The sequence below is a fragment of the Haloquadratum walsbyi C23 genome, from assembly GCF_000237865.1.
GTDB lineage: Archaea > Halobacteriota > Halobacteria > Halobacteriales > Haloferacaceae > Haloquadratum > Haloquadratum walsbyi.
Genome location: NC_017459.1, coordinates 2,130,950 through 2,188,620, shown reverse-complemented (window position 1 = coordinate 2,188,620; position 57,671 = coordinate 2,130,950). Strand labels below are relative to the sequence as shown.

At 46.9% G+C, this 57,671-nt stretch carries 55 protein-coding genes, 2 tRNA genes and 4 pseudogenes (2 of these 61 running past the window's edge); 29 read left to right on the top strand and 32 right to left on the bottom strand.

The window, feature by feature from the left end:
• Both HQRW_RS09625 and tbsP read right to left on the bottom strand, forming a co-directional pair.
• Positions 1-243: the 5' end (the start) of a YcaO-like family protein gene (locus tag HQRW_RS09625; protein ID WP_014556444.1), read on the bottom strand. Its footprint begins 1,551 nt before the window's first position; only the first 243 of its 1,794 coding nucleotides appear in the window; the start codon lies at positions 241-243; its stop codon lies off the left edge, out of view.
• Positions 244-366: 123 nt separating this feature from the next.
• Positions 367-1,191: a transcriptional regulator TbsP gene (gene tbsP / locus HQRW_RS09620; RefSeq protein WP_014556443.1), complete on the bottom strand. Its 825-nt coding sequence runs from the start codon at positions 1,189-1,191 to the stop codon at positions 367-369.
• Positions 1,192-1,576: 385 nt separating this feature from the next.
• Here tbsP and glyA point away from each other — a divergent pair, with 385 nt between their 5' ends.
• Positions 1,577-2,824 carry a serine hydroxymethyltransferase gene (gene glyA / locus HQRW_RS09615; protein ID WP_011572011.1) on the top strand — a complete coding sequence of 416 codons (1,248 nt, stop codon included), beginning with the start codon at positions 1,577-1,579 and terminating at the stop codon, positions 2,822-2,824.
• A gap of 151 nt (positions 2,825-2,975) precedes the next feature.
• Positions 2,976-3,911, top strand: a complete 936-nt coding sequence (locus HQRW_RS09610; RefSeq protein WP_014556442.1) for a bifunctional 5,10-methylene-tetrahydrofolate dehydrogenase/5,10-methylene-tetrahydrofolate cyclohydrolase — start codon at positions 2,976-2,978, stop codon at positions 3,909-3,911.
• Positions 3,912-4,082: 171 nt separating this feature from the next.
• On the opposite strand, the gene HQRW_RS09605 is transcribed toward HQRW_RS09610, so the two are convergent.
• Both HQRW_RS09605 and HQRW_RS09600 read right to left on the bottom strand, forming a co-directional pair.
• Complete coding sequence (locus HQRW_RS09605) at positions 4,083-4,514, bottom strand: hypothetical protein (RefSeq protein ID WP_014556441.1); 432 nt, start codon at positions 4,512-4,514, stop codon at positions 4,083-4,085.
• Between the two features lie 215 nt (positions 4,515-4,729).
• A complete protein-coding gene (locus HQRW_RS09600) occupies positions 4,730-5,278 on the bottom strand; it encodes an HAD family hydrolase (RefSeq protein WP_014556440.1) in 549 nt (182 codons plus the stop codon).
• 167 nt (positions 5,279-5,445) lie between these two features.
• On the opposite strand from HQRW_RS09600, the gene HQRW_RS09595 reads away from it, so the two are divergent.
• Together HQRW_RS09595 and HQRW_RS09590 are read left to right on the top strand one after the other, a co-directional pair.
• Complete coding sequence (locus tag HQRW_RS09595; RefSeq protein ID WP_014556439.1) at positions 5,446-6,432, top strand: S49 family peptidase; 987 nt, start codon at positions 5,446-5,448, stop codon at positions 6,430-6,432.
• Positions 6,425-7,447, top strand: a complete 1,023-nt coding sequence (locus HQRW_RS09590) for a DUF4350 domain-containing protein (protein WP_014556438.1) — start codon at positions 6,425-6,427, stop codon at positions 7,445-7,447. The genes HQRW_RS09595 and HQRW_RS09590 overlap by 8 nt, the downstream gene beginning before the upstream one ends.
• 85 nt (positions 7,448-7,532) lie before the next feature.
• On the opposite strand, the gene HQRW_RS09585 is transcribed toward HQRW_RS09590, so the two are convergent.
• Positions 7,533-7,685 (bottom strand) — tRNA-Met (locus HQRW_RS09585).
• Between the two features lie 432 nt (positions 7,686-8,117).
• Here HQRW_RS09585 and HQRW_RS09580 point away from each other — a divergent pair.
• Positions 8,118-8,921, top strand: a pseudogene (locus tag HQRW_RS09580) (DUF7115 domain-containing protein).
• The gene (locus HQRW_RS09575) at positions 8,918-9,244 is read left to right on the top strand and encodes a hypothetical protein (protein ID WP_014556436.1); all 327 of its coding nucleotides are present in this window, start codon (positions 8,918-8,920) and stop codon (positions 9,242-9,244) included. Before HQRW_RS09580 ends, HQRW_RS09575 begins: the two are co-directional and overlap by 4 nt.
• Positions 9,245-9,259: 15 nt before the next feature.
• Here HQRW_RS09575 and HQRW_RS09570 read toward each other — a convergent pair whose 3' ends face one another.
• Entirely contained in the window at positions 9,260-9,700 is a 441-nt protein-coding gene (locus tag HQRW_RS09570; RefSeq protein ID WP_014556435.1) for a DUF5830 family protein, read from the bottom strand.
• Positions 9,701-9,768: 68 nt separating this feature from the next.
• Here HQRW_RS09570 and HQRW_RS09565 point away from each other — a divergent pair, with 68 nt between their 5' ends.
• Positions 9,769-10,437, top strand: coding sequence for a TVP38/TMEM64 family protein (locus HQRW_RS09565; protein WP_014556434.1), 669 nt, complete (start codon positions 9,769-9,771; stop codon positions 10,435-10,437).
• Between the two features lie 17 nt (positions 10,438-10,454).
• Here the strand turns inward: HQRW_RS09565 and gpmI are convergent, their stop codons facing one another.
• Entirely contained in the window at positions 10,455-11,969 is a 1,515-nt protein-coding gene (gpmI, locus tag HQRW_RS09560; RefSeq protein ID WP_014556433.1) for a 2,3-bisphosphoglycerate-independent phosphoglycerate mutase, read from the bottom strand.
• 325 nt (positions 11,970-12,294) lie between these two features.
• Here gpmI and HQRW_RS09555 point away from each other — a divergent pair, with 325 nt between their 5' ends.
• Positions 12,295-13,020, top strand: a complete 726-nt coding sequence (locus HQRW_RS09555) for a DUF1405 domain-containing protein (protein WP_014556432.1) — start codon at positions 12,295-12,297, stop codon at positions 13,018-13,020.
• A 50-nt stretch (positions 13,021-13,070) separates the two neighbouring features.
• Positions 13,071-13,874: an ArsR/SmtB family transcription factor gene (locus tag HQRW_RS09550; protein ID WP_014556431.1), complete on the top strand. Its 804-nt coding sequence runs from the start codon at positions 13,071-13,073 to the stop codon at positions 13,872-13,874.
• 105 nt (positions 13,875-13,979) lie between these two features.
• Here the strand turns inward: HQRW_RS09550 and HQRW_RS09545 are convergent, their stop codons facing one another.
• The 9 genes from HQRW_RS09545 to HQRW_RS09505 form a co-directional block, all read right to left on the bottom strand.
• A complete protein-coding gene (locus HQRW_RS09545; RefSeq protein WP_014556430.1) occupies positions 13,980-14,513 on the bottom strand; it encodes a hypothetical protein in 534 nt (177 codons plus the stop codon).
• A 233-nt stretch (positions 14,514-14,746) separates the two neighbouring features.
• Positions 14,747-15,103, bottom strand: coding sequence for a fluoride efflux transporter FluC (locus tag HQRW_RS09540; protein ID WP_014556429.1), 357 nt, complete (start codon positions 15,101-15,103; stop codon positions 14,747-14,749).
• Complete coding sequence (locus HQRW_RS09535; RefSeq protein ID WP_014556428.1) at positions 15,104-15,514, bottom strand: fluoride efflux transporter FluC; 411 nt, start codon at positions 15,512-15,514, stop codon at positions 15,104-15,106.
• 189 nt (positions 15,515-15,703) lie between these two features.
• Complete coding sequence (locus HQRW_RS09530; protein ID WP_014556427.1) at positions 15,704-16,090, bottom strand: universal stress protein; 387 nt, start codon at positions 16,088-16,090, stop codon at positions 15,704-15,706.
• A 2-nt stretch (positions 16,091-16,092) separates the two neighbouring features.
• Positions 16,093-16,794, bottom strand: coding sequence for an ABC transporter ATP-binding protein (locus HQRW_RS09525; protein ID WP_014556426.1), 702 nt, complete (start codon positions 16,792-16,794; stop codon positions 16,093-16,095).
• Positions 16,794-17,465, bottom strand: a complete 672-nt coding sequence (locus HQRW_RS09520; RefSeq protein ID WP_158307750.1) for an ABC transporter ATP-binding protein — start codon at positions 17,463-17,465, stop codon at positions 16,794-16,796. The genes HQRW_RS09525 and HQRW_RS09520 overlap by 1 nt, the downstream gene beginning before the upstream one ends.
• 67 nt (positions 17,466-17,532) lie before the next feature.
• Positions 17,533-18,594 carry a branched-chain amino acid ABC transporter permease gene (locus HQRW_RS09515; protein ID WP_014556424.1) on the bottom strand — a complete coding sequence of 354 codons (1,062 nt, stop codon included), beginning with the start codon at positions 18,592-18,594 and terminating at the stop codon, positions 17,533-17,535.
• 1 nt (position 18,595) lies between these two features.
• A complete protein-coding gene (locus HQRW_RS09510) occupies positions 18,596-19,489 on the bottom strand; it encodes a branched-chain amino acid ABC transporter permease (RefSeq protein ID WP_014556423.1) in 894 nt (297 codons plus the stop codon).
• A gap of 14 nt (positions 19,490-19,503) precedes the next feature.
• Positions 19,504-20,814: a substrate-binding protein gene (locus HQRW_RS09505; RefSeq protein WP_014556422.1), complete on the bottom strand. Its 1,311-nt coding sequence runs from the start codon at positions 20,812-20,814 to the stop codon at positions 19,504-19,506.
• A gap of 252 nt (positions 20,815-21,066) precedes the next feature.
• Here HQRW_RS09505 and thsA point away from each other — a divergent pair, with 252 nt between their 5' ends.
• Complete coding sequence (gene thsA / locus HQRW_RS09500; protein WP_014556421.1) at positions 21,067-22,761, top strand: thermosome subunit alpha; 1,695 nt, start codon at positions 21,067-21,069, stop codon at positions 22,759-22,761.
• A gap of 172 nt (positions 22,762-22,933) precedes the next feature.
• On the opposite strand, the gene fmdA is transcribed toward thsA, so the two are convergent.
• The gene (gene fmdA / locus HQRW_RS09495; protein ID WP_014556420.1) at positions 22,934-24,193 is read right to left on the bottom strand and encodes a formamidase; all 1,260 of its coding nucleotides are present in this window, start codon (positions 24,191-24,193) and stop codon (positions 22,934-22,936) included.
• Between the two features lie 163 nt (positions 24,194-24,356).
• Here fmdA and HQRW_RS09490 point away from each other — a divergent pair, with 163 nt between their 5' ends.
• The gene (locus HQRW_RS09490) at positions 24,357-24,602 is read left to right on the top strand and encodes a hypothetical protein (RefSeq protein ID WP_014556419.1); all 246 of its coding nucleotides are present in this window, start codon (positions 24,357-24,359) and stop codon (positions 24,600-24,602) included.
• Positions 24,603-24,869: 267 nt separating this feature from the next.
• Positions 24,870-25,856 (top strand): annotated as a pseudogene (locus tag HQRW_RS15120) (transposase).
• 78 nt (positions 25,857-25,934) lie between these two features.
• Here the strand turns inward: HQRW_RS15120 and HQRW_RS09475 are convergent.
• On the bottom strand, positions 25,935-26,543 hold the full coding sequence (locus HQRW_RS09475) for a hypothetical protein (RefSeq protein WP_014556417.1): 609 nt from the start codon (positions 26,541-26,543) through the stop codon (positions 25,935-25,937).
• Between the two features lie 358 nt (positions 26,544-26,901).
• Between HQRW_RS09475 and gatD the strand changes: the two genes are divergently transcribed.
• Entirely contained in the window at positions 26,902-28,230 is a 1,329-nt protein-coding gene (gene gatD / locus HQRW_RS09470) for a Glu-tRNA(Gln) amidotransferase subunit GatD (RefSeq protein ID WP_014556416.1), read from the top strand.
• A gap of 30 nt (positions 28,231-28,260) precedes the next feature.
• Entirely contained in the window at positions 28,261-29,328 is a 1,068-nt protein-coding gene (locus HQRW_RS09465; RefSeq protein ID WP_011571997.1) for a GNAT family N-acetyltransferase, read from the top strand.
• A gap of 527 nt (positions 29,329-29,855) precedes the next feature.
• On the opposite strand, the gene carA is transcribed toward HQRW_RS09465, so the two are convergent.
• Positions 29,856-30,956, bottom strand: a complete 1,101-nt coding sequence (gene carA / locus HQRW_RS09460) for a glutamine-hydrolyzing carbamoyl-phosphate synthase small subunit (RefSeq protein ID WP_014556415.1) — start codon at positions 30,954-30,956, stop codon at positions 29,856-29,858.
• Between the two features lie 97 nt (positions 30,957-31,053).
• On the opposite strand from carA, the gene HQRW_RS09455 reads away from it, so the two are divergent.
• From HQRW_RS09455 to HQRW_RS16265, 5 genes are all read left to right on the top strand, one after another.
• Positions 31,054-31,479 (top strand): Lrp/AsnC family transcriptional regulator, encoded by a 426-nt coding sequence (locus HQRW_RS09455; RefSeq protein WP_011571995.1) that lies wholly within the window; start codon positions 31,054-31,056, stop codon positions 31,477-31,479.
• A 261-nt stretch (positions 31,480-31,740) separates the two neighbouring features.
• Entirely contained in the window at positions 31,741-32,325 is a 585-nt protein-coding gene (locus HQRW_RS09450; RefSeq protein ID WP_014556414.1) for an NUDIX hydrolase, read from the top strand.
• A 149-nt stretch (positions 32,326-32,474) separates the two neighbouring features.
• Positions 32,475-33,215 carry an SDR family NAD(P)-dependent oxidoreductase gene (locus tag HQRW_RS09445; RefSeq protein WP_014556413.1) on the top strand — a complete coding sequence of 247 codons (741 nt, stop codon included), beginning with the start codon at positions 32,475-32,477 and terminating at the stop codon, positions 33,213-33,215.
• 861 nt (positions 33,216-34,076) lie between these two features.
• Positions 34,077-34,283, top strand: a complete 207-nt coding sequence (locus HQRW_RS16270) for a hypothetical protein (RefSeq protein ID WP_197535310.1) — start codon at positions 34,077-34,079, stop codon at positions 34,281-34,283.
• 496 nt (positions 34,284-34,779) lie between these two features.
• Positions 34,780-35,043, top strand: coding sequence for an IS200/IS605 family accessory protein TnpB-related protein (locus tag HQRW_RS16265; protein WP_338042667.1), 264 nt, complete (start codon positions 34,780-34,782; stop codon positions 35,041-35,043).
• Between the two features lie 355 nt (positions 35,044-35,398).
• Here the strand turns inward: HQRW_RS16265 and HQRW_RS09440 are convergent, their stop codons facing one another.
• Positions 35,399-36,349, bottom strand: coding sequence for an alpha/beta fold hydrolase (locus tag HQRW_RS09440; RefSeq protein WP_014556411.1), 951 nt, complete (start codon positions 36,347-36,349; stop codon positions 35,399-35,401).
• 229 nt (positions 36,350-36,578) lie between these two features.
• Positions 36,579-36,977 (bottom strand): hypothetical protein, encoded by a 399-nt coding sequence (locus tag HQRW_RS09435; protein WP_011571990.1) that lies wholly within the window; start codon positions 36,975-36,977, stop codon positions 36,579-36,581.
• A gap of 180 nt (positions 36,978-37,157) precedes the next feature.
• On the opposite strand from HQRW_RS09435, the gene HQRW_RS09430 reads away from it, so the two are divergent.
• From HQRW_RS09430 to HQRW_RS09425, 3 genes are all read left to right on the top strand, one after another.
• A complete protein-coding gene (locus HQRW_RS09430) occupies positions 37,158-37,796 on the top strand; it encodes an adenylate kinase (RefSeq protein WP_020966579.1) in 639 nt (212 codons plus the stop codon).
• A gap of 106 nt (positions 37,797-37,902) precedes the next feature.
• Positions 37,903-38,037, top strand: a complete 135-nt coding sequence (locus HQRW_RS16720) for a hypothetical protein (protein ID WP_269448452.1) — start codon at positions 37,903-37,905, stop codon at positions 38,035-38,037.
• A 580-nt stretch (positions 38,038-38,617) separates the two neighbouring features.
• Positions 38,618-39,544, top strand: coding sequence for a DUF106 domain-containing protein (locus tag HQRW_RS09425; RefSeq protein WP_014556410.1), 927 nt, complete (start codon positions 38,618-38,620; stop codon positions 39,542-39,544).
• Positions 39,545-39,715: 171 nt separating this feature from the next.
• On the opposite strand, the pseudogene HQRW_RS16510 reads toward HQRW_RS09425, so the two are convergent.
• Positions 39,716-40,004 (bottom strand): annotated as a pseudogene (locus HQRW_RS16510) (RNA-guided endonuclease InsQ/TnpB family protein); the annotation flags it as partial.
• A gap of 101 nt (positions 40,005-40,105) precedes the next feature.
• Here HQRW_RS16510 and cmk point away from each other — a divergent pair.
• Together cmk and HQRW_RS09415 are read left to right on the top strand one after the other, a co-directional pair.
• Entirely contained in the window at positions 40,106-40,684 is a 579-nt protein-coding gene (gene cmk / locus HQRW_RS09420; protein WP_014556409.1) for a (d)CMP kinase, read from the top strand.
• 14 nt (positions 40,685-40,698) lie between these two features.
• The gene (locus tag HQRW_RS09415; RefSeq protein ID WP_014556408.1) at positions 40,699-41,718 is read left to right on the top strand and encodes an RNA-guided pseudouridylation complex pseudouridine synthase subunit Cbf5; all 1,020 of its coding nucleotides are present in this window, start codon (positions 40,699-40,701) and stop codon (positions 41,716-41,718) included.
• Positions 41,719-41,769: 51 nt separating this feature from the next.
• Here HQRW_RS09415 and HQRW_RS15110 read toward each other — a convergent pair.
• Positions 41,770-42,038: pseudogene (locus HQRW_RS15110) on the bottom strand (transposase); the annotation flags it as partial.
• 323 nt (positions 42,039-42,361) lie between these two features.
• Here HQRW_RS15110 and HQRW_RS09410 point away from each other — a divergent pair.
• A tRNA-Pro gene (locus HQRW_RS09410) sits at positions 42,362-42,432 on the top strand.
• Positions 42,433-42,669: 237 nt separating this feature from the next.
• On the opposite strand, the gene HQRW_RS09405 is transcribed toward HQRW_RS09410, so the two are convergent.
• Positions 42,670-43,044 (bottom strand): chorismate mutase, encoded by a 375-nt coding sequence (locus tag HQRW_RS09405; RefSeq protein ID WP_014556407.1) that lies wholly within the window; start codon positions 43,042-43,044, stop codon positions 42,670-42,672.
• Positions 43,045-43,123: 79 nt separating this feature from the next.
• Positions 43,124-44,041: a shikimate kinase gene (locus tag HQRW_RS09400; protein ID WP_011571984.1), complete on the bottom strand. Its 918-nt coding sequence runs from the start codon at positions 44,039-44,041 to the stop codon at positions 43,124-43,126.
• 1,062 nt (positions 44,042-45,103) lie between these two features.
• Here HQRW_RS09400 and HQRW_RS09395 point away from each other — a divergent pair.
• On the top strand, positions 45,104-45,562 hold the full coding sequence (locus HQRW_RS09395; RefSeq protein WP_014556406.1) for a DUF5796 family protein: 459 nt from the start codon (positions 45,104-45,106) through the stop codon (positions 45,560-45,562).
• A gap of 167 nt (positions 45,563-45,729) precedes the next feature.
• On the opposite strand, the gene HQRW_RS16140 is transcribed toward HQRW_RS09395, so the two are convergent.
• The 6 genes from HQRW_RS16140 to HQRW_RS09365 all read right to left on the bottom strand — a co-directional run bounded on the left by HQRW_RS16140 (position 45,730) and on the right by HQRW_RS09365 (position 50,854).
• Positions 45,730-45,867 (bottom strand): DUF7128 family protein, encoded by a 138-nt coding sequence (locus HQRW_RS16140; protein ID WP_011571981.1) that lies wholly within the window; start codon positions 45,865-45,867, stop codon positions 45,730-45,732.
• 114 nt (positions 45,868-45,981) lie between these two features.
• Entirely contained in the window at positions 45,982-46,722 is a 741-nt protein-coding gene (locus tag HQRW_RS09385; RefSeq protein WP_014556405.1) for an ABC transporter ATP-binding protein, read from the bottom strand.
• Entirely contained in the window at positions 46,715-47,497 is a 783-nt protein-coding gene (locus HQRW_RS09380) for an ABC transporter ATP-binding protein (protein ID WP_014556404.1), read from the bottom strand. The genes HQRW_RS09385 and HQRW_RS09380 overlap by 8 nt, the downstream gene beginning before the upstream one ends.
• Positions 47,498-47,555: 58 nt before the next feature.
• The gene (locus tag HQRW_RS09375) at positions 47,556-48,623 is read right to left on the bottom strand and encodes a branched-chain amino acid ABC transporter permease (RefSeq protein ID WP_014556403.1); all 1,068 of its coding nucleotides are present in this window, start codon (positions 48,621-48,623) and stop codon (positions 47,556-47,558) included.
• Complete coding sequence (locus tag HQRW_RS09370) at positions 48,623-49,507, bottom strand: branched-chain amino acid ABC transporter permease (RefSeq protein WP_014556402.1); 885 nt, start codon at positions 49,505-49,507, stop codon at positions 48,623-48,625. The genes HQRW_RS09375 and HQRW_RS09370 overlap by 1 nt, the downstream gene beginning before the upstream one ends.
• A 15-nt stretch (positions 49,508-49,522) precedes the next feature.
• Positions 49,523-50,854 carry an ABC transporter substrate-binding protein gene (locus HQRW_RS09365; protein WP_231852303.1) on the bottom strand — a complete coding sequence of 444 codons (1,332 nt, stop codon included), beginning with the start codon at positions 50,852-50,854 and terminating at the stop codon, positions 49,523-49,525.
• 121 nt (positions 50,855-50,975) lie between these two features.
• Here HQRW_RS09365 and HQRW_RS09360 point away from each other — a divergent pair, with 121 nt between their 5' ends.
• Positions 50,976-53,273 carry an AAA family ATPase gene (locus HQRW_RS09360; RefSeq protein WP_014556400.1) on the top strand — a complete coding sequence of 766 codons (2,298 nt, stop codon included), beginning with the start codon at positions 50,976-50,978 and terminating at the stop codon, positions 53,271-53,273.
• A gap of 101 nt (positions 53,274-53,374) precedes the next feature.
• Here the strand turns inward: HQRW_RS09360 and HQRW_RS09355 are convergent, their stop codons facing one another.
• Positions 53,375-56,233: a DEAD/DEAH box helicase gene (locus HQRW_RS09355; protein WP_014556399.1), complete on the bottom strand. Its 2,859-nt coding sequence runs from the start codon at positions 56,231-56,233 to the stop codon at positions 53,375-53,377.
• A gap of 875 nt (positions 56,234-57,108) precedes the next feature.
• Between HQRW_RS09355 and HQRW_RS16965 the strand changes: the two genes are divergently transcribed.
• Positions 57,109-57,309, top strand: coding sequence for a DUF7835 family putative zinc beta-ribbon protein (locus tag HQRW_RS16965; protein WP_014556398.1), 201 nt, complete (start codon positions 57,109-57,111; stop codon positions 57,307-57,309).
• A gap of 226 nt (positions 57,310-57,535) precedes the next feature.
• Positions 57,536-57,671, top strand: partial view of a response regulator gene (locus HQRW_RS09345; protein WP_014556397.1) — the 5' end (the start) only. The gene runs 302 nt beyond the window's last position; only the first 136 of its 438 coding nucleotides appear in the window; it begins with the start codon at positions 57,536-57,538; the stop codon falls past the right edge of the window.

The following is a 57,671-nucleotide window of genomic DNA, read 5'->3' as shown; positions in this document are numbered from 1 at the left end:
GTCGGCACTGAGCGCTCCTGGAATTACCGTGGTTCCATCCTCACCTGTCTGCTCAACTGTTGTTACCACGACAGTCGCATCCGCATCTGCCGGTGATTCGGTATGAATGAATGTAGGCTCTGATTTCGAGCTCGAATAACATGGATCGGAGTCTAAACCCGTGTTAGTGGATGTCATTACCTGTTTTGCAGCATCAATAGCAGCAGACGGTCCTGGTCCAGTGATCGCGAGTGCATAGCTCACGGCTTTGATTCATCAGTCACTCATAAAAACATACACGAATATATAATCGGCTCCTACAATCGCTGATGAGCTATATGCTAATAAATAGGACTCCACAGATCGCCCGAGTTGTGCTAATTCGTCTTATGCAAGTAGACTTTCTGCGACGCCAGCGAGCTGATCGGAACTGGCACGTACGAGTTGATTATGACCAAGTTTCAAACGAAGCCGCGGTCGACCAACGTCAATTGGGACTTTTTCGGTATCAATCAGACCTGATTCCTCAAGTTCGGTTTTTGTTCGCGAGAATGTTGCCTTACTCGCAATTCCAACATCTTCGCCCCACTTTGAGATGTCATAGAGAAGAACGTTATTCTTTGCAGCGACTAGCAGGCTAATTATCACCTCATTGAGTGCACTCCTATCATCACGAGCGGTCTGTAGTGTTGTTAGTACCGAATCAAAGTCTGAGCGTGTTTCATCACCGATTTCACTTGCAAGTGTCGACCGGACAGATGAAATTGCTGGCGTCTGGAGCGGATATGATGTTGCTGATTCAAATGCCTGCTCATATGAATCTCGCACGCTTGTGACAAATTCAATCTCATCAGCAATCAGCCCAGCAACTTGATTATTCGTCTGAATCATCGTGACTGTTGCACTCGTTGTAACAATTAATGAATTCGGCTCTGAAACGTCACTTACCCGGAGTGTAAGTACATTTGAGTCAACAAGCTCGGCTGCGTTGCTCGCAACAATAAAATTATCCATCACCTCTTTTAACCGCTGTTCATCAGATAATAATCGGACACTCGTATCATTGGTGAGTGTATCTGAGCAATCTGTGACAAGTGCCTTAGTGAGGTCTTGAGTTGGATTGACTACATATACTGCGCCAGTCACTTCTGAAAGCACAGATGAAAGAACATGCCCCATATCTGTGCCAAGCACATTCGCATCAAGACTCATAGCCAATGTAGCGTACTACAACGTCTTGAAATTTATTACAAGCTAAATTATGCAGAATACTTCTATGATATCCACTTACTACGGTCAAAACACCCGCTAAAGCGTTTTCATATTTTTGAATATTGAGTCGTGTCCAAGCTTCAAAGCACTCATTCCACTTAATTTGTTGATGACTCCTCCAGTGAGATGATTGCTGCTCGATGTGACATGGATTGAGATGTATATATCACAAAATAGATATTATCAACACATGAATTTTTTTATATTCATAACGCATCATTCTATCAAATTTATATGTTAAATAACCAATACAATGAGCCAGGACAAATAGGTAAAATCAGGGGGAGTGGACACACTTATTTGAGTAACGTCCCCGATATTGTGTATGGAACGTAGTCACATCCGCGACGTCGACCCGGACGCTGCTGATGCGCTTTCGAGTGAACGCCAGCGTCAAGAGGATACACTTGCGATGATTGCAAGTGAAAATCACGTCAGTGAAGCCGTACTTGAAGCACAAGGAAGCGCACTGACAAATAAGTACGCTGAGGGATATCCCGGTGAGCGATATTACGCTGGCTGTGAGTATGCTGATGAGATTGAGTCACTCGCTATTGAGCGTGCAGAAGAACTGTGGGGTGCTGAGCATGTTAATGTTCAACCACACTCTGGAACCCAGGCCAACATGGCTGTATATCTCACTGCACTTGACCCGGGCGATAAGATACTTTCATTAGATCTCACCCACGGCGGACATCTAAGTCATGGTCATCCAGCGAATTTCACCGGACAAACATATACCGTTGAGCAGTATGAGGTTGACCCCGAGACGGGATATATCGACTATGAGGGACTCAAAACAAAAGCTGATGAGTTCAATCCTGACATTATTGTCTCTGGATACTCCGCGTACCCGCGAGAAGTCGAATTTGAGCGAATTCAAGAGGCTGCAGACTTGGCTGACGCATACCATCTTGCTGACATTGCTCATATCACTGGATTAGTTGCGGCTGGCGTTCACACCTCTCCTGTCGGCGTTGCAGACTTCGTGACTGGATCAACACATAAAACAATTCGCGCAGGACGCGGGGGTATCATTATGTGCAATGAGGAGCACGCAGATGATATCGATAATTCGGTATTCCCGGGCGCACAAGGCGGACCGCTCATGCATAATGTCGCTGGCAAGGCAGTTGGTTTCAAAGAGGCACTTTCTGATGAGTTTGAGGCGTATGCTGAACAGACCGTAAAGAACGCAGAAGAACTTGCAAATACACTCACCGATGCTGGGCTCTCTGTTGTTTCTGGCGGTACTGATAATCATCTTGTTCTTGTCGACCTTCGACCATCGCATCCCGAAACAACTGGAAAGGAAGTCGAAGCAGCACTTGAATCAGCTGGTATTATTATGAATGCGAATACAGTCCCCGGTGAGACACGATCGGCGTTTAATCCAAGTGGGATCCGTGTTGGAACCCCGGCGCTCACCACAAGAGGATTCACCGAATCGACAGTTCGTGAAGTTGGTGAGTTGATGATTGAACTTATCGATGACCCGACCGACGATGAGGCGATTGCTGCTGTCAGCGACCGCGTCGATACGTTGACCGACGAATATCCACTATACAGATAATCAAACGGCTCCGTGTCACTTGAGCGCTGCTGTACCTTATGAACGGAACAACGAGAGTTCTACGGGTCACCTGACTTGTGGTCGTTTACTTACATATTGAGTTTTCAGTAACTAAATGGAACACTTTTCATAACGGTAAGCGACGAAATTGATGCGTTTCAAGTATGTTGCTAGCAAGTATTCCTGTGTGACACAGACACAGACACAACTAATTGACGGCACAGAGGTTGCCGCATCAATCAGATCTGATCTTATTAGCAGTGTTACTCGTATTGTGAACACCGGGACGACTCCACAGTTGGCGACGGTGTTGATGAACGATGACCCAGCGAGTCAGACGTATGTTTCAATGAAACATGATGATTGTGAGGAGGTTGGAATCGCAACACGAGATATTACGATCGATCCAGAGGCGCCGGCTGCCGAGCTGTTTGATACTGTTGATGAACTAAACGCTGATTCATCAGTACATGGGATTCTTGTACAGATGCCTCTCCCTGACCATGTTGATGAGCGTGAGGTTCTTCGCCGAATCGACCCGAAAAAAGATGTCGATGGGTTTCACCCTGAAAATGTTGGGCGGCTTGTTGCTGGACAGCCACGATATAAACCATGTACACCGCATGGGATTCAAAAGCTACTGATTGCGGCTGACATTGAAACAGAAGGAGCGGATGCAGTCGTCATCGGTCGATCAAATATTGTCGGCAAGCCAATGGCAAACCTGCTCATTCAAAAAGCGGACGCAGGGAATGCAACGGTAACTACATGTCATTCCCGAACTAATAACCTCGCTTCGAAGACTCGCGACGCTGATATCATTATCGCCGCTGCTGGTGTTCCTGAGATGATTGATGGAGATATGATCTCAACAGGAACTGTCGTTATTGATGTCGGAATTAATCGCGTTGAGACCGAGAATGGAAGTGAACTTGTTGGTGACGTTGAATTTGAGTCTGCAGCGAAAAAAGCGGATGCAATCACACCTGTCCCTGGAGGCGTCGGACCGATGACGCGAGCAATGTTACTCTGGAATACAGTGAAGGCAACCGCAATAGCCACAGATACGTCGATTGAACTTCCTTAGACGAGTAGAGTATACACACATATATCCTTAATCAGTGAGAGAATCCCGGCGTTCACGCCGGGCGAGGATATCACGTCCGCTCATAGTTTTTATACTCGTATACACGCGTACACTCCCCGTAATTCACTAACATGGAAAATGTCAATAATCGTTGGTAATTCTGTCTTGATGTCACCGTCGGAATCCCCCCGGACCGTCTGGCTGTGATGGTCCTGCTGTATCAGAGGCGATCCGAACCCGGTCAGTGTCAGGTCGGGGTTCAATTTCAGTACCATCCTCAAATCGAACAAATGAGAGATAAAATGGGCGACCGCAAGGGCTAGTTATATCTGGATTTTCTACATCATCTGCAGGGCTTCGATCGCCTGTCCATCGGATTCCGGATGTCGCCTGATCTGTATCCGATTCTGATGGTATTTCCCCACAAACAAATCGAATCCCATCAGCAGACTCATACGATACATTTGTTGAGTCATGTGGGTCGGTGTATATCCATCCCTCAAGCGGATATGGTGTAACTGACTTATCAGCGAGGTAGCCCTCGCGCTCAACTTCTACGACAGCTCCACAGTGTGGGCAATAATACGTCACAGGATAGCTCATTGAGTGAATGTACGTTCTGGACCCGATTGACCATATCGGTCTTCACAGAGTTACAAGATGGATGCCATGGGGCTTGTCCCCAGGCAATTTACACTGTCCATCTAGACTCAAGCCTGTATGTGCTTATTTTGATACCGCTGTCATCTCTTAAAACACAAGCTGAAACCCCGACTGCGCTCATACGCATCCTTGCTTGATTTGAGAAAGACAGTATGTCACCGTGTGACTGTCTCTGCATATCGGAAAGCAACATCAGCTCGTCTTGCCGTCGTCTCATCCCGCGGTGAGTCACCAATAAATACTGCTGTGTCTGGGTCTACAGACAGTTGATCAAGCGTATGTAGTAGTGGACTCGGATCAGGTTTTTGCGTTTCAACAGTGTCTCGACCGGTAACCGCGGTCACATGTCCATCAATTTCTTGCGTTTGAAGCGCAATCTCACAAGCAGTCTCACAGTTGAGTGAGCAAACGCCCTCTTGAGGGGCAATATTTCCTACATCATCTGCATGTATTAATCGGTCAGCTGCTCGGGCTCCGCGTCGCTCGTGTCCGGAAATAACAGTCTCAACCTCATCGCGAATTCCTCGTTTTGACGCGAGATTAAGCATTTCCCATAGGTCAATGTCGCTGACATCGATGCCTGCTGTCTGAAAAACCTCTGTGACATCACTAGCAACAATGTCCCAATTGACAGATAGCCGAACCAGAGTCCCATCAAGATCCCATACGACAGCCTCAAACTCTGATAGTGAATCGTAATCCATCACCAGATATCTCATATATGTAAAAAAGAGAGTTGTGAATATCGAGGCTATGCTGTGTGAGATCAAATAAAATCAAATAACAGAAGCCATACAAACCACTCGAAAATGATTCGAACTCGATTGACCTGACTGTCAAGATTTATTCGTCTGCCCTCCTTCACGTCTGTATGTCAGCTGATGGTAACCGAACAACAACTGTCGCAGCATATGTCGTCATTATTACCGCTGCTGTCGTAACCGCATCAGTTGTTGCTCCGGTCGTTTTTGATACTGTCTCCGGCTCTGGATCTGATGAAGGCGGTGAGTCAAGCGTCGCTGTCATTACATTCCGTGGTGGAACAACAAGTGGGAACGTCGCCGCCGTCACAGAATCACTTCGTGAAGCACGAACAAACGGATCTGTCGATGCAATTGTGCTTCGTATTGACAGCCCTGGTGGTCCCGTCGATGCAAGTGAGGAATTCTATCTTGCGGTCAATCGCACAGCAAGTCAGATGCCCGTTGTCGCATATGTTGAGGGAACGGCTGCCTCAGGAGGGTACTTTGGAATTGCCCCTGTGGATGAAATCGTTGTTAAACCCAGCTCAACTGTCGGGAGTATTGGTGTTATTGTCCAAGCACCATTGAGTGCAGTTGAAAATATTGAAAATCAACGACAAGTGTTCATCCGGTCGGGTCCAGATAAAGCACAGATCACTCGTGATGGACTTCGAGAAAACCTTGAGTTACTTCAAAAAGCGTTCGTTGATACAATCATAAAACATCGAGGTGATGAGCTTTCACTCAGTCGAACAGAGGTTGCAACTGGACAGACATTCTTAGGTCCTCGAGCTGTCGACAATGGGTTTGCTGACCAGATTGGCGATCTCAATGTCGCTATTGAGGAGGCTGCTGGGCGTGCTGACGGAATCTCCGGTGATGAATATAATGTGTATTATAAATCGTCACGTGCACAACAGCTGAATGTCGTTGTTCTTGGTGAGGATGAATCCACTTCTCTTGGCGAGAACACCGCTGATACTGTCTATGTTGATGCGCGTCCAAACGCAGATGCAAGTACCGATGATCAATTTGTCCAACCAGTGAAATACTACGCTGTTTGGGGCGTTCCACAAACAACAAATCAGACCGTGGAGGTGAGCGCTAATGAGTGATCGAATAATCAAACCACTTGCGGTATTCATTCTGGTTATTGCTGTCATCCTTGCTGGCACAGCGGTGATTGGTCTCCTCTCAGGTGCCAGCGGAACGCCTGATGGACAGCGAATTGATGGACAGTCGCCATCACAGTTCCAGCCTTCAAATCTTAACCAAGGTGTCGACCCAGAATCAGGGTCTCTCACGCTTGAATCCGGAGCGACTACCACCGGTGGCGATAGTAGCAATAGTGGTGGATCTGTGCTTGTCGACTTACGCCACAGCAATGCTGTTACACAGGCTGAACTTGAACCAATTGAAACTGCAATGTTCTCTGCTGGTCACTCATTTGAGTATGATACCGGTCAGGATCCACTTAATGAGACACTTGATGAGCATGACGGGTATCTTGTTATTCAACCAACAGAAGGATTCTCTGAATCAGAACGTGAGGCAGTTGATGAGTTTACCGCAAGTGGAGGACGCGTCGTTATTCTTGGTGAGCCGACGCAACCCCGTGTTACCTCATCCGGGTTCTTTGGGACGTCAACTGCAATTGTCTCATTCGGTGCTGACAAGTTACTTGATGAATATGGAATCAGTATTGGACCGGAGTTACTGTACAACACTGCAGACGAATCAAATGACAACGGATTCAAAAGTATATATACATCACCAGTCCGTGGAAATCAGCTAACCGAAGGCGTTGAAACGGTTAGCTTTGACCGTGGTGGATATGTAATTACGCGCGATGATAGCGGTGCGACGACAGTTTTCACTGCAACTGAAGACACGAAGACACTTGACACACGCCGAGCAGATACATATCCGACCGTCGTGCGTAATGATGATATTGTCTTTGTTGCAGATTCAACATTTATTAAGCCAATTGAACTATATGACACTGATAATGAAGTCTTTGTCAGTAATCTAATGCAGTTCCTCCTCGGTAGTGAGGACCCGAGAAATACTGGTGGACCAACAGCCTCTGAAGCTCAATCAACACAGAACGAATCGACAGCTCAAAACTGAGTGTCACCAACAGACAATTTACTGATTTATCGGTCGGATCTCAGCTATAATTACAATAGTCGACGTTTATTTTGAAAAGAATGCATGCCCGGGGTGGGCTCCGAACCCACGATCTCCGCATGTCCCAGGTCCGAGGCTCGGCGGGCCCCGTAGGGCAACGGAGGCTTCCAAGGCAATCCGCACCGAATCTCAGGAAACCCTATGAGTGCGGCGCTATGTCCAACTAAGCCACCCGGGCGCAAATAAAATTAGTCTAATGGACTTCTTAAACCTTCGCAAGTGAGTCGCCAGACGACGAGGTATTTTTCCAGATACTTATTATATGTCGTAATCATGGACCAATATCCAATATATAGGATAATTAATGTAAATAACAGATAACTAATAAACTACTAGAAGCCAACCCTTTGAGAGTAAGGGAACATAGAGATGAGGGATGAGGGATGCATCAAGACGTTTTAGATAGTATCAGCAAAGAATGAGACCACTCATGTCACATCGAGAAAGCCGGTGAGTATACTGGTCTTTAGCTCATCGGGTGCGTCTGATATCGTGGATAGAAAGCACGTCGTCAAAACAGCAAACCCCACCCTCACCGGAGCCACGCCAGTGGCTGAGTGGGGTGGGGTGGTTCACGAAGTCAATCCCTACATTTATTCTAAGAGAGAGGATGCGTCGTGATATGAGCTCTGATAACTCCGACAGCGTACCAGAGTCGGTTGGTAAGATAATCGATAGCGAGCAAGTCATCGCAGATATTGACCTTGGTGGTGGTGATGCAATATTTGTGACACCAGCGCAGACAATACGGTATTAATCGAAAAGATTGCTTAGTGATGAGCTAACAGAGACATATCAACATGACGTTGAGCGGATTGCTGTCTCAAAAAAGAGACATAAAGCAAACGTGACTGTAATACATGGCGGCGCAGAGACCGCCGGATTTTCCATTCCAATTGATCTGACTGAGGAGGTGCTCTCATCGATACTCACTGGCGTGCTCCACGCGATGCACGCAATTGAATCTAATGAGACAGTTCACCGTGTCTTCCGATTCAGCGAACTGACTGTTGTGATTACCGAGACAAGATTACTCAAACATGTCGGTGAGGGCGTTTGGAGCACAGAGTTTGAATCGTATCACTACGATACTGTGGATGATCTCACATTTGAAGAGGGATCGCATGCGATGACCGTTGTCCTCGCTGTTGCTAGTAGGACAGAACGATTCAAAACACCACAACAGCAGGCTGATGCGGTTCGTGATACACTTTCGTCAGCACTCACGGCACACTGGGGTGTTGAATCAATTACACAATATCGGACAGATGATCAAATGATAGCGACTACTCAAGAAAAAATAACACTGAATCAACGACATCTTCATGACAAAGCAAAATTGATCTCTCCGTTGACGGGATTGGTCCACTTGGCGCCACTACAAACAGTGACATCACCACAGAGACGGTCATGAGTACTGATGTTGATGGAATTGATTCTGAACCGACTGTTGACGATTTTAGCATGATTTCGGATTCCGATTCGACTCCAGACGAAAATTCAGATCGAGATTCAATAACGATATCATCACAATCACACCCCATTCGTGATGAGGATGAGGCAGTTTCGCAGTCTCAACAGGACAGCCAAGCGAGTCAGCTTCAAACGGAGCACATTAGCAAAATATCTGACATTCACGCAGAGATAACACAACTCAATCAATTGATCGAAGCGCAGCAACAAACACTTGAGGTGCATAGTGAGATACTCAATCAGCTTGTCGAGGACCTTCGTTGATATACCGATGAGGATTCATGACTCTCGACCCAGCACGATCCGGACACATGAGGGTCCGAACGGTCCAAGTTCACCTGCTGGCACCTGTAGAAAATGTCCTGTTGACAGGTCTGAACCACAGCGACGACATTTATAATCACCATCACGCTTGATTATTTGTTTATCGAATCGAATTGCTGTTGCGCCATCTTGAGTTCGTAACCGACCGTCCTCACGGTCAATTACATCGTGCATTACTGCTGTGTCAAGGATCTCACGGGTCAATGACGGGTCTGTGGTCACTGTTTCAATCCGATCCACTGCATCTGATAATGAGAGTTCCTCATCCTCAATACATGCGAGTAAGTTGACACCGAGTTCAACACGCGTTGCGCGATTGGTTGTTGCTGATGTATCAACGTCTTCACCAGTGCTTGAGCGTGTATTGTGTTTATCACCATCATCATTCCCAGACACAATAGTACAGATATCTACAGGCGGTTAACAAAAGTATATGTCCCTGTGGCAGACAACGCCGATATATCATGAGGCGATGGATTTGTTCTTTAGCTGAGCAGCGATATCGATTTATGATTGGTCTTATTGGTGTGATCGTCGCTGCTGCGATAGTAACACTGTCGCCAACGGTCGTATTTGACCACACAACATGGATTATTGCTGACCCGGTTCGCGTTGTTCTTGTGACAACTGGACTTGCGATCGTCCGTCCGTTACTTGCTTGGCCAACAACATTTCTCGCAGTTCTGATTGGATATGGTATTGGACTGAGTGGATTACCACTTGCACTTGGATTGATTACATTCACCAGCATTCCACCATATCTCCTCGGTCGACAATATGATAGAGCGACCGATCACTCAAAGGTTGGAGCAGAATTTATTGAACGAACTGGTGACACCCGAAGTGTCGTTGCGACCCGACTCATCCCAGCCCCCTCTGATGTCGTTTCAGTCGGGGCTGGAATTGCTGGTGTCTCTCTGATTCCATTTATTCTTGGTACGATCATTGGTGAACTCCCATGGGCAATCGCAGGCGTCCTTGCTGGCGCATCTGCAGAAACGCTCACCACTCTGTCGTTACGTACGCTGATTCAGCCTCAGTTGATTGCTGCTGGAAGTATTATTGCAGTGATACTGATTGGTCCTCCAGTTTGGGCGTGGATTCGTGAGCGGAGATGGGAACTCAACTACTGATGAGCCCTTTATGAGTATTATTCAATCAGTGAAGACCCCGTCATTGCTGCTGGCTGTTCAACTGAAAGTAGTTCAAGAACAGTCGGGGCAATATCACATAATGACCCTCCATCACGAATCGTGTCGCCGTCGCCATTACCATCTGGTCCAGTATATACGATGGGCACAGGATTTGTTGTATGAGCAGTATGTGGATTTGCTGCGGTTCCCATGTCATCAGCATTCCCATGATCAGCGGTGACAATTACATGACCACCAGCAGCATAGATTGTCTCAAGAAGTCGGTCTAGTTGTGTATCGACGGCTTCGATTGCTTCGATAGCGGCAGTGAAATCACCCGTATGACCAACCATATCTGGGTTTGCATAATTAAGTATGAGCACATCAGGGTCAGTGGTGTTAATCTGTTCAATCGCGGTATCGGTTACTTCATTGCTACTCATCGATGGCTGTTGGTCGTATGTCGAGACATCTGGACTCTTGATAATCTCACGGCGTTCATCCTCAAAGGCTATTTCACGACCACCATTCAGAAAGTACGTGACATGTGCGTATTTTTCGGATTCAGCAATCCGTAGCTGTGTCAACCCTGCAGTGGCAATTATTTCACCAAGTGTATCATGTTGCTCATTCGGTGGAAACGCAACAGGCAATGAAAATGTCTCATCATATTGTGTCATCGTTGCAAGTTCAGTCGTTGGTGGGTCGGTCTCAAATGACCAGGCTGGATCAATATCAGCAAGCATCCGAACAAGTTGCCTGACGCGATCTGGTCGGAAATTAAATACAAATACAGCATCGCCATCCTCAACTGCAGGGGTGTTATCAATCAGCGTCGGCTCGATGAATTCATCGGTGTCCCCGCGGTCATATGACTCACTAACAGCTTCAAGAGCTGTAGATGTAGTATGTTCCGCTGTTCGATTCACAATCGCATCATAACTCATCAGTGTTCGCGTCCAGTTTTTATCCCGGTCCATCGCATAATATCGCCCAGAAACAGTCGCAATATCCCCTGTTCCGTGCGTATCAATAACCTCTTCGAGCGTCGTGAGATACTGTTCACTACTGTGTGGGTTAGTATCACGACCGTCTGTGAATACATGCGTAATAGCGTCAATATTGCGGTCGCCCGCTAACTCGATGAGTGCATGAAGATGTTCCTGTTCAGAGTGGACACCACCATCGCTAAGCAGCCCCATGAAATGCACCCGACCATTTGTTGCTACAGCGTGATTGAATGCTGCATTGATCGCTGCATTCGTTTGGAAACTTCCATTATCAATCGCATCCTCAACCCGCGTATACGCCTGCTTCACTACCTGTCCAGCACCAATATTTAGATGCCCAACCTCGCTATTGCCCATCTGACCTGCTGGAAGCCCAACTTGACGACCAGACACATCGAGTGTTCCGTTTGCGCCTTTCTCGGTGAGACGATCAAATGTTGGCGTTGAGGCTGTCTGTACCGCATTACGTCTATCGTGATCTCCAAGCCCCCAACCGTCGAGAATGACCAGCGCGGTTTGCATGTCTGTGTCGTGACCCCGATTGTGTGAATAGGCTTCGTTTCATCGATATCTGACATGCTGTGAAATTTTATATTACTGTCACTATGTCCATTACTTTTCTACGGAGTTTGGATCATCAGTCGCGGAACACCAGTTGACACGTCCTATTTCACAGATCTAAAAAAGAAATCCACAGTATCAACAGCTGATATCAATACAGGGAGTATCTCATATTCCAAACCGAATGTAGTGACTATCTCATTCACGGTTGATACAGATGAAATAGAACGTACACCTCATTTAAACCGACACGATAGTTTCTTTCCGGTGCTTGCCATCTCCCGATATGATGAGTGCCTCTGAGTACGACGGAGTTGCCCAGTCTCGTGGGTGGCATGGACGACTTCCTCAACCGTTTCCAACACGCTGGGTTCGTTATTATCTCACGAGACCCGCCAGCCTTGGATGGCTTCTTATTGCTGATGGCGTTGCATTTCTTGTTGGCGTGAATTTCTATGTCCATAGTGACCCCTCTCTTCAGGCTGTAAGCCCTCTTTTATATCCGCTATTTGGCGATTCGCCGACAGCACTTGCCTTAGCATCCCTTTCAGTTGCGACCATACTCCCATTTGTCAGATGCACACAGCTCCAACCGCTTGCCAATATACCATCAAATCATCTCGTCTCAATTCTCCATACACTTGCATTCGTGTGGCTTATCAAATACGGGCTCTGGACCGGTATTGCACTTAATCTACGTCCAGATCTTTATATTGGCTTTACCCCAGCACTTCTCTGGGAATATTGGGGAATCCTACTCACGCATGCATTCTTTATTCTTCAAGCGATGGCAATCCCATATTATGGCGAAACATCACGTACAGCGCTTTTTATTGCGTTTACACTCTTGCTCATCAATGATGCGTTTGATTATGGACTTGGACTCTACCCACCGCTTCGATATGAAGCTGGTATGATGCTTGCGGTGATTACTGTTGGGCTCTCTATTGTTGTTGTGTTACTTGCAGCTGACGCGTTCGATCATCATACCACCGTGCAGTCTAGCGATTAATTAGGATTCATTGACGTCACCCTCTTATACGTCTGGAGGCTAATCCAAGTATGGATTCTGCGGTGCTCCTCGATCTCTTGGGAAATGAGAACCGGCGTCGCATTCTCCGACTTCTCTCACATAAGCCATGTTATGTCACGGAGATCAGCGAGTACCTTGGTGTAAGCCCGAAAGCGGTTATTGATCATCTTCAAAAGCTCGAAGACGCCGATCTTGTTGAAAGTCGAACCGATGAACGACGACGAAAGTATTTCCATATCGCGCGAAATCTCCGACTTGAGGTATCTGTATCACCACATGGTTTTGGTGCAAAGAGCGCTTACCCCGCAAGTCGAAGTCTCGATATGCGTGGTCGATGTCAATATCTGACAATCGATGTACTAGATGCAATAACAGACAGTGATAGTGAGGACACAGCCGACTCAAACTCCAAGTCACGACGCTCCTCAGCACAGAATCGTAAGCGCACTCAGGTGCATGAGGAAAGTGAATCTCGGACGGTTGAAACCACTGAGAGAGTGTCTTCGCCATCACAATCTACGGATATTTCCACACTCATGCAACAATACCGTCGGCTTAATGATCTTGAGAGTGAGCTTTCATTAGCACAACGGTGGGTTCACGGTCGCCTCACAGATATTCTTGATACGCTTGATACCCAACTCGATGCTGAGGCAGATATCCGATTTTATGCTGATGTGCTTGCAACAATCACAACCGAAGCGAAATCAACATCAGCAATTGCAAGCCATATAAATGCAGACGGCGACCGCGTTGAAACAGCACTTGAACATCTCGCACACCACGAGTTTGTTACCCGTGGTCCTGACCGGCAATGGCGAATTGATAAATGATCTCATCGAGATATAATAAATCTTCAATCTGATGAGTGAGGAGACTTATTCAGAGACGTATCCCGTGTCCTTTGTTATTATACCTGTGTGTGGAGTGTATAGCCCTTAGATATCTTTTGTGAGACCACTACGTAAATCACGTCCAAAGTAGTGACCAATGACGGCGATGATGCTCCCAAGCCCTACGCCGGCACCAGCAATTGCGATCCCATAATCAGCTAAAAACTCCACTGCAAACGGCGTGAATACACTTGTGAGAGTTCCAAGTAATAACAGCGTCCCTGTCACTAACCCACCACCAATCGCACTTTCAGCATATCGACCCCGTGATCCAATCGCACCGATCAAGAAACTCGAAATAAATAGCCCAAGAAACTGCCCGATTGTCCCAATGATTGGAACCGACCCACCGCCGAGAAATCCAATAGCTGAGGCTACAATAACAAAGACAAGTGAGCGAATCGTCGGCAAGCGTCGGTTATCCTTACTTGTCTTACTGGTAACTTCTGATCCAAAGTCGGTCTCGATATCACTCCCAATATCTGATTCAACATCAAAATCGAGATTCTGGTCACTCCCTGTCAACGATTTATCGGAGCCAGTCGTTGTCTCTGCTTCTCGCTCATCTGAACGTTGCATATCTATGTTAATACTCAAGCCACATTTACGTCTTGTTCTGTTTAGAACTGTTCACATGTATTATGTATGTGGATTCGCTTACAATCATAAAATTAAATTTCGTATATAATAAATCTGATTAATCAATCTACATATTGAAATAGTTTGTCTATGAATGTGTGCTCAATTTACTCATCAGATCAAAAATACCTCAGCTCGTGTTTGATGATTTCAGAATCTACGTATATTTGCTATCACCAGAGAAACCGGATATACGTGGAAACAGAAATTCCGACGTATACCGCGCACACGCAGAGTGCTAGATTGAATCCAGCATTATATACCGCCAACTTCCGCCGACCACGTGAAAGCAAATCAACCGTCTGGAAACTAAATGATGAAAATGTGGTAAATGATCCACAGAATCCAACGCCAAAAATTAGATAACTGGTCCCAAGAGATAGCCCAGTTGCAATCCCTAATAATAGACTACCAATCGTATTGACAACCAATGTGGATAGTGGAAATACCTCGCTAGCAATTAATTGTCCAATGATATACCGACTCACCGCACCGAACACTGCACCCAGTCCGATTAATAAGAACTCCATCTATTTATTCCATAGTTCTGTCGCGGACACATCAGATTGTGTCTGTATAAAAAACCAAGACATGAATATCGCCCCAAATCCAAGCACATAACTAGTAACAATGTAAGCGACTGCAGTTACTGGTTGTGTTGAAACAATCTGTAATGCGAATGCACTGTAGGTGGTGAATGATGAAATAAAGCCAGTTCCAAGAAGTAACCGAGGTTGTTTGGATATATAACTTTGAGACCGGGAATCAAACATGATCAGTCCGAGAAAAAAACACCCAACGACATTAGATATTCCAGTAGCCAACAACGGGGTGGGAATAATCAACCCAACAATATATCGAGCGTTTGCACCTAAAAATCCACCACCAGCGACTAACCCTATTGATTTTGGTTGTACAATTTCATCCATGGTTTTATTCATTGATTTAAATTAATCTGGATGAGATATTAAAGATTGGGCAAGTTCATAGCATATTTAATCTATGATGTTTCGCTTATTCAGTAGGTAGTGACCAACACTTGTTATGTTAGTCGAATATCGAATCTCACATAGTTAACAACTTTAGTACCATCATACTGACTCTGTCGCTTTATTATAATTAATTATATGTTATACATATATCACCGGACTCGTAGTCTCTTTCATAACCCGTTCTGTAACGCTGCCAAACAGTGTCTTATCTGCCGTTGAACGGCGGCTTTTGCCGAGGAGGATGAAATCAGGTTCATACTCTTTTTCAGCGTCTAAGATTCGGCTGGCTGGATCTCCACTATCTTCAATCGTCTGATATTCAATGTTAGCATCATCAAGTATCTCCATGGCAGTCTGAACTGCCGCGACTCGGACCGCCGATTTACCGCCTGGGTTGTTACTGAAACAATGGAATAATAACACCTCAGACTGGGCGTGATTTGCTGACTCAGCTAGCAATCTAGCACACTCCTTGGCAATTTCCTCATCGCTACTGATACAGGTCAATATTTTCTGACTCTGCATGACTATATTTCTATATTTTCAGTAATTTTGTTTTCCTGCTGTAATTCATCAGGCTCTCCATGTTCAACTACTCGTCCAGCCTCCATGATATAACAGTACTCGGCCAAATCAAGTGCTAAATCAAGATTCTGCTCAACAATAAGAACTGAGATATTACGCTCAGTTTTTATTTGCTTTATTCTATGTCTAATATCATCAACAATTGACGGTTGAATACCCTCTGATGGTTCATCAAGTAATAATAATTTAGGATCAGAATTTAATGCTCTGGCAATGGCGAGTTGCTGCTGTTGACCGCCGCTGAGAGTTCCCCCGCGAGCGTCGGCCTTCTGTTCGAGCATTGGGAAATAATCATATATCTCATCATCGACACCAGAAAGTAGCCGTTCAGAAGAACTTGCACTGCCCATTCGGATGTTATCCTCTACAGATAAAATTGAAAAGATATCACGAGACTGCGGAACAAGGGCAACTCCGGCAGCGGCAATCTCATATGGGGGCTGATTCACAATGTCCGTGCCTTCAAATACAATTTCTCCCTCAGAGATTGTATTCTGCCCCATAATACCGCGTAATAGAGTTGTCTTCCCGACTCCATTCCGACCGAGCACAGCCACAATGCTATCTTCTGGGACAGTGATTGAAGATCCGTATACAACTGTCGTATCACCGTACCCAATGTATGCATCAGATATTTCAAGCATTATCCACCCTCCAAATACACTTTTCGAACTCGTTCATTATTTTCGACCTGCTTGATATTTCCCTCGGCGATGACGCTACCACGGTGAAGCACGGTGATATTATTTGATACTTTTTTAATGAACTCCATATCGTGTTCCACCACTAATAATGATAAATCTGTACTCTCTTTTATTTTATCAATTAACTGGACAGTGTCATTTGTCTCACCGACACTCATCCCAGATGTAGGTTCATCAAGAATCAGTAAGGTTGGATCCGCGATAACACACATGATGATTTCTAACCACTGCTGTTCACCATGTGAGAGATTGGTTGCGGTCGTATCCTGCTCCGTGCGCAAATTTGCAATCTCAAGTAACTCGATAGTCTGATCTTGAATATCTGACTTATCACGGGCTGACATCAACTCTGGAATTGAGTTCCGACCACGGGAGGCAATCCGCATATTCTGCAGTACTGTCTCAGATTCATAAATGTGATTCTCTTGATATTTTCTGATCATACCTACTCGAGCACGCTTATATGATGATAATGATGTGATATCTTTTCCGTCGAATGTAATTGACCCTTCCGTGACAGGTAAATCACCGCTAATCAAATTCTGGAAGGTCGTTTTTCCAGCGCCATTAGGTCCGATTAATGCTCGTGTCTCACCAGAGTTTATTCTCATATTTACATCGTCCACAGCAGTGAATTTCCCGAATTTTTTCGTCAAGTTTGTGGTCTCGAGAGTGATACTAGTCATTTCGATCACTGATTTTCCCTGTTGTCATGATACTCGTTCGCTCAACGAGTTGTTCCCGAAGCCATTGAATTGTCCGACTGTCTCTCTGAATTAGTCCAACGATTCCACTTGGTGAGCCAATCACGACTGCAATGAATATAATTGCCAAGATAATCTGCCAAAAGTTAAGAAGAAGATCACTGAGAGCAGAAGTTAGAAATTGGATTAAAATTGCCCCGAGCGCTGCTCCAATTAATGTGCCACGACCACCAACAGCGACCCAAATAACAATCGTTGTGGACAGAACGAAACCAATGATTGGTGGCGATATGAATCCATCGACAGTTGCATATAATCCGCCAGCTAATCCGGCGATACCACCACTAAGAGTAAACACGACTAATCGACACAATTCAGTATTATATCCAAAGGCTTCGGTCCGCTTTTGATCTTCTCGAATCCCTTTCAATGTCTGACCAAAGGCAGAATTCGTTAGCTGACGGGTCCCAATATATATGCCAATCAATACAGCCAGGACAGTATAATACTCGGCCACTGCTGGGAAGTCGAAGCCAGCGATTGATAGTGCTGGTATGCCTGACAACCCATTAAATCCGCCTAAAAATCCGGTAAACTGTGAAACAATTCGCTCGAACACGACCGAAATAATCAATGTAGCGATTGCGAAGTACGCACCCTTGATATCAGCACTAAATAAAAACCACCCAATTGCAAGTGTTAACAATGCACCAAATAATGGGGCGAAAATGAAGACACTCGCAATTTCTGGAATTACTGGGATTAGTTCGGATATTTTTGCTGTTAGGTATGCACCAGCACCGAAATATGCTGCATGTCCGAGCGTCAGTAGCCCGGTGTACCCCCAGACGAGGTCGACACTCACGGCGACCATACAGTATATTAGATATACCGACCATGTCTGAACACTACTAGTCGGGAGCAAAATCGGAATTGCCAACAGCAATATGACACCAGCATACTCAAGTAACCGGTGTGGGTTTTCAAGCGCCCATATTACCCTCGGGCGATATGATGTTTCAATCTCTTCTGACATTTCACCGTGCACCTCGATCAGCTGGAATCAGTCCGTTCGGTCGATACCGGAGTATAATGAATGCAATGAGTAAAACGAAGGCCTGGGCGAGTGCGGTATATTGCGTGAGCGCCCTGAGTGTATTATCCAACCCACCAATAAGAACACCGCCGACAGCCGTTCCAATAAAACTCCCAACTCCCCCAACAATCACCACGAGGAACGAATTCAAAAGCCATTGTATACCCATATTAGCGTTTACACTGAGCAAGGGAGCCATGACGGCTCCAGATAATCCGGCAAGGGCAGCTCCGAATCCAAATGTCAGACGGTCAGACAAAACAGTATTAACACCAGATGCGGCAGCCATTTGCCTGTCCTCAATGACAGCTAATGCCATTATCCCAATATCAGTATACTTGAACACTGCAACGGATGCAGTGAGGACAAGTGCAGCCATAAAAATGATCAATAGCCAGTACAGTGGGTACGTTACCCCTAATAACTGAACGTTACCGCTTAGCACTGCCTCAACTGATTTACTATCAGTGCCAAATACCACATTGACACCTTCTCTGAGAATGATTGCGACGCCCCAGGTCGCTAACAATGTATCAAGCGGACGACTATAGAGCCGTTTTATTACGCTGAATTCGATAATAACACCAACGATTCCAACGACGATTGGTGCCAGCATCACTCCAAGCCATGGAGAGAGTCCAATATCTTGAGTGATGAATGCAACGTACGCTCCAGTCATCATCAGTGCCCCATGTGACAAATTAATTACTCCCATGAGACCAAAGATGACTGCGAGTCCAGTTGCTACAAGAACCAACCCTGCAATGTTGGTGAGTGCAAGTAATCCGAGTCTAACCGTCTGTAATGGTATGGGATCTTGAAGTAACTCAATCATATCGGATAATATTTTTAATTAACATCAAGACAGCCGTCTTGGACGCTGATTCCTGCCGGATCGATCTGACCAAATTCTTCTACAACCTCAAACTGACCTGATTCAGCGTTAAACTGTCCAACGCGCGACTGTAGTACACTGTGGTGCGTGCCAGGATCCATTGTTACCTCACCCTGTGGTGCTTGCATCGTGACCTCTGTCTCAAGTGCATCACGGACACCAGCTGGTCCATCAGCACCACCAGCCTGTTCAATAGCATTCGCTGTCATAAGAACCGACCAGTAGGCAGCCTCAGAGACAAAATTCGGGGTAGTATCATCACCATACTCTTCACGATAAGAATTAATATATTCCTCATTTTCAGGGGTATCAACATTAATGAAGTACGGTGCAGAAGTATATATTCCGTCGGCTGCGTCGCCAGCAGCCCGTGCTTCTTGTTCACTCATAATGTTTCCAGCAAATACTGTATCTTCTGTCAACCCAAGCGAAGCAGCCTGTTGAATCATCGCTACCTGGCTATCACCGACCGTCGTAAAGTACACTATATCTGGATCGGCGTCTGCAATGGCTTGCAGCTCAGTTCCCCAGTCAGTGAATGCAAGCGGAACATAGTTTTCGCCAACTACATTGGCATTATTTTCACTAATAAAGTCCTTAAGTATCGTATTCGTAGTCCGAGGCCAAATATAATCATTCCCGATTAAGTAGAAATCCTTGACATCTTTATTCTCTATTAGCCACGGAATATATGGCTTAATCTGCTGTTTCGGAACAGCATTGTTGAAAAAGAGCCACTGGAGGTTCTCTTTTGGAACAACAACACTATCGCCAATTGCGTTGCAAACGCTGCCTTCGTATAAGGTTGGATAGAAAAAGGGAACCTCATTCTGGACGTATGTATCAGTAACCGCATCCCGCATCGCACTTGTGTATGCGCCAAAGACGATGTCAGCGTTATCATCGTTAATTAACGCACGTGACTCTTCGATCCCAGTTGCTGGGTCAGATCCATTGTCTCTCTTTACGAATTCAACTTCTTGTCCGTTAATACCACCATTGGCATTTAACTGACTGACAGCCAATTCGGTTGAATTCATCATTGGTCGACCAATAACCTCAATTGAACCACTGAGAGCATACAGAGCTCCGAAAGTTAGTGATCCGCTGCTGCCGCCGCCATCACCACCGCCGAGACATCCAGCAACCGAAACAGCGGTCGATGCTCCAGCGACCTGAATGAACTTTCGCCGATTAATAAATTTATCATTTTTTGTAATATTTTTGTCATTGCCGAATTCACTATCAGCTGAGTCTTGCGCCATGTGTATTGTAAACATAGATTGGACCTATATATAGCTTAGGACGGGTTCTGACCCTACATGTGATATATTATCTAGTTTATATAAAATAAAGAATAAATATTTATCAATCAATTTGAAAATTTTCTGATGTTATTTGACCAATAAATAACTGTCATAGTTTTAAATCAGGACAGACCAAATGTATCAGCGGCATTGATATCTCATAGATTAAAAAGGTTTTTTACCCTCATAATAGATAGCTCGAGTATCAATATGTCTGACAATGCCGTCCAACAGCCACAATTGCCCACAGCGGCAGATGTCGACGGATATCTAAATAATGACCCACATATGACAAATTTTTATGCGGTGATGGCACTGTCAAATAGTATTAAGACCACACTTGGTCCGAAAGGGCTCGATAAGCTACTTATCACCGGTGATAATAAGATTGTTGCGACAAACGATGGTGCTAGTATTATAGACCGGATGGACATCGATCATCCGGCAGCAAAAATGACAACGAGTATTGTTGAAGAACAACGGACCCGTGCTGGTGATGGGACCACAACTGCAATTGTTCTGATAGGAGCATTACTTAATTCAGCGGTTGATCTAATCAATAGGGGCGTCCATCCAAGTGATATTATTCGTGGGAACCGTTTCGCGACCGAACGGGCAGTGGATATTCTGAGTAACCAAGCTGTTGATGTGTCAGTTGATCGCAAGCAATTAGAAACAATCGCTCAAACAGCGATTAATGGAAAGTGGGATTCAGATGGTCGTGAATTCATCGCAGATAAAGCTGTAGAAACAGTTCTCTCCGTTGAGCAGGACGGTGCAGTTGATTTCAGTGCAATTACTCGAAAAGGAGTCAAAGGCGGATCATATTACGATTCAGAGGTCATTGACGGATTATTAATCGATACCGATAGCTCCTCAACGGATTCAGTTTCACCAACAATTAATATCCAGAGTGAACTTGAAAACGTCTCCGTTGCGCTCATTGACAATGGACTTACTATCGATACTGCATCAGATCAGGGGACAGTCACGTTTGATTCACCAGCCCGTCGAAATGAGCTTCATGAGTATGAGGATCAGAAATATATACAGCATGCAAACAGAATTATTGAATCTGGCGCTAATATTGTATTTTGTCAACAATCTATTGACGATCCCGTTATATATCACTTAGCCGATGAGGACATCCTTGCGATTGAACGCACCCGCCGTGATGAATTTGAGAAACTGAAACGGGTAACTGGTGCAAAACCAGTGGCTGACTCAAAGTACTTATCAGCTAATGACACCGGAATTGCAGCAGCAGTCAACCAACGGACTATTGCCGGAGCAAATCTTGTTACTGTTCACGCTGATGGAGAAACAATGCACAGTTCACTGCTTCTTCGTGGTGGTACCAGACATGTTGTTGAAGAAACAAAAAGGGTGATTGACGATTGCCTATTTGTTCTCCGAATTTCGCTGCGTGATGATGCGGTCGTGCCCGGTGGTGGCGCAACAGAGGTTGCTATTGCACAAGACTTGCGACAGCATGCCCGAACATACTCTGGTCGGGAACAACTCGTAATTGAGGCTTATGCAGATGCGATCGAGGTAATCCCGAGAACGCTCGCGAGTACTGCTGGATATGATCCAGTTGATTCCCTCATATCACTACGTAAGGCACACTACGCCGGTCACAGTAGCTTTGGACTCAACCTCAATACCGGTCAGCCGACGAATATGATCGATACTGGGGTTATCGAACCTATGGCGGTCAAGCGTCGAATACTCACCAGTATAACGGAGGTGGCAAATCTCTTATTGCGGATTGATGATGTACTTCCAACCGATCGCGGACAGGACGGAGACGAGGGTAATCACGATCACAGTAGCGAATCAAAGGATATAATAACTCAACAAGACGGCTACCCATGGGCTGTCGGTCACTCAATGGGTCACTGATCATCAATTAACGACGGCACTCCGACAGAATCTGTCATCAGCGTAGTAATAGATATATTAGATAGCGGATTATAATAAATATATATTTTACTCAGAAATGTTAGGGCACGATTATCTAATGATTATACGAACTCTGCAATACATAATAAAATCGTGTTTCTGTCAACTATACTTATGAAGGCTTAGCAACGTCGCTTCGATCAGTGACGACAGAGTCGTCTGCTAATGTGTCTGGATCGATATTTATATCAAACGCCTCATTTGGAACAGACACTGTAACACAGGTATTGGGGAGATCGACAACACCTGCAAGTCGGCTCTCAATCGGGACAGTGCTCAGAAGGAAATATCCTTGTTCGCGGGTATATCCGAAGTTTGTCAGATAATCAATTGCATCAAGACAGGCCCGCCGCATCCCAACATTACCATTCTTATAGTGTTGAGTCCCATCCTCATCGACCGAGTATCCCTCAAATACGAGATAATCAGAAAAGTCTGGATCCTGGTAACCAGGCTTGAACATCGCATGATCAGTCCCCATCTTTTCAACGCCGTTTTTGATGATATCCACTTTTAGATCAATATACCCAGCCATTTCTATCGCACCACAAAAGGTAATTTCACCGTCACCCTGTGAGAAGTGTAAATCACCGGTAATGAAATTCGCCCCTTCGACGAATACAGGCAAATAAACACGCGACCCACGACCGAGGTTCTTGATATCACAATTCCCGGCGTTCTCCCGTGGTGGGATTGTCCGGGCCGCCTCTTTTGCTGCATCCTCTAACTTATCATCATCCATGTCACCAAGAAGCACATTCTCTGGTTCCGGAGGAAGCGCAAGCGGTGGCTCGTCGTCCCCGGTTTCGTGATTTACTCCCGTCTGCGCATCAGGACCACGATCGATCAGTGCCTGCTCGCGTTCATTCCACGCTTCAAGCAGTTCGTGCGACGGGGCAGTCCCAATGATTCCAGGATGTGCACAACCAGGGAATCGAACATCATCGATATGTCTTGAGTGCGTCATCACGCCATCAAGTTCCCAGATTGTCTTTCGAGCCTCCGGGAAATGATCCGTTAAAAATCCTCCACCATTCTCCAAGTCAAAAATCCCAGTAAAACCCCACTCGTGGTCAGGAAACGGACCAAGATCGAGAATATCAACAACTAACATATCACCCGGCTCAGCGCCTTTTACCTCGAAAGGACCGCTAAGGTGGTGGTTGGGACTAAGTTCCATATCCCGGATATCATTGGCACTATCATCATTATTTACTTGTCCTCCAGTCCAATCCAAACATTCAATTCGAACCTTTTCACCTGGCTTAATCGTTGCAGCAGGCGGTGTGTCTGGATGCCATCGATTCACGATTGGATCTGGCTGATCCTCGGGATCTTCGTCCACATCCACTTCAAATACAGTCTCAGGCATATTGCATGTCTGTATCTAACATGGATTATAATATACTTACCGGATGCAGCGGTATACGCATGAAAGCAATTCTTGTTACTACCCGACGTCTATGAATATGTATGACTAGACAAATGAATATTATTTATATTCCTCAAGATCTTGATTATACTATACAAACACTATGAAATCACCCGACTCAAACCATGATCAGTCGCCCATAGAAATTACCGAACGATTAAACGATGTTTCAGTAGGCGATCACATTAGTATCAACGACCGAGCAGAGGCATATGAAGTTGTTGCGACTACAGACTACTCAGTGACAGCTATTGATGATAGTGGAAATAAAGTAAATATATCACAGAACTTACAGTCTGGTGGATGGAATATTCATGAACAGGTTTATAATATTAAGATAGATTTCTAAGCAACCGAACATATCTATATGTTATCGACTAAGATTTCGAACTTATCTCGGTAATATAAACATGAAAAATAAGATTCTGGTTGTATAATTATAACACCGACTGAATAGTAAACGAGGATACCGCCAACCATGTCACTACCACTCATAACGATAATCAGCAATGCTCGCTACTTATTTACAATTCATTGAGCTGATCAGCTTTAGATAATGTAGACGGTGTTATAGAACAGTTCGCATACCAAAGAGCAGGGTGAACGCTGATGTGGAATGAGTTCAGCGACCCTGCAGGATCATCCTTCAGTAGAATCGTTCTTCAATGTCGTGGAAACGAAGACGTTGGCATTGTTTGAGTATCTCTCCTTCGAGTTTCTTGAAGAGTTCGACGTGTTCGCCCCGGCGAAGACGATGCGAACACGAGATCTTGAGCCACCCGAGATGATGCGTGGCTTTCTCCATTGCTATTCCAAGAACATCTACGGCATCCGTCCGGTTGAACGAGAACTGAACAACACCGTCGTCTGGCTCAGCTGTGGCTTCGATCGACCGCCGTCGAGAGACGCGGTCGATTGCTTCCTCGCTGATCTTGAGCACGTCGTTGACCGGGTCTTCGACCATCTCGTCGAGCAGACCGCCTCGCCGGGGGCTGCTCGACTTGACGTATTCTATCGATTCAACTGACGTGAGAGCGATGCCCGCCGATCCAGACGCGTCGAAGTGCTATGATCCAACCGATGACGAGCACTACTATGGCTACGGCTGCACGATCGTCTCGACTGGGCAAAAGATCCCGATTGCAATCGAGTTCACCGAGAGCAAACAAACATCAGAAGAGACGGCGGTGCGCGTCACGCGCTCGACATCGGGAAACCGATGTGGATGCTTGGAGACAGCGCTTACGACACGCTCGAGTGGCACGACCACCTACTGACCGCAGGGGTCGTGCCAGTCGCTCCGTACAATCCACGAAACACCGACGACCCGAAAGATATCGAGTACAGGATAAAAGACCGCATCGAAAAACACAGCAAGGACGTTCAGCTGAAGCAATCAATGCTAGACGAGACGTACAACCGCTGGAGTGGCGTCGAACGAACCAACGAATCAGTCAAGGGCTGCGGCCTCGGGCGAACGCACGCCCGAGACCGCGTCCATGCACGAGCGCAGGTGTTCATCGCGTTGTGTCTGCGCCTCGTCGTTGCAATCACCAACTACGAACGAGGAGACAATCCGGGAAGTACCGTGATCACGGTGTGAGAACTCTTCTATGACTCCTTCTAATGTAGGCTTTCTTTTCGTTTTAGTTTTGATATTCTATGTCTTGACAGGGCTGTATTAATCTGGTTGCAAGAACAGGCGGAATTCAAGCTCATCCTTCGACTTACCAACAACATCGGTGTCGCATTTCTCCACGGGGGCATCCTCTGAGACAACATCAGCAATTCTCTGTACGGTTGTAGACATGGTTGGTGCTGACCGGAGTACAGCTCCATCAGTCATTACAAGACTTTGTTTGACAAGTTTATTTGCGATATCAGTATGATCCTGTATATTTGCCTCACATGTAATAAGGATACTGCGAAATGAATCATCGTTGCGTGACACAGGCTCTTCCATGGGTCGAATAGCAGTATGTGTGCGGGCATCATTGTTGATCATATAATTATGCATCTCAGCTACCTGTCCATCGATCTGTGATTGCCACTGATCGACATCTTCGTCTGGGTGACAACAGAGTTGATATGTATCATGATCGGTTTTTTTCATTACCCCGTATGCGGTAAGAAGATGTATGTCCTCGCGGACTCGTGAGCTGGCTACGTCATGCTGTAGAGACTCAACGATAGTTGCGCGTTGAAATGCGTCTGTACCATGCATTTCGAAAATTCGCTGATACAATTCAGCACATTGTTTAATTCGAGGGAGGATCCCAGAAAATGTCATCAATAGCCCACATACGGTGTCTCGGAATAAGAATTATGCATCTATCGATAATAGAATATTCTGACATATTGAAATACTAGAGCCGAAATGATATTAACTCTCAGTAAATGTATGAATGGATATATAATTTAGTTGAAATAATATTTGATATAGGACAAATGAATAATATTGCAGGAAACAAATATTATAATGATAGATGTAGAATGAGCGAATGACAATTCAAAATTTTGCTCGTCAGTGATTATTCTATAATCGTACTATTTGAAACGATCTATTATTTTTTGATAATTCAATAGTCGAATATTATGACTAGGCAGAGTCACACTCTTCAAGCGTGTGGCTGCGATAGCAAGTATACATGAGTCCACATCCAGGGGACCGAGTTCGCGTTGAACGAGCAGATGTTACAAACGAGGGAATCTTAATGCCCTCCTCAACATCAGATCATCTTGTAATTAAACTCGATGGTGGATACAATGTCGGTATTGATCGAGCAGACGCATCGATTGATCTCGTGACGTCAGATGCATACGACATTGGCGGGGCACAGACAGATATTGGCTCTAGTGCTGGTGCTGGTGCGGATACAGAGGCTGATAAGACTGAATCTGATATTACATCCAAATCGGCTGCATCAGCAGTTGCTTTTGATGAATCGTTGCCAACGGTGTCATTAATCTCGACGGGTGGTACAATCGCATCAACGGTTGATTACCGAACGGGTGCTGTCACTGCACAGTTCGATGCTGAAGATGTGCTCCGTGCCGTCCCAGATCTCGCTGGTCGAGCGAATTACCGTGGACGTGTGGTCCGGAATATTCTCTCTGAGAACATGACACCTGCCGTCTGGCAGGATCTTGCTGCTGCAGTTGCCGATGAAATTCGTGCTGGTGCTGATGGTGTTGTCGTGATGCATGGGACTGATACAATGCAGTACTCTGCTTCGGCGTTATCATATATGCTTGATACGCCTGTCCCAGTCGTTTTTACTGGAAGCCAGCGATCTGCGGATCGTCCATCCTCAGATAATGTCATGAATGCCGTCTGTGCTGTTGAGGCTGCAACAGCAGACATCTCAGGAGTGTTTGTTTGTATGCATGCATCAACCGCCGATGACACTTGTGCGCTTCATCGGGGGACACGTGTTCGAAAAAATCACACCTCCCGTCGTGACGCATTCGAGACCGTTGGCGCCACTCCAATCGGGACAATTGAGTATGATACCGAGACTGTTTCATTCCACCGTGATCATACAGCACGAGAATCGACTGAACTGAACCTTACTAGCGAACTTAATGAGGACGTGATGCTTTTGACATTTACACCTGGGATGGACATCGACCGACAGACAGCATTTCTTACTGACTCTACTCCTGATGGGCTAATTATCGCAGGTACTGGATTAGGTCACGTTCACACTGAATTTATTCCGACCGTAGCAGAACTCGTTACGGATGGAGTTGTTGTTGCAATGACGAGTCAGTGCCTCGAAGGACGCGTCTGTGACCGTGTGTATGACACTGGTCGGGACTTACTGGAAGCGGGCGTTGTTGAGGCCGGTGATACACTTCCCGGTACAGCAAAAGTAAAATTAATGTGGGCACTCGCAAATCACCCAGATCCCACAAACGCAATGACAAAGTCACTTGCTGGTGAATTACAATATCGGTCAGTCCCATGGGAATGAGTTGACGACGTGGACATAAACAATACAGACATGTCTGTATCCACACTCCCGCTCCCAGTACATACAGTAGATGACACTGGAGCGGATGTCACTGTTCGAACTGCGGACTCGACTGACGCTGCCGCCGTCGAGCGGATAACGCAAAATACATGGCCAGATCGAGCCGAGGATGACTATGTTGGCTCTGTGTTTCCTGAGTGGGTTGCAGCAGATGACGGTGAGACAGCACAGACAGTTGTCATTACTGTTAATTCACAACCACACCCAGATGACCCTGACTCGAGGCAGAATAGCACGAATGTTGTCGGTGTCGCACAGGTATGCACACTTTCAGAAACGGAAGCATGGATACAAGGGCTCCGCATCGCGCCCACATATCGCGGTCGAGGGCTTGCTACAGTCCTTATTCAAACACTCTGTGCTGTTGCACGTGCGATGGATACCACAATAGTTCGAGGGATTGTTTTTTCATGGAATTCAGCCAGTCTTGGGCTACTTCGGCAGATAGGTTTCAACCCTGGGATTGAGTTCCGATGGATTCAACCAGAGCCATATGAAACCCCAACAGAGTCAGTCTCAACAGTAGACGACGCTGTCCCACTTTCAGTACAGACTGATGATGATACTTCCGTCGGGGACGTGTGGTCGTTCTGGCAGACCGCAGAAACAAATAATATGCTTGATGGAATTATCATCGATGATACTGAATCGTGGGCACTGTCCACTCTCCGTCAACATCATATTCAGCGTGCAGCTACAACCGGTCGATTGATTACTGTCAGGTCGAACTCACCACCCGGGACTGTTCGTGGATTCGCAATTCGAAACCGGACATATGAACCGATGGGAGAGACGGCAACACTCGGTGCTGAGTACGCTATCGCTGCGTGGGATCCTGGTGATGAGGCGGCTGTGCAATCGTTGTTAACAGCGATTCGTCGGGATGCAACATTACTTGATTCGGCGATTGATCACACGCGTGTCCTCGTTCCTGAAGATGTCCGCTGGCTCTCTGATGCAGCAGTGACAGGTGCTGGGATGTGGTCAGAACCAATTTTCTTGATGAATTATCAACTCTCTGATGAGGGCGATGTTTGAATCTACAGGCGGAGCAAGCCGAGTATCTCGAGGCTTGACACTGAGGTGATTCACGTGTTCGCTTTACAGAATACGAGGAGAATGCCTCGAGGCTTGACCCCGAGGCGATTTACTCACTTCTTATGCGAGGACTTTGCCTCTCGGTTTCATATACATCACTGATAACAGGCGTACTGAGTGCAGACTATACATTTCTGAGTCACACGTTATTTCATCATATCCGTTACGCTCATGTGTAGCAGTCAGTACCTGCGGAAGATTGGGTGTAGCGTCGGCAGAGTGACGAACTGACACCTGTGATCAGAGAGGATCGAAACGACAGGTATTCCCTTCTACAGATGAGCGGTCCGTTATTCGCGACGGGATACCAAGACGTGAGTTCAAATATAGATAATCATCATGTTCTCGGAGAGCGTCAGTACATTTTGAGCATGGAGACGACATCGGTACATGTCGAATAATGGATAACAAATGATAATAGATAGTCGATGTATCAGATCATGCGATTGACTTCGCTGAAAGACGTCTTAATTATCAGCGATGACGGCACGATCTGAGCTGCTATCTGTTTCGGTGGTGGTGTCCCGTCCGGTCATTTCAAGCACCTCATCGAAGAAACCAAATGAATCGTGTGGTCCAGGATGTGCCTCTGGGTGATACTGTCGTGTAATCACATCAAGATCGCGATTTGTGAGTCCCTCAGCAGTTCCATCATTAACATTTATTTGACATACATTGAGTGTCTCACCAGGGTCACCAACAGTATATCCATGATTTTGCGTTGTCATGACGACCTTGCCACTATCGAGATCTCGGACCGGTTGATTGACGCCACGATGTCCGAAATTCATCTTCTCAGTTGTTCCACCGAGTGCTCGTGCGACAACCTGTTGACCAAGACAGATTCCAGCAATCGGGATTTCACCAGTGTACTCCTCGACGAGCGTTTGTGCCGCCTCAAAGTTCGCTGGGTCACCTGGTCCGTTTGAAATGAACAATAAGTCAGGGTCGACCTCTGTAAGCATTTCCGGCGTTGTATCGTATGGAAGCACATGGACAGCAACCCCTCTCTCAACAAGTGAATCAACAATTGACATTTTTGCACCACAATCAATGAGTGCAACATGAACCTCAGCGTTCGCACCGCCGTATGTCGTATGTTCAACGGTCGTGACACGTTTGCCAATGTCAATGTGATCACTCATGCTGATACACTGATCAAGCTCAGCTGTGGCGTCTCCTGGTGTCACATCAGAACCAACGGCAATCCCACAGTTCATTGCACCCTCCTCGCGAATTGACGTGACAAGCTCACGCGTATCGATATGGTCAATTGCAGGGACATCCTCATGATTGAACCACTCGACTATTTCATCTGTAAACTCACGTGCAATCGCGGCTCGTGGATGAATACGTTCAGATTCAAATCGCTCACTTCGGACGCCATAATTCCCAATGAGCGGATATGAAAATGTAAGCACCTGCTCTTCATATGAGGGGTCTGTGAGACTCTCCTCATAACCTGTATAAGCGGTCGTAAATACCAACTCACCGCGAGTGCGCCCAGGGGCGCGACCGCGCGCTTCGATGACACGACCATCCTCTAGGGCTAAATAGGCGTCCAACATTACGAGATACACATGTAATCCCCGGGCATAAGTGTTACTTTCGAAGCTGAGTTACGAATTTCGTAATTGGTAAGCCAACGGAAAGTTAGTAATTGATATGGACAATCTCGACCGACGTATTCTTGATATTCTCCGTCGAGACGCACGAACACCCTATACTGAGATTGCAGCACAAGTTGGCACCTCAGAAGGGACTGTGCGTAATCGTGTCGATAGACTCACCGAGGAGGGTATTATTGAACGATTCACTATCTCGACGCGAACAGGAAATATCAAAGCAATGATAGAAGTATCAGTGAAAGTTAATGTTAACACAACTAGCATTTCTGAGACAATGGCGACCTGGGAGCAGGTTGATTTTGTCTGGCAAGTTTCTGGTGAGGAAGATGTTGTTCTTATTGTTGATGCAGCAGATACACGTGCAGTTAATCAACTCATTACACGTGCACGTGAGCTTGATGAAATAAAAAACACCAAAACCCGTCTTATCCTTGATGAACGCCTTGGTGGAGTATCATCATGAGATACCCCTTTTTACGATACTCCGTGGTTAAGCACTGGTGAGGCTTGCTTCTGGCTGTCACGCTGATATATTCTGATCTATGACCACGGACAGGGTTGTCATCACGCTCGTCCGAACACCCGGATTCTTATCTACCAGATGTGTCATAGTTGATAATAGAGTCAAAGTCAGAATCATACAATCTGCATATCCTGCGATATACCTCCGATTATTCCGTCCCAAGCCGAAGAACCCTTACTAGCCCCAATCAAGAAACCGAATATGAGCACAGACCACAACAGCGACTCAAATACTGACCAACCTGCACAACCGCACGATAACGCAAGCGAAGATGTGATTGCCGTTTCGAGCGATAATACCAAGCAAGGACTTGTCAATCGATTAGATGCACATACTGGCGATGGAGTCCGTCATCGAGCATTCACATGTCTTGTGTTTGATTCTAATGATCACCTTCTTCTCGCTCAGCGCGCACCCACAAAACGCCTCTGGGATACACACTGGGACGGCACTGTTGCATCACATCCAACTGAAGAGCAGACACAACGTGAAGCGACACGTCAGCGTCTTGATGATGAACTCGGCATTACACCTGATCAGTACGACACTCTCCGCGTTACTGATCAGTTTGAATATAAGCGTTACTACGAAAATGCCGGTATCGAATGGGAAGTTTGTGCTGTCCTACAGGTCACACTTAATGATATGACACTTGATCCTGATGAATCTGAGATTGCTGGTCTTCTGTGGGTTGAGTATGAACATCTCCATCAACATCCCGAGTGGTATCGACAACTCCGATTATGCCCGTGGTTTGAAATTGCGATGCGACGTGATTTTGAGTAACTACGATGCTATAATTAACTCTGGTGTACTGAAATGCTCCGACTGACGATGAGGTGACAGCGAGTTCGATTGAGAAAAAATCGTTAAAATGAATATTGACAATAGCATGAAACAGAACGTCCTTATCGAATCGATCCCTCATTATAATAATGCCCTCAACCCCCATGGATAATACTGATTCTACGGCTCTTTCTGAGCCATCGCTATATGAGTCCCTTGATGGACAAGTCGCAGTTGTCACTGGCGCTAATCGTGGTCTTGGTCGTCAGATTGCTGAGAATCTCGATGAACTCGGTGCGACTGTTTTTGCGGCAACGCGATCAATGACGCATGACATTCCAGATTCGTGGGAGCACCTTCTTGTCGATGTTACTCAATCTGGCGAAATCGCGGATGCTGCGGATGAGATATTCAGCATTGCTGGACGACTTGATATCGTCGTGAATAATGCCGGTATCGGCGGTGGTGATGGTGATATTGTCTCTGAGTCTATTGACGATATTAATAGAACTCTTTCAACGAATCTCCGCGGTCCGATGCTTGTGTGTAAACACACTGTCCCACTATTGCTGCAAAATGATGGTGGTCGTATTGTTAATGTTGGCTCTGCTCTTGGAATGCTCTCACGAGAGCAATCTGGCGGTAATCCAGCCTATCGTGTGTCAAAAAGTGGTCTCAACGGACTGACTGCATATCTTGATGGTGAATATGGGTCAGATGGTCTCATTGCGAATTCGGTATGTCCAGGATGGGTTCGAACAGATATGGGTGGTCCTGAGGCTGATAGAAGTATCAAGACCGGAGCTGAAACTCCGACCTGGCTCTGTCGCTTTCGCCCTGAGTCACCACGCGGTCATTTCTGGCGTGATCGTGCAGTAATTGAATGGTGATGCTTCACACTAGTCGTTTATATGCTGAGCAGGCGCAATACCACGATCTTCAGACCGTGGATACGCGCCGTCACGCCCTCCAAAATCCGACTGTCGTCGCTCGATTCAAACTTCAAAATACACACGTTTAAATCACAGACAATCACGCAATAAAACAGGAATTGGTTGGAAACAGAGCGATTCCCGCCAGTCCGACGATGGCGGCCTGTCCGCCCCAAGCAATCAGACAATCATCGGAACCAGTCTGGTGAACGGTCGGTTCCTCTAATGAACCGAGGCTGTGCCCGACTGTTTGAAAACACCACAGAAAGTAACTCCGAGTTTGCTAACGCCTGCCGGCGTCCCTGCGGCAAAAATAACGCTTGCGCTTGGACGCCGTATATGGTCGAGAATAGGAGTAGGAGCACCGGCGGCTTGGCACCGCCAGCAGTCCCACCCGCCCCCGCACCCGCCTCAGACCGCGAACAACCCTTCAGATTCGCACTGGCTGGTTGTTCGGTGGGAGTGGGAGTGTTGAACCTGAAACTCCCACCGCTCGGGATTCCTCCGCGTTCACGCGGAGGAGGATGTCAAGTATATTTGAGACTATCTTTAATCAGTGAGAGAACCCCGCCGCTTACCGCGGGCGTGAATCGTGTCACTGGAGTACCCTAACCACGTGTGACGGCTCTCTGAATCCCCCTCCGTGACATGAACCCTAAGATACGAGAAAACGTACTGAAAACAGATGCGAGTTGACATCCCCATCGAACGTGGAAGCGACCTCCATGAACGAGTGAAAGAGTACTCCCGTGAGAACGGTCTGCGAATGGACTTCGCATACGCCGAACTCGTCGAATAAGGACTCGACACTATTGAAGAATGAGTGAGGGGTGCAAGACGCTCGAAGCGTATCTTTGCCCCCCACCCACTCAACACAAGCGGCGAAACTTCTCCAACGAGAAGCAACTCGCAGACGACCACCCTATCCGCTACGTGAACACCGCAGGTGTCTTTGATGATGACGAAGATCGTCACCACGAAATCTGCTGGGAAGTCCCACTTTCCGGTCAGGTAACCAACTTCTAGACATCTCTCCAGTTGAACCCCGAACAGGAGGACTGGTGGCACGCCCCCAGAGACGAGGAAGATGATAGCGTATGTGCAGGTAAGATCCGTCTCCAACGCGACGGAAGTCGCTGGATGTTGCATATCATCGCGAACTACAGAGTGGAAGCAAATTGCTCATATTCGACTACAAATGACGATGTGACATCCGTGGGTTCGACGTGGGTGATAGTGATTAATTTGAATAGTTTCACTGACGGTGTCGAATGACGCGGATTCAGCGGTTCCCATCACCGACACGGACAATCACGGCGGTAGAGACTTGCACTAATGACTATGAGTCGAAACTATTGGTGGGCTGTGCCCTCCGAGACGAGACACCCGTTGACCCGTTGTTCGTGGATGGTGGTCGCGTCCGACACCTCCGACAGAAACAAGCCAGTGCTGAAGACCGATTGAGACCACGATATGCGTCGAACCTCTTGACCGATCTCGTGTGGGTCGATAACAAGACACTATCGAAGACGAAATCGAGAAAGCCTCACATCGCACCGTCGAATACGCCTCCCAGTTCGAGAACTCGGTTATCATCCTCGAATATCTCGACAGTATCACCGACGAGGACATTGGAAAGTACTCGAATCGGCGTCTCGGCAAGTGGCTGTTCTCCCGCTTGCAGTCACGAATTGAAGAGAAGGTAGCGGAACACGGGATTGCTGTGGAATACGTGTATGTGTACGTGCATCCGCACCATACTCCGAAGATGTGCCATGCGTGTTAACATTGGGTATCGACCGCATCGGGGTACGTTCAACTGTACGAACGATTCGTGTTGGGTGTCGGAGTACCAAGCGGATTTGAACGCAGCAGCGAACAGAGCCAACCGGCTCAATCCGTGGGGAGAGCCTGCCTTGGAAATCGGCAGGCGATGACTCGCCACAGAGCGGGGGTCAGTGGTAGGTCCACCAAGACACGTTACTGAGTGAGAAACTCCCGTCCGAGAGACGGGCGAGGATGTCACATGATGGCTCTATATGACTTTCCGTAAGATTTCAAAACGACCGTTGCTTATGCAATCTGGTGATGATTCACAGAGACACAGCGATTCGAGCCAGTTGGCTTTGAAATGATTCATATTAGTGCCGTTTTTGATGTGTAATTTTGTGAGCACTATTGAAGTGATCGAGGAGTCGGTTTTGAACCTGGGTTTGCTCTTCATGTGTGATCCAGTGCGTCGCTTGTTCAAACATAACAACCTCACTATTTGTGCAGTATTGCGCGCTTTTTTCTGCGAGTGAGCGGGTTAGAAATGTATCCTGTGCACCCCACAGCAGCATTGTTGGTGTGCTTATCTGTGTCTGTACCGGCTGTGGGTTTGATCGAACAACCGCTCGATACCAATTAATCATCGCCTCATATGCACCATCAATCCCCCACGCAGTTCGATACCGCTCAAAATCAGTCGAATCAAATGTTCCATCCCGGCTTGACCGTTGCATCATTGCCGTGACGCTCGCCCAGTTACCAACCTGTGCAAGTGCTTCCGGCACTCGAGGGAGTTGGAAAAATCCAACATACCAACTCCGAAGTACCTGTTTTGGATTTCGCCAAAGAGTTTGTCTGAATGCCGTCGGATGTGGGACATTAATTACTGAAAGCGTCCGAAGACGCGTTGGGTGATGAAGAGCCACCCACCATGCAACAAATGCACCCCAGTCATGTCCGACAATATGTGTTTTTTTTGCGCCTATTGCATCAAGTATCCCACAGATATCTGTCGCCAGCGCGTCGAGATGATATGCTGAAATTGCATCGGGACGCTCACTACGATGATATCCACGCTGATCAGGAACGACAACGCGATATCCCGCAGCCGCCAATGGAAGAATATACTCATGCCATTCATACCAAAACTCAGGAAATCCGTGTAAAAGTAAAACGACATCGCCATCCGATGGTCCAGCAAGAACGCAATGCAGAGTTACATCACCTACATCAACCAATTTTGATGTGACCCGAGCATTATGATTGTTTAACCCAATATCACTAGGACCGACTCCGACGTCGATCTGCGCGTCTATATGCATATGTGTGTAAGGGATTGTGAATCAATATATAGGTTGAGAAGGGCACATACCGGGGCTATGTGACCCGAAGAAATTGCGCGTGCGGCGGTATGAACGATCATACAGATACTATCTCAGCTGACCAGGTCTGTATATATTATATTCAATTATCTATCAGCTGAATTAGCATACTACAATATAAGATTAATCTTGAGAATTATATTTGACCCCAACGTTGTCCATATTTTGGCTACACCGCGGTTGCCCATGCTTGATACTCATTTGGACAATTGTACACGTCAATAAATATTCGATCGGCAAACGCTGCAAGACGATTTGCATCGGAGCGGGCAGTAATCCGCACATTCGTGGCTTCAGTGTCTTCAGGGGATTCCAATTGTTCAACGCGAAATTCAGGAAACTCACCTACGAGTGTATGAACCCGCTCAAGTTCAGACTCCGTCACATCGAGATTAAACATATTTTCAGCAAACTGAACCCACGGTGCAGGCACTCCTTCATCTTTATTATCTGGACGAGAGTCAGCTTCAAGAGTCATAAACGCGCTTGCTCGCTCACGATGTGCTGTAATCGCCTCAGCAAAGAGCGTCCTGCGTTCTTTAGGCGTCTTTGCATCAAATCGTGTCATATGACCGTATTGTGAAGTGCATCATTGTAAACACAGTCACTCTCCTCGAAATATGATGTGTCCTATAATTATCACTTCACCTATATAAGAGATAGTCCACTCAACAACAGTTTTGTGTGCATTCATTCACACACTAGCGATATATCTTCAATGTTATACGGGGAGAGACAGATATCCAGTATGGAGAAACATATCTTACTTCTCGGTCCGCCGGGTGCCGGAAAGGGAACACAATCGAAGCGGCTTGCCGAAGAGTTTGGTCTCGAACACGTCACTACTGGCGACGCATTGAGAGGAAACAAGCAGATGGATATCTCTGAGATGGATACCGAGTATGATACTCCAGGTGCATACATGGATGCGGGCGAACTTGTTCCTGATGCAGTTGTGAATAAAATTGTTGAAGAAGCCCTCTCAAGTGCTGACGGTTATGTTCTTGATGGATACCCTCGAAATATTGAGCAAGCTGAGGTCCTCTCATCAATTACCGAACTTGATGTTGCAATCTTACTCTCGGTCAGTGAAGAGGAACTTGTTGACCGCCTCACCGGACGGCGTGTGTGCCCAGAATGTGGGGCAAGCTATCATATTGAATTCGAACCACCTGCTGAGACAGGTGTCTGTGATGAGTGCGGGGCAACGCTTACCCAGCGTGATGACGATACAGAGGAGACGGTTCGTGATCGACTCCGCGTGTATGAAGAAAATACGGAACCAGTAGTTGAGCACTATCGAGACAGAGACAAACTAGTTACGGTTAATGGTGAAACCACACCTGGTGATGTTTTTGACTCGATTGTCGACGTGATTAATTCCTGATACTCTCCTCCGCGTGAACGCGAAAGAATCCTAAGTGTTGGTGATTTCAGGTTTGCAGTCCCACCGAAGCCTGACACGGTGAGACTCCGTGTTGGGTTCACAGGCTGTGACGGGTAGAACTGGGACTGCTGGGAGTGTTAAGCGCCTAGCACTGCTATTTTTTGTCATGTCTGGACTTCCAGAGTTGCTTGTCCCTCGAGGAGTTCTGCAGGCTTCGACAGACTCAGGGCTTCTTCTCTGATGCATGCAATAATCAATTCTACGCCAATTCTGTAAGAATCAGGCGGTCATTAGCTAGTTTCGATTACTCTCGCCCGATTTCTATTTTTGAATTGAACTGCCAATCAGTTGAAGCTATAGATTGGAAATCTCGGACAGGCATCGAAACGTGGACTGGGTCCGTGTTGTCGGATTCATCCTGGGTTACCGAGACCGTAGTGATTCAACAAACTTCTGGGTGAACTGACTCACTAATTCGATGTGAGAGATCTATTCTGACTGATGCATGTCTAATTAAGCACCCACTTCTTCTGTGGACTACTATGGTCTCGTTTGCACACCAGAACTCGCAGATTTCTGTGGAGGGCTAGAGCCGCAGGTATTCTCCTCGAATCTATATGATATAGTATGGAATCGAGGAAGTGCACTACCAATCTAACTGCGATCGGGGATTCTCACGCTTCGCTTGTTGAGGGTTGGATTCCCTGTTTCCGTGTCGGGGGTTATATCTGACGCTTGCTGAGGAAGGGGGAGGCAACTAGTGCCCTCATTCACAGCTAAGACTACAAGTTTCATTACTGCCGACTCATTACACTCGATAAATGCCACGAATCGAATCGAAAGTACGCGATCTTGTTGCTGGTGATGATGGGATGCGTGCAGCAGTTGAGATTGTTCTTGACCGAGCCGATGACGGTGATGTAAAATGGCTTGATGTCAAGGATGAACTTTCATCAGGACGATGGGGTCGACTTATTGAAACTGGTGTCCTTGTCGAAGGTGAAGAAGGATTTCAGCTTGCTGACCGAGCGGCAACAGAGTCAGGGCTTGAAACGGATGACTCCAGTGATACCAGTACTGATTCGAATGTTGCACTTGAGACCGAGGTTGATGATGATGAGTCTTCATGGTCGATATATGATAAGGGTGCTGGCGTTCTCACAATCGGGTTATTTGTTGGATACTCATGGAAGCCACTTCGTGATTTAATTGGTACTGTAATGGATGTACCACTTGGTCCATTAGAAGAGCTTCTGCCGTTTTATGCCGTCGTGATGATCCTTGCACTCGCTACAGGGCTTTACTCAACATTACTCCAGGCAAATCTGATGAACATGGAAAAGATGTCTGCATATCAATCACGTATGAAAGAGATTCAAGAGCGACGAAAAGAAGCCAAAGAAGAGGGAGATGACGATGCGCTTGATGCAATCCAAGACGAACAGATGGATGCAATGGGCGATCAACTTGGAATGTTTAAAGAACAGTTCCGCCCGATGGTCTGGATCATGTTTCTAACTATCCCTGTCTTCCTCTGGATGTACTGGTCAATTGGCGTTGGCGCGAACGCAGAAGCACAGGTTTCACTTAGTACTCTCGTCCTTCCACTAGTCGGTGAAGTTGCATGGACCGACTCTGTGCTTGGTCCGATTCAGGCGTGGATTGTCTGGTACTTCTTATGCTCAATGGGCTTCACTCAAATTATCCGTAAGAGTCTAAATATCGATATCTCCCCGTCAGCTAGTTAATCGACCCATTCGTGTTATTGGAGTTTTTTCGTTTGCATCGATGAAACCACGTCGTGAATGATTTGTTAATTCGATCACTCATGAGTTCTCGACGAGAGAGGATTTGACTCGACATCCTAATTGACATGCTCCTCCGTCTTCAGGCGGAGGGATCCTAAGATTGGGATAGTAGGGTTTGCAGTCTATCACTTGTGCCTGCAGTTGGGATCTGTTGGACAGGTCATAAAGATAGACTTCGGGCTGTGCCAACCAGCCGGTATTCCTATGATCGGTCAAACTAGGCGCTGACTCGGAATTACTTTCGTTGATTTCGAGACGGATGTTCTCTACCACATTCACGTCAGCGTTAAACGCATCATCGTGGTCTTCACATACAGACCACGCTCAACACGCTGACTATCGTCCTCTTTCCCGCATATGCAACAGTCTTGCTCGTGTCGCGCTCGGACACTTCTACGATTAAGAAAGCCACAAAGACTTGAACTCGGGTAGTTCATGCAGAATACTGTCAACGCTATGTGCAAAGACAACCTCTTTTACCCAGGTCAACCGAACAATAGTATGTTGTTGACCGTCTCTGGTCCGCCTGGTGCAGGCAAGAGTACAACGGCGGATACACTTGCGGCTACCTTCGGACTTGAACATGTGAGTGGTGGTGATATTTTTCGAGAGCTCGCCGCTGAGCGTGGACTAACCGCCGTTGAGCTGAATCAACAAGCTGAAGCGGATGATCAAATCGACCGTGATCTTGATCAGCGATTGCGAACAATTGCACTGGAGCGTGATGATATTCTCTTAGAGTCGCGACTTGCCGGATGGCTTGCCGGTGATGCCGCGGATATCCGAGTCTGGTTAGACGCACCACTTAATGTTCGCGCTGGTCGTATTGCTGACCGCGAAGACAAATCAATCTCGACAGCACGAGAGGAAACGCGTACCCGAGAAGAAAGTGAAGCACTTCGATACCAGAATTATTATAATATTGATATCCACGATCACTCAATCTATGATCTGAGGGTTAACACCGCGCGATGGCCAAAGACCGAAGTTCCTGATATTCTTGAAGCCGCGATTGCAGCGTATGAACCTGCTTCGGATGAAGGTCGATTCCCTATCGAGGATATTATATATGATTTCTAAATCGTGAATCATAGATGACAGAATCACCACGACTTCGTGAATCACCAGATAATCGCTCACTCGCCGACATTTGTAACTTTGGGGTAGTGAATCTAGATAAACCCGTTGGACCATCGGCTCATCAGGTCTCAGCGTGGGTTCGTGATCTCATTGGTGTTGAGCGCGCTGCGCATGCTGGAACCCTTGATCCGAAGGTAACTGGTTGTCTTCCGATTCTCCTTGGTGAGGCAACACGACTTGCTCCAGTATTTCTCGAGGGAATCAAAGAATATCTGGCAGTGTTGGAGTTTCATGGACCTCCCCCAAGTGACCTTTCGATGATTATTGAGACATTTGAGGGAACAATCTATCAGAAGCCGCCACGGAAGAGTGCTGTTTCACGCCGTCTTCGAAAACGAACAATTGAAACACTTGATATCCTCGAGGTTGATTCGGATGCTCAACAAGCGCTCCTCCATATTCGCTGTGAGAGCGGCACTTACATTCGAAAGCTGTGTCATGACCTCGGACTTGCGGCTGGGACAGGCGCGCACATGGGCGACCTTCGGCGCACAGGGACAACACCATTCTCTGACACAAATCTGATTTCAACTGCTGACCTCACAGATGCTGTTGTATTCACGCTTGAGGAGATAGCCAGAGCTAATCAAACGCAAATCAATGACGCTCCAGATGACTCAACCGCTGCGTATTCGCTACTTCACAAGATTAATACCGCAAACATAGATCCCAACTCAACCTCGCCGACGGACCACCTTCGTAATGTTATCAGTCCTGCAGAGCGTGCACTTCAGCATCTTCCGACAGTCATAATTGCCCCATCTGCAGCCGCGGAGGTGGCAATGGGAGCACCGGTGTACGCACCAGGCGTGATTGAATTTGATTCTGCAGCGGGAAACACTCATGACATTACTGATAGTGCCCTTGTTAGCTGTCATACTCCGGATGAGACTGCTGTCTGCCTTGGTCGCGTCAGCGGTCCACTTGATGCCGAGAGTGGCGAAGTCATCTCATTAGAGCGAGTGCTTGTCTAAACAACCTGCGAGGGCGAGTTCCCCGCCCCACCGTGGGCGGGGTGAACCGCGTCACTCCGGCGCGTATTCCGTCTCTTCGATATACCGTTTAATCACCTCCTCCGACATCGCTCCCGTCGCGTCGTTCCCACGTACTACCCAACCGTCTAGAATCCGCCACCCCAGAAATATGCCTCCCGAATCTCGGGATCCCGCTCCAGCAACTGTTTACTCGTGTACAACTTGAACTGCCGAGCAATATCCACTGGACTGTACTTCGGGCCTGTTCACACGAATAGGTGTGCGTGGTCGTCTTCGTCTGCAACCTCCAACAAAACCACGCTGACCGGAATGCGTCAGTGAACATTGCGCGGCGTGAGAAGGCAAAACTCGACGGTAACGACTCGAATTACCGGACTTACAAAACCCAAGCCGCAGGTGCGGTTGGTGCATCTATCCGGGTCAAGGCGCGTAAGCCGCCACCCTCACCCCGCTCGCTTGCCGAGCAGGGAGTGCTATCGCACGGCTGAGGGAACCAATAAAAGCCTCGGGCCGGGTCGCCGTGCCCGAGGCTATTTAGTTATATATCCTGATTCATTGATAGCTGTTCATTATCGCCTGGAACGAAGGAATTAAACTCAACAATTCACCTATGTATTAACGTGGGACCGTGGGGTAGTGGTATCCTCTGCCGATGGGGTCGGTAGGACCTGAGTTCGATTCTCAGCGGTCCCATGGCGTTCTTTTCGACGAATACAACGGCGGTTAATAAATGAACGATTATCAATGAGGTATTAATCGAGCTCAAAGCTGATGTATCTCATAGTAACTCAGAACTGAAATCTGCGGATTGAATCACACGGTGTGAGGTCGACACCGCTGAGCCAACTCTCAGATTAACCTATCATTACGATGTTCCCTCAATATTGAATTTACTTTATGAACATCTCAATCGCCGCGCAGTCTTGTAGATTATCGGTTTTGTCTCTGTTCGACCTTATTGAGTTCAATTAGCAGACGAAACACAGCTTTAACCAAATTTGCATCAACATCAAATTGTTCAGCATTTATCCCAGCTCGTTCCATGACACGAGCTTCCTGTCCCTCATCAGTCGTCGGGAGACCCTGCTCGGATTTTACTTGTGCAATTGAATCAGCCACATATGTCCGACGTGCAATCAACTCAACAAGCTCGCGATCAATTGACTTAATTTCCTTGCGAAGCGATTCAAGTGAATCTGATTCTGTGGTCACTATACCTCCGTCAACTTTCGATTCGGTGTTTACCGCTGTGTCAGCGTCAGTGTCAGTGTCAGTGTCTGCATTAGCATCTGTATCCGGTGTCATACTGTCATTCCTCGCCACATTCTCTTCGATATCATCATTATCATAGGTTTTACTGGAGCATATTAGATTCTATTGGGCTTTATGTTTCATCCGGACGTGTCGATGATTCCTCTCGTGTCGCCCGAGTTGTTGTTTTCCAGACTGTCCCGCCACGGCTCCGCCAGCGGCGCGTTACAACTGCTAAATCCACCTCATCAGACTCACCCTTACTCTCACTATTGCGGTCAGCAACGGCGACAACACTTGGTCCAGTACCAGACAAAGAAACACCGCTCGCATACGGCATCACTTCGACTGCTGGCGCTGGATCGAATCCAAGTGCGGCTGAAAACGCTAACCCATTGACTGTCATTGCTTCTGTATACTGATTAGTAAGTGCGAGATCTTCGACTAATTCAGCCATTGGAGCGATATTCGCGCATCGCTCAGCATCTGCATCGGCACTGTAAGCACGCTCAGGCGGCGTCCACACAACTACATCCCACTCAACAGTGTCGTGAGCAAGAAGCTTGTCCTCGTTATTGTTCGTAACCGTAACTCCGCCTAACATTGATGCAGACGCATCATCGAAAGCGCCTGTAACCGTCACACCGACATCACGTGCTGCACGGACGCCAAGCCGACAAGCCGAAATCGGCTCCGGGGTGATGTCGAATGCATCTGCTGTTGCCAGAATTGATGCGTTCGCAGCGGCACTTGAGCTTTTCAGCCCGGCTGCCATCGGAATATCACTCTCAGTCTGTATGTGAGCAATATACTGCATGTCTCCTGGTCCATATGTTTCAATCGCTAATTCGACGCATCGCTCAATTAACCGTGTATCACCATTCTCAACCCCTGCAATCGTTCCATTGACACGCGTGCTATCAAGTGTCTCTTCAGGAGTGATATCGACCGTTGCCGTCGTCTCGACGTCAAGTGCAAACGCTGCGCCGATTCCTGTCGCAAGGGCGTTTAACACCGTTCCTGCACCAAGCGCGACCGCACGACCGTGCATACTACAATCATTCTAAGCGAACACAAAGAAGTAGCGGTACACTTCTGATATTAATCTTGATTATATATGAAATATGATAGTTATTTTCCGATCATAGAATATAAGCAGAATACCCGCGTCATCATGACCGTCTTTTACCGACCAGATGAGCGGGGCGAAGCAGTAAAAATTGCTCCCATCGTCGGGAGTTGGGAGTCTCATCCCGAGCAACTGGGCACACCGACGACGAGTTGACCCGGTTTGAGCAGCCCTTGTGACCCGCTCGGCGTCTCATAGTGATTACTTCGAGCCTTTACCACCGTGGCGATCCGTATCAATGACTGGAGTCGCTGAAACTGCACCTTCCGACACCGTCGATGAAACTATTCGCCCTAATCACTATCAGTCCGTCAGGATTTGTCTCAGATCCTGTCCAACAGCGGCTAAAACGCCACGCTGGGACGCTGTGGATTTATGCGTGAGAGCCAGGTATTCAGGCGCGGGAGGATGTCAAGACTGGTAATATTCATTCTGTGGAAACGAAGAGCAATACGCTCATAATGTATATCAGATTGTGAATTCCAGATTTGTGAGTATGTTGTACATGTGAACCTGCCTTGGGGTCACATCAACATCAATATCAAAGCCCCAGGCTTCCTGTTTCTTCGGCAGAACTGACAAACCTACTCTCACTGAGAGAGCCGTTTCAGAGCGGTTCCGGTCTCCACAGGTCGTTCGAAAATCGAAGATTTTCGTGATCACGAGAGACTTCGTCTCCCGGATGACGTTGATTTGGAACGTCCCATCCCTCTCTGAATTGGACAGTGCATGGTATCTGACCGCCCGTGTGATGAGACTCTCAGCCAGACACGCTGACCATCATAATTACTATTTACCCACCAATCGTACTAAATATTATGAGTCATTGAGAGGTGTTGACTTCACCTCCAGGCAGTCGCCTTGACAATCTGTACAGGCGGTCAAGGCGACTGCCCCGGGGTGGGTTCACAGGCGATATAAGATGACCACCCCGAGATAAATTCATCACGGCTCTTTTGAGCAACCCATGTGTATATTAAACCAATGAGCGCACGAAATGATATTGCCCCAGAGACCGTCGGTGTCGAATTACTTGACCACGGAGTTGCTGTTGAGTATATTGATGGACGTCAGACACTCTATCGGGGTGTCCCAAAGACGGTCACCGACTCATTCACTACGCCCCCGGGTAAGCAGACACATATTCTTGTTACTGACCCAACTGAAACTGAGGGTGTATTACTGTATATTAATGATCTCAAAACACACGATGACGTGCTTGAATCGAGTGGTGTCGGTCGTGTCGTTCTTGAGCAGGGATCGTCTGAAACGGTCTTCCCTGGGGTTACAGTCTCGCGTCTTAATGGAATGCGAACAACGATTGAGGCTGACCCTGAAACGGCCCGTGGTCGTGTATTTGTCTTTGTTGAGGATGACTGGAGCGAACAATCATATGAATTCGTACAGCAGACAACCGATTCAGCAGAATCTCATAAAGAATAATAATTTGATAACGTGCATTAGACTACATGATAGCCGGTGCGATGCCCTGAGCACACCTTAGATAAATATCAAATATTAAATATCAAATATTGAAGAAGCCTCAGTTTTTGAACACAATATATATGTTAATCCTCAGTAAATAGCTTAAAAATTATATCAGTTAATTACTATTGTAGGTATGACGGTTCTTCATCACCCTCACAGTGTTCTTCATGTGTTTTCGCGTCTGCTTCATTATCAAATAACATTTCACACTTATCACATTGGTACCATTGATCACTATCACGCGTAACCATCGACACCATATCAGAGGGAAAACAACGATTACTCAAAACGCTTCTGCTAATTGCTGTCCCAATTAAATCGCCAATAAACAGCCACAGATTGGCTGTTATTTTGTTTCGATCAGTTTCATATTATCATCGTCCAAGATACAGATCTCGAATTTGCTGGGATTCTCGGATACTCATAGCATCGCCCTCAAATCGGTTCTCACCCATCTCAAGAACATACCCACGATCAGCAACTGACAACGCGGCATTTACATCTTGTTCAATCATCAGCACTGCTGTCCCACTTTCTCTGATTTGTGCGATATGATCAAATGTGCGTTCAATAAGTTGTGGTGACAGTCCTGCAGATGGCTCATCGATGAATAATAAGTCCGGATTCGGCATCAACGCCCGAGCCATTGCGAGCATCTGTCGTTCGCCCCCAGAGAGTGTCTCAGCGGTCTGCATGAGACGTTCTTTTAATCGTGGGAATAATTCCAATAACGCCGCTCGTCGCGATTCAGGGTTGGTAACATGTATTGCCCCGATATCAAGATTCTCTGCAACGGTGAGATTCGGAAACACATTTTCTGTTTGTGGAACAAATCCGATTCCGTGTTCAATCATCTGATTTGAGTTGACATCTGAGAGATCTGAGCCATCGATTTCGACTTCCCCGCCCCAAAGTGGCAACCGTTGATACAGAGCTTTGATAAGTGTTGATTTCCCGGCTCCATTTGGACCAAACACTAATACGATCTCATTCTGGCGAATATCGATATCAACACCATACAATACCTGTAACTCTCCATATCCTGTTTCAATATCCCGTGCTGAAAAAAGCGCATCATCAATTGTCGGAATAGTCTCAAGACTTGAATCACTCATCAATAACATCTCCTAGATATGCTTCGATAACGCGTTCATCATCTTGGACAAGTGACGGTGACCCACTCGCGAGTGTTTGCCCGTTATGCAAAACAACGACACGGTCACAATGATTCATTATAAGATCCATATCGTGTTCGATGAGTAAGATTGTCCGTCCACGATTGGTAAGTTCATGCAGTCGGTCAAGCAATTCATTTGTCAGCGCTGGATTGACTCCTGCCATCGGTTCATCAAGCAGAATCAGGTCTGGATCAAGCATCAGCACACGACCCAACTCGAGTAATTTTCGCTGACCACCAGATAATCCGCTGGCGTACTCGTCGGCAAGATGATCTAATGATAAAAACTCCAAGGTGTCTTCAACTCGCGATTGAACCGCTGTCTCCTCTTCTTTAATTTTCTGAGGGTGAATCAGGGTTGACACTGGTCTTTCACCATGCTGTAGAGGTGCAGCAAACGCAAGATTTTCTCGAACGCTCATTCCACGGAATATCTTCGGCGTCTGGAATGTTCGTCCCAGTCCATGTTGTGCAATCTGATTTGGAGACTTCTCTTGTATTTTCACACCATCTAATTGGATTGTGCCTGAGTCAGGCTGAACGATCCCTGTAATACAATTAAATAATGTTGACTTGCCAGCCCCGTTCGGTCCAATGAGCCCAGTGATTGAGTTTGATTTAACAGTAAATGAGACGTGGTCAACTGCTGTTAAGCCGCCAAATCGCTTCACAACATCCTCGATCAATAACAGCGGGGTATCTGATGCCGTCATTTTATTTAATTTTTGATTTTCCTTTTTACTTACTCACTGTTCGTTGTGTGTTGATGGATTATTCTTCCTCACCAATCGCCTCAATCTCTCGCGAATCACCAAAGACGCCCTCAGGTTGATATCGAATCACACATACGATCAATACGCCAATGACGACGAACCGTAGACTTGGGACAAATGATGGGTGATCTGGCAGTGGTTGAATTAAGATACGCAATGTATTGGCTATAATCTCAGGTAACACTGCAAGTAGTCCATCATATATATTGCTCAGAAAGCGCGTCGATTCTTGAAATCCAATAAGTAAGAATGCACCAAAGATAGCACCACTATTTGAGGCAACTCCACCAAGGAGCAACGCCGCCCAGATTGTAAATGTCACTGATGGCACGAACTGCTGAACAACGACACTTCCAATATAGTGTGCATAAAGCCCACCAGCGAGACCTGCAACTGCGCCACCAATCGCAAATGAAGTGAGTTTCACCCGTGTAATATCTTTTCCAAGCATCTTCGCAGCATCTTCATTTTCGCGAACGCCTTTCAATAAACGACCAAATGGTGAATGAGTCAATCGGGTGAGCACAATCATGACGCTCACTAATACAATAATAACAAAAATGAAATACAATACCTCCCATTCGATAGCACCCATCGCTGCACGTCCGGGTCTTGGGACATTATTCAGTCCAAATGAGCCGTTTGTCAGCCATGCTTCATTCTCAAGAACGCTGCCGAATATTCCGGCAAGAGCAAATGTCGCAATTGCAAGATAATGACTTCCAAGACGAGCACTTGTCATGCCGATACATGCTGAGAGGAGACCGCCAGTGATTGTAGCACCGATAAGACTGATGAGAAAGCCGATTGGCATCGGGAGGTTCAACCCAAATATGTACTCTGCACCAATAGTTTGCGCCGGCGGGGGGATTGTCAATAACGCTGCGGCATATGCACCTGCTGCGAAGAATGCAACATGTCCAAAATTAATCAATCCGGTATATCCATAATGAATATTCAGTCCAACTGTTAACAATGAATAAATACCTGCAATGGTCAATACAGTGAGCAGAAATGAACTCCACCCAGGCAGTGAAATGAGCGTGATCAAATTCACAGTGCTCATCAGATCTCACTCCCGGCAATGCCAGTTGGGTTGAATAATAAGACGCCCACAAGAATAGCGAATGCGTACGCCATTGTATACTCTGCAGAAAGATATGTTGTGCCAAGACTCATTGCGATTCCAACGACAATTGCGCCGAGCATTGCCCCATATGGACGACCAATCCCACCAAGAAGCGTCGCGGCAAAAATGACGATAAGATACTCAAATCCAATCGTCGGGCGAAAGGGTGCAAATAGTATTGCATAAAGCACGCCGGCAAGTGCACCTGCACCCGCAGAGATGAACCATGTTCGTCGAATAACACCTTTGGTATCGATTCCAGCGATCTCAGCGAGGTTTCGATTACCACTTGTTGCCCGCATTGTTTTTCCAAGCATTGTATATTTGAGAAGAATATGAATAAGCAGCATCGTCGCAATTGCAACAACAAATACTGTTGCACGAATTGGTGTTGTGCCAACACCAAAGAATTCGACTGGACGCATCAAGGGCACTGGAAGTTGCCGTGCTGATACACCCACAGCAGCCGTCAACGAGTATCGAAGAATAAATGCAACGCCAATTGAAGTGATGAGCAGTGGAATTGGTCCCCGGGTCGATAGTGGCTCGAAAAAGACTCGTGAAATGATGACGCCAAAGACTCCGACTAATAAAACCGCACCGACCACCGAGACCGGAAGCGATAATGAAATACCAATTCCGGTCCCAGATAGAAAGAATGTGATATATGCACCGTATGTCAGGAATTCTCCATATGCAAAGTTAATAAACCGAGTCACACCGTATGATAATGTTAACCCAACCGCACCAACAGAAATAACGCTACCCTCAATCAGTCCATAAATTAGTGTTTGTATGAATTGTGTAATAACTCCAGACATAGAATAAGCCGAATATTAGAGTTCGCTTGCTGGAATCACTGCTGTTTCTGCCCAGGATCCATCCTTTGATTGCATGATTGCAAACGGCGAGCTGACATCGCCATGCTCATCAAAGTTGATTGGACCAATGAGTCCCCGATAATCAAGTGTGCTCTGATCATCGATGGTGGATGCACCCTGCGTATAGTCTGTGACAACTGCGCCTGATGGGTCTGTTACGGTCCGGATATTGTCTGCGACATTCGTTGATGTGATTTTATTATCAGCAGCTGCTGTTACCTTCATTGCAAGACCAAGAACATTCATTGCATCATACGCGTTACGTGCAAATAACCGTGGTTCTGAACCTGTGAACTCCTGTACACGCTGTTTAAATCTCTCAATTCGTCCCTTCTCTTCGGCAGCCTGATATGTTGCTGATTGGAGTCCAAGTATATTATTCGTGACTTCTTCTGGAGCTTCAGTAAGAAAGACCTCAGTCGTCTGATCTTGTGTGACATACCAATTCCCTTCATAGCCAGCCTGAAATGCAGCTCGCATAATTTTGATACTGTCATCTTTTGATCCGACAAGGACGGTAACTGCCGGGTCGGTGTTCATGACGGTCTGCATCTCGCTTTCATACGATGCTTTCCCAGTTTTGAAATTGATTGTCTCAGTGATGGTTCCACCAAATTCGGCAAATGAACTCTTGATTGGAGTCTTGAATGACTGAAATACCTCTTTATTCCCGACCATCAGCGCCATATCTGAATAGCTGGCAATATTATTATACCTCTCATTACGGAGTGCTCGTGCAATAGCGCGCCCACCAAGTGCATCAGATGGCACTGTCCGGAAGACGTACTCACCACCACGGTCATCAAGTGAGGTTGTGCCTGCTGTTGGTGTCACAACCGGCACCTCATTGGTCTGAAATAGATCAAACACGGCAGACATTGTGATTGATGTTGGACCAATAATCCCCGCCACATTTTCAACGGTGATTAATTTCTTTGCTGCTGATAATGACGCAGAGGGTGACCCCTCCGTGTCACCTTGGACGAGGGTTATCTGACGGTCATTGATTCCACCCTGTTCGTTAATCTCCTGTGCAAGCATCCGTACAACAGGGAGCACGTTCTCCCCAACCCATGCGTATTCACCGGAAAATGGTAATAATACCCCGACAGGAATTGCCTCAGCAGTCATTTCGCCGTCACTCTCGTTCGTCGTTGTCTCGGCACCCCCCGCCGCAGTGTTCTCCCCACTGGATCCATCGCCAGTGTCTGAGCTTCCAGAACAACCCGCTAACGCGGCAACCGTAGCCGCACCAGTTCCGGCTACGAATTTACGCCGTTGTATCATAGAGTACATTCAGTAAGGGGAAACATAAATGATATGATGCAGTTGGCTACGCTATTTTCACGGTTGACGTCATCAGCAATCGACGGACAAGACAAAAGAGCGCGTGAGCCCAATATAATATATGGATAAGGACAATGCTATCTCTCTGACTGTTCGTGGTGCAGAAAAAAGTGATGCAGGGCGTGGGATTGCTCGTCTCCCTGAGTCAGCCCGACAGCAACTCGGTGTCCTCAGTGGTGATACAGTATTGATCATTGGCAGTCGTGAGACAGTCGCTAAAGTATGGCCAGCTAATGGTAGTGTCTCGGAGAGTATTGTCCTTGTTGATGCTGATACACGAACGAATGCTGATGTGACCATTGGAGATACAGTTCGCATTCATCCGATAGGTGTTGATGATGCTCGATCAGTCACGCTATCAATGCCGCCAGATGTTTCCTTTGCGGATGAAGATCGTGCGGTTGAATTAATCAAACGGGCACTCCGTGATCGCCCAATCCAGGCTGATGGTCAAATTCGGTTTGAGTCAGTGAGTGATAAGCCATTTGTCGTCACTGAAACACGCCCAGAAGGTCAGGTTCGCGTTACTGACACGACGACACTCCGACTTACCCGACGGGGACAGTCATCAACGGATGACCGTGTTTTCTCGACTTCAACGGGAACACAACGCGGCAGGACAGGCAATGAGACAACAAACGACAATCAAGACGATACATCAACAACGCCTGTATCCACATCCGACTCAATCGAAAGCGAATCATCAGTTGCACAATCACCCACTGTTACGTATGAGGATATTGGTGGGCTTGATGATGAACTTGAATTGGTTCGAGAGATGATTGAGCTTCCGTTATCAGCACCAACGGTATTCACACATCTCGGTGTTGACCCCCCAAAAGGCGTATTATTACATGGTCCTCCAGGAACCGGAAAAACGCTCATTGCAAAAGCTGTCGCCAACGAGGTTGATGCAACGTTTATCAATATCTCTGGACCAGAGATCATGTCGAAATACAAGGGTGAATCTGAAGAGCAACTTCGAGAGAAGTTTGAGATGGCTCGTGAGGAGGCACCCTCAATCGTCTTTTTCGATGAGATTGACTCAATCGCGCCTGCTCGTGATGATGGTGGTGATGTAGAAAACCGTATCGTTGGACAGTTGCTTTCACTCATGGATGGACTTGATGCTCGTGGTGATGTCGTCGTTGTCGGAGCGACAAACCGCATTGATACGCTTGACCCTGCGCTTCGTCGTGGCGGTCGATTTGACCGTGAAATTGAGATTGGTGTTCCAGACGAGAAAGGGCGACGTGAAATCCTTGCTGTTCACACGCGACAGATGCCACTTGCGGATAATATCGATCTTGACCGCCTTGCAGCACAGACGCATGGATTTGTTGGTGCTGATCTTGAATCGCTTAGCACTGAGGCAGCAATGGCAGCACTCCGTCGTGGTCGTCGTGATGATGACGCTGCTGAGACGCTCACCTCACTCTCCGTCACACGTGAGGATATGATGGATGCAATGGCAGCTGTTGACCCATCAGCAATTCGTGAATATGTCGCTGAGTCGCCCACGACAACCTTCGATGACGTCGGTGGGCTTGATGCAGCGAAACAGACACTTGAACGGGCAGTCATATGGCCACTTACCTACGGTCCGCTTTTTGATTCGGTCAATACAGACCCGCCAACAGGTGCATTATTATACGGACCACCAGGAACTGGAAAGACGTTACTTGCCCGTGCGATTGCCGGTGAAGCTGAGATTAATTTTGTCGAAGTTGCCGGTCCAGAACTACTTGATCGATATGTTGGTGAGTCCGAGAAAGCCGTCAGAGAAGTGTTTGAACGGGCTCGACAAGCCGCTCCAGCAATTATTTTCTTCGACGAGATTGATGCAGTCGCAGCGAATCGAGCAGGCGGTGGCACCGACAGTGGCGTTGGTGATCGTGTCGTGTCACAACTACTCACCGAACTTGATCGGATTACTGATCATCCAAATCTAGTTGTGCTTGCAGCGACGAATCGACGAGATACAATTGACTCTGCATTGCTTCGTCCTGGTCGACTCGAATCGCATATTGCGGTCCCACGTCCAGATGCCGCAGCACGTCGTGCGATTCTAGAGATTCATCTTGCTGGTAAGCCACTTGCTGATAATATTGACCGTGATGAACTTGTTGGTAAAACCGCAGGATATGTCGGCGCAGATATTGAGGCAATGGTTCGCGATGCATCGGTTCGTGCAATTGAATCTGTCACCACTGAATATGACGGCGCGACCGCAAACGAACACGCTGATGAGATTGTCCTTACACGATCACATTTCGAAACAGCACTCGACTCGATTGAACCAACTGAAAACCGTGGTGAAGACAGCACAATGCATGATAATGGCGACGATATCTACTGATATATCATGTGAACTACCCCTGCCTACTGCGCTACTCGGTCGCTTCGCTCACTGCGTTGCTCCTAGAGGAAGAGGGCTTAGCGCCTGAAATCAGGCTAAAATCAGTCCCAAAACGATTGCGTCCGTGCGTACTGCTGTTCTTGTTTGAGAATATCCCGGTAGAACTCTGTTTCATCCTCGCGAAGATTTCCGATAATTCGAGCGGCTGTCTGTGGTCCAACCCCACGGGCAGCAAGAGCAATCGCCGCTTGTTTTCCATGACTCTGGATAAGACTTGCAGATCGGTGTGCACGCCGCTGAAGTCTATCAGCGTCGGTGTCATCTTCGAGTGTCCCACCACGAACTGCCTTTGGAGTATCCTCGTCCCATGGGTTTAAACATGCGATGCGAGTCGCCTCACATCGTGGACATCGTGGTTGGTCACGAACCCGACGTACTGGCTTTTTTTGCTCCCAGTCTGTACAATGCAAACACAGTAATCGCACATTATCATCTTGAATTCGATCACGTACCGCTTCAATCACTCCGGCATCGGCATTCGAAGGCACAAGGAGTTCCTTTCCATGTGACCGCCCGTCAACTCCAATTGGTGTTCGCTCACGTGTTATTGCTATTGTCAGTTCATCAGTATGATACCGTTCAAGAAGTGCTGTTGTCTCTGGAACTGCAAGGTCAGTATGGAATACCTCTCGAACTGCTTCATCATACACCGGTGTATCTTCAAGAGCAGCCATCAGTCGGTCCCCACCAAACCGTTCACGTCCTTGATACCGTTTAAGTGCACCAAACTTCGCGGCAACCTGTGCAAGTGTGAACTTCAGTGCATCTGCCTTTTTTAACGCCAACTCAAGGATTGCTTCAACATGCATTGGGTCTGTTTCATCGAAAACAGCGGTGACATCACCAATCGACGCCTGTCTTGGAAGTTCCAATTCAATTCGATATGGACTGACATCCAACCCAACAGAGGCACCAGTCCGCTGACCAACAAGCGCTGCGAGTAAGCGTCCAAGTGTCTCATTGATTCGATGCCCATGCGGGCTATTTATTACGACGGTTTGTGCTTGTGCTTCGATCACAAGACGATCTGCTGTTGGAATCGGATATTCACCAATAACCTGTCTTTCAATCGGCTCGATCGCAGATGTAATTGTTGAGACATCTGCAGGATATCGTCTCGCGAGATCTCGCCCTACGGCTTCTTTATTTGCGCCTGTCGCAAGTTGCTTTGCAGCCGCAGCGCGCATTTCACCGACCTCATTTGCAACGTGTGCAGGGACTGGAATCTCAGCACCAGTCCATGATGGCACCTCACCACTCGGGTCTTCAATTGGTGTTACATTTACCTGGGTTTCATCATCATCAATATCATTAATCCGCCACATTTCGCCACGCTGAATAAACGCAGCCCCCGGTTCGGCAAAATTCAATACAAATCGCTCATCAAGCGTCCCAATCTGCCCGCGTGAGGACATATCGTATACATCATATGTTTCCTCGTCAGGAATCATCGAGAGATTCGCATAGAAGTACTGCCACGTCCCGCTGGATTTCTCAAGCCGATCCGCATCCTCTTCAAGCCACACAAGCCGATTTGACGATAATTCCCGTATGATCTCTCGAAATGTCTGTTTATCCAGGTTGGCGAATGGATACGCAGCTGTCACAATTTGATATGCTCGACGAGCTGATACCTCCCCTTCATCCATCACAATGCCGATAATTTGATTCGCAACAGTATCGAGACTCGCATGATGAATCCGTGCAGGCTCGACAATACCCTCCGTGGCGCGTCGCGCAATTGCCAGCGCTTCAAGTGTATCATCCGGTGATGAGGTAATGACCGTTCCATGTGAGATACGATCACGATGATGTCCAGCCCGTCCCACTCGCTGTAGCAGTCGTGCGACCTCTCGAGGACTCCCATATTGCACGACGTGATCAACCTCTCCAACATCGATACCTAACTCCATCGAAGAGGTGCAAACAAGCCCATCTAACGAGCCATTCTTGAATCTATCCTCAACGTCGATACGAACATCTTTTGAAAGTGATCCATGATGAACCTCAATTGGCTCACCAAGTTTTTTAAATCGTGACCCTAGCGCCTCAGCCGTCTGCCGTGTATTGACGAATATAAGAGTCGAACTATGATCCGAAACGATATCTCGAATGACACGGACGTGACTTGCAATCGTCTCATCAGTCGCTAACTCACGTGACAGTTGTTCATCTTTTTGAGTAACTGTTGGGTGATGAACAGAAAACTCAATCGCGCTACCAGCATCAATCTCAATGACCTCAAATGACCGATCACCCGTCAGAAATCGGGCGACCTCCGTTGGGGATCCAACTGTTGCTGAGAGTCCAATTCGCTGAAATGATCCCGCAAGTACTTGAAGCCGCTCAAGCGCAACTGACAATTGTACACCTCGTTTTGCAGCAGCAAGTTCGTGCACCTCATCAACAACAACGTGGTCAACCCCAGCAAGTGCTTTTCTAAGCTTTGACCCGGTAAGCATTGCTTGTAATGTTTCAGGTGTCGTCACAAGCACATCTGGTGGGTCCTCAGCTTGCTGACGCCGTTGATACTGCGTTGTATCACCATGTCTGACGTCAATATCAATATCAAGCGTCTCACCCCACCATGTAAGCCGATCACGCATATCTCGATTAAGTGCTCGAAGTGGTGTAATATACAGTGCGGAGAATCCCTCACGCTCGGAATCATCAAAATCGCTTTCAGCAATTGCATCGAAGACGGGAAGCATCGCTGTCTCTGTCTTCCCTGTTCCCGTTGGCGCAATGACGAGTGCATTCCTGTCATGTGCCAATGGTGGAATCGCACGGCGCTGTGGCTCTGTTGGTGTGGTGAATCCTCGCTCAGATAGCGCCTCCCGAACCGGCGCGCTGAACTCGCTAAAAACGTCTGCACCTCGCGTGGCGGTACCGTCTGCCATTACATATTATACCACTGGCGGCCGGATAACGGTTATCAACAGACACTGCGAGTGGAATTGACATCCTCCTCCGCGTAAACGCGGAAGGAATCCTGACCGTGAACATTGGAAATTGCAGGTTTGCAATTCTGCCGAACCCCAATGCGGTGAGAATCCGTGTGGGGTTCATGGGCTGTCGCGGGTAGAACTGCTGGAAGTGCCATATCTCAGCCCCCGGTAGTTCTATCCTCAACTGAAGCGAAACTCTTGTGTTGTTTTTGCCACAAATTCTTCCGTCAGTCTCACTCGACTTGGAGTTACTCTCTGTGCTGTTTTCAAGCAGTCGGGCACTGCATCGATTCATGAGAGGAACCGACCGTTCACCTGACTGGTTCGGATTATTGTCTCATTGCTTGGGGCGGACAGGCCGCCATCGTCGGACTGGAGGGAATCGCTCGGTTCCCAGCCTGATTCCTATCGATATGTAGAACTGCCTATCAGTTTAGGTTACGGATTGTCAAGTCTCAGAGTGGCTTTCGTAGCGTAGATTGACTCCGAGTTGTCGGATTCATCCTGCGGCTGAACCGCAGGTATTCTCCTTGATTCTGTATACGCATATTCTCACACAGATCTGAACTCTAAATTCACCCGACCATTCCAACCTGATCAGATAGATCCGCTCTGTAAGATGCGAGCAACAGATATGATAAGAGAATACGGATCTAAGAGAACGAAATGATAGCGATATGAATTGTCATTACCATATTAAAATCCGTGACATGGACCAGACGACTGCGTACTTGTCAATTGTGTCCGTTCGACTTTCATTTATCCCTAATCATGTAGGGTGGGTACTGAATTAAGACTATCACATTACATCTTATGAGAACAAACCAATGTCGAAAAGTAGACCCAAACTGAGTACGCTTACGGAATATTGCGATGTCTGTGACACGCGAACCCCGCATAAGGTATCTATTGATCTACGGACCGAAAGCACAAAAGAAACAAACCGTGCGTTCTCGCGTGAACCATACCGTGTGACCGAATGTCAACACTGTGGTGAACAGATTGCTCAGCGCATGAATGATGCCTGACGATAGTGAAATCTATTATCGACAACGATGAGTTGAGGATCCGATCCTTTGAAATTGAATGGATAATCGAATATATGGATTGATACTCAATTATATGCTAAATAATCCCAGTTAATTGTCTTAATGCTATATTGGGATTCAGACGAATCATTGCCAATTGCAGATAATGCACCGCAACTGAAATATCTTGAATTGCAACCCTAGCAAATATTATCACTCAAAAACTGTGTCCACACCCGCTACACGACCGTCTGAACAGAATACAACGGTTCTCATTGCCGATGATGAGTCTGCGCTTACCGATAGCGTTGCGCTTTGGCTTGCTGATCAATACGATGTTCGAACAGCATACACTGGAACAG

What these genes read in the sequence shown, in the direction of transcription:
- tbsP (WP_014556443.1), bottom strand. Translation starts at nt 1,191, where the DNA reads ATGAGTCTTGATGCGAATGTGCTTGGCACAGATATGGGGCATGTTCTT.
- glyA (WP_011572011.1), top strand. Translation starts at nt 1,577, where the DNA reads ATGGAACGTAGTCACATCCGCGACGTCGACCCGGACGCTGCTGATGCG.
- HQRW_RS09610 (WP_014556442.1), top strand. Translation starts at nt 2,976, where the DNA reads ATGCGTTTCAAGTATGTTGCTAGCAAGTATTCCTGTGTGACACAGACA.
- HQRW_RS09605 (WP_014556441.1), bottom strand. Translation starts at nt 4,514, where the DNA reads ATGAGCTATCCTGTGACGTATTATTGCCCACACTGTGGAGCTGTCGTA.
- HQRW_RS09600 (WP_014556440.1), bottom strand. Translation starts at nt 5,278, where the DNA reads ATGGATTACGATTCACTATCAGAGTTTGAGGCTGTCGTATGGGATCTT.
- HQRW_RS09595 (WP_014556439.1), top strand. Translation starts at nt 5,446, where the DNA reads ATGTCAGCTGATGGTAACCGAACAACAACTGTCGCAGCATATGTCGTC.
- HQRW_RS09590 (WP_014556438.1), top strand. Translation starts at nt 6,425, where the DNA reads ATGAGTGATCGAATAATCAAACCACTTGCGGTATTCATTCTGGTTATT.
- HQRW_RS09575 (WP_014556436.1), top strand. Translation starts at nt 8,918, where the DNA reads ATGAGTACTGATGTTGATGGAATTGATTCTGAACCGACTGTTGACGAT.
- HQRW_RS09565 (WP_014556434.1), top strand. Translation starts at nt 9,769, where the DNA reads ATGAGGCGATGGATTTGTTCTTTAGCTGAGCAGCGATATCGATTTATG.
- gpmI (WP_014556433.1), bottom strand. Translation starts at nt 11,969, where the DNA reads ATGCAAACCGCGCTGGTCATTCTCGACGGTTGGGGGCTTGGAGATCAC.
- HQRW_RS09555 (WP_014556432.1), top strand. Translation starts at nt 12,295, where the DNA reads ATGATGAGTGCCTCTGAGTACGACGGAGTTGCCCAGTCTCGTGGGTGG.
- HQRW_RS09550 (WP_014556431.1), top strand. Translation starts at nt 13,071, where the DNA reads ATGGATTCTGCGGTGCTCCTCGATCTCTTGGGAAATGAGAACCGGCGT.
- HQRW_RS09545 (WP_014556430.1), bottom strand. Translation starts at nt 14,513, where the DNA reads ATGCAACGTTCAGATGAGCGAGAAGCAGAGACAACGACTGGCTCCGAT.
- HQRW_RS09540 (WP_014556429.1), bottom strand. Translation starts at nt 15,103, where the DNA reads ATGGAGTTCTTATTAATCGGACTGGGTGCAGTGTTCGGTGCGGTGAGT.
- HQRW_RS09535 (WP_014556428.1), bottom strand. Translation starts at nt 15,514, where the DNA reads ATGAATAAAACCATGGATGAAATTGTACAACCAAAATCAATAGGGTTA.
- HQRW_RS09530 (WP_014556427.1), bottom strand. Translation starts at nt 16,090, where the DNA reads ATGCAGAGTCAGAAAATATTGACCTGTATCAGTAGCGATGAGGAAATT.
- HQRW_RS09525 (WP_014556426.1), bottom strand. Translation starts at nt 16,794, where the DNA reads ATGCTTGAAATATCTGATGCATACATTGGGTACGGTGATACGACAGTT.
- HQRW_RS09520 (WP_158307750.1), bottom strand. Translation starts at nt 17,465, where the DNA reads ATGAGAATAAACTCTGGTGAGACACGAGCATTAATCGGACCTAATGGC.
- HQRW_RS09515 (WP_014556424.1), bottom strand. Translation starts at nt 18,594, where the DNA reads ATGTCAGAAGAGATTGAAACATCATATCGCCCGAGGGTAATATGGGCG.
- HQRW_RS09510 (WP_014556423.1), bottom strand. Translation starts at nt 19,489, where the DNA reads ATGATTGAGTTACTTCAAGATCCCATACCATTACAGACGGTTAGACTC.
- HQRW_RS09505 (WP_014556422.1), bottom strand. Translation starts at nt 20,814, where the DNA reads ATGGCGCAAGACTCAGCTGATAGTGAATTCGGCAATGACAAAAATATT.
- thsA (WP_014556421.1), top strand. Translation starts at nt 21,067, where the DNA reads ATGTCTGACAATGCCGTCCAACAGCCACAATTGCCCACAGCGGCAGAT.
- fmdA (WP_014556420.1), bottom strand. Translation starts at nt 24,193, where the DNA reads ATGCCTGAGACTGTATTTGAAGTGGATGTGGACGAAGATCCCGAGGAT.
- HQRW_RS09490 (WP_014556419.1), top strand. Translation starts at nt 24,357, where the DNA reads ATGAAATCACCCGACTCAAACCATGATCAGTCGCCCATAGAAATTACC.
- HQRW_RS09475 (WP_014556417.1), bottom strand. Translation starts at nt 26,543, where the DNA reads ATGACATTTTCTGGGATCCTCCCTCGAATTAAACAATGTGCTGAATTG.
- gatD (WP_014556416.1), top strand. Translation starts at nt 26,902, where the DNA reads ATGAGTCCACATCCAGGGGACCGAGTTCGCGTTGAACGAGCAGATGTT.
- HQRW_RS09465 (WP_011571997.1), top strand. Translation starts at nt 28,261, where the DNA reads ATGTCTGTATCCACACTCCCGCTCCCAGTACATACAGTAGATGACACT.
- carA (WP_014556415.1), bottom strand. Translation starts at nt 30,956, where the DNA reads ATGTTGGACGCCTATTTAGCCCTAGAGGATGGTCGTGTCATCGAAGCG.
- HQRW_RS09455 (WP_011571995.1), top strand. Translation starts at nt 31,054, where the DNA reads ATGGACAATCTCGACCGACGTATTCTTGATATTCTCCGTCGAGACGCA.
- HQRW_RS09450 (WP_014556414.1), top strand. Translation starts at nt 31,741, where the DNA reads ATGAGCACAGACCACAACAGCGACTCAAATACTGACCAACCTGCACAA.
- HQRW_RS09445 (WP_014556413.1), top strand. Translation starts at nt 32,475, where the DNA reads ATGCCCTCAACCCCCATGGATAATACTGATTCTACGGCTCTTTCTGAG.
- HQRW_RS16270 (WP_197535310.1), top strand. Translation starts at nt 34,077, where the DNA reads ATGAGTGAGGGGTGCAAGACGCTCGAAGCGTATCTTTGCCCCCCACCC.
- HQRW_RS09440 (WP_014556411.1), bottom strand. Translation starts at nt 36,349, where the DNA reads ATGCATATAGACGCGCAGATCGACGTCGGAGTCGGTCCTAGTGATATT.
- HQRW_RS09435 (WP_011571990.1), bottom strand. Translation starts at nt 36,977, where the DNA reads ATGACACGATTTGATGCAAAGACGCCTAAAGAACGCAGGACGCTCTTT.
- HQRW_RS09430 (WP_020966579.1), top strand. Translation starts at nt 37,158, where the DNA reads ATGGAGAAACATATCTTACTTCTCGGTCCGCCGGGTGCCGGAAAGGGA.
- HQRW_RS09425 (WP_014556410.1), top strand. Translation starts at nt 38,618, where the DNA reads ATGCCACGAATCGAATCGAAAGTACGCGATCTTGTTGCTGGTGATGAT.
- cmk (WP_014556409.1), top strand. Translation starts at nt 40,106, where the DNA reads ATGTTGTTGACCGTCTCTGGTCCGCCTGGTGCAGGCAAGAGTACAACG.
- HQRW_RS09415 (WP_014556408.1), top strand. Translation starts at nt 40,699, where the DNA reads ATGACAGAATCACCACGACTTCGTGAATCACCAGATAATCGCTCACTC.
- HQRW_RS09405 (WP_014556407.1), bottom strand. Translation starts at nt 43,044, where the DNA reads ATGACACCGGATACAGATGCTAATGCAGACACTGACACTGACACTGAC.
- HQRW_RS09400 (WP_011571984.1), bottom strand. Translation starts at nt 44,041, where the DNA reads ATGCACGGTCGTGCGGTCGCGCTTGGTGCAGGAACGGTGTTAAACGCC.
- HQRW_RS09395 (WP_014556406.1), top strand. Translation starts at nt 45,104, where the DNA reads ATGAGCGCACGAAATGATATTGCCCCAGAGACCGTCGGTGTCGAATTA.
- HQRW_RS16140 (WP_011571981.1), bottom strand. Translation starts at nt 45,867, where the DNA reads ATGGTGTCGATGGTTACGCGTGATAGTGATCAATGGTACCAATGTGAT.
- HQRW_RS09385 (WP_014556405.1), bottom strand. Translation starts at nt 46,722, where the DNA reads ATGAGTGATTCAAGTCTTGAGACTATTCCGACAATTGATGATGCGCTT.
- HQRW_RS09380 (WP_014556404.1), bottom strand. Translation starts at nt 47,497, where the DNA reads ATGACGGCATCAGATACCCCGCTGTTATTGATCGAGGATGTTGTGAAG.
- HQRW_RS09375 (WP_014556403.1), bottom strand. Translation starts at nt 48,623, where the DNA reads ATGAGCACTGTGAATTTGATCACGCTCATTTCACTGCCTGGGTGGAGT.
- HQRW_RS09370 (WP_014556402.1), bottom strand. Translation starts at nt 49,507, where the DNA reads ATGTCTGGAGTTATTACACAATTCATACAAACACTAATTTATGGACTG.
- HQRW_RS09365 (WP_231852303.1), bottom strand. Translation starts at nt 50,854, where the DNA reads ATGATACAACGGCGTAAATTCGTAGCCGGAACTGGTGCGGCTACGGTT.
- HQRW_RS09360 (WP_014556400.1), top strand. Translation starts at nt 50,976, where the DNA reads ATGGATAAGGACAATGCTATCTCTCTGACTGTTCGTGGTGCAGAAAAA.
- HQRW_RS09355 (WP_014556399.1), bottom strand. Translation starts at nt 56,233, where the DNA reads ATGGCAGACGGTACCGCCACGCGAGGTGCAGACGTTTTTAGCGAGTTC.
- HQRW_RS16965 (WP_014556398.1), top strand. Translation starts at nt 57,109, where the DNA reads ATGTCGAAAAGTAGACCCAAACTGAGTACGCTTACGGAATATTGCGAT.